General features: G+C 59.0%; 46 protein-coding genes and 1 pseudogene. 28 read left to right on the top strand and 19 right to left on the bottom strand.

Features of this window, described 5'->3' with window-relative positions; genetic code table 11:
* Positions 1 to 134: 134 nt before the first annotated feature.
* Both Tam10B_RS03265 and Tam10B_RS03260 read right to left on the bottom strand, forming a co-directional pair.
* Positions 135 to 1,400, bottom strand: a complete 1,266-nt coding sequence (locus tag Tam10B_RS03265; protein ID WP_093959839.1) for an MFS transporter — start codon at positions 1,398 to 1,400, stop codon at positions 135 to 137.
* Positions 1,401 to 1,520: 120 nt separating this feature from the next.
* The gene (locus tag Tam10B_RS03260; RefSeq protein ID WP_093959838.1) at positions 1,521 to 3,278 is read right to left on the bottom strand and encodes a glycoside hydrolase family 13 protein; all 1,758 of its coding nucleotides are present in this window, start codon (positions 3,276 to 3,278) and stop codon (positions 1,521 to 1,523) included.
* Between the two features lie 528 nt (positions 3,279 to 3,806).
* Between Tam10B_RS03260 and Tam10B_RS03255 the strand changes: the two genes are divergently transcribed.
* From Tam10B_RS03255 to Tam10B_RS12875, 14 genes are all read left to right on the top strand, one after another.
* Positions 3,807 to 4,847 carry a LacI family DNA-binding transcriptional regulator gene (locus tag Tam10B_RS03255; RefSeq protein ID WP_093959837.1) on the top strand — a complete coding sequence of 347 codons (1,041 nt, stop codon included), beginning with the start codon at positions 3,807 to 3,809 and terminating at the stop codon, positions 4,845 to 4,847.
* Between the two features lie 55 nt (positions 4,848 to 4,902).
* A complete protein-coding gene (orn, locus tag Tam10B_RS03250; protein WP_093959836.1) occupies positions 4,903 to 5,610 on the top strand; it encodes an oligoribonuclease in 708 nt (235 codons plus the stop codon).
* A 509-nt stretch (positions 5,611 to 6,119) separates the two neighbouring features.
* Positions 6,120 to 6,764: an amino acid ABC transporter permease gene (locus Tam10B_RS03245; protein ID WP_093959835.1), complete on the top strand. Its 645-nt coding sequence runs from the start codon at positions 6,120 to 6,122 to the stop codon at positions 6,762 to 6,764.
* A 1-nt stretch (position 6,765) separates the two neighbouring features.
* Positions 6,766 to 7,431 (top strand): amino acid ABC transporter permease, encoded by a 666-nt coding sequence (locus tag Tam10B_RS03240; protein ID WP_093959834.1) that lies wholly within the window; start codon positions 6,766 to 6,768, stop codon positions 7,429 to 7,431.
* Positions 7,432 to 7,567: 136 nt separating this feature from the next.
* Positions 7,568 to 8,464, top strand: coding sequence for a substrate-binding periplasmic protein (locus Tam10B_RS03235; protein ID WP_158214118.1), 897 nt, complete (start codon positions 7,568 to 7,570; stop codon positions 8,462 to 8,464).
* A 144-nt stretch (positions 8,465 to 8,608) separates the two neighbouring features.
* Complete coding sequence (locus Tam10B_RS03230; protein ID WP_269843563.1) at positions 8,609 to 9,415, top strand: amino acid ABC transporter ATP-binding protein; 807 nt, start codon at positions 8,609 to 8,611, stop codon at positions 9,413 to 9,415.
* A gap of 347 nt (positions 9,416 to 9,762) precedes the next feature.
* A complete protein-coding gene (locus tag Tam10B_RS03225; RefSeq protein ID WP_093959832.1) occupies positions 9,763 to 10,968 on the top strand; it encodes a proline reductase-associated electron transfer protein PrdC in 1,206 nt (401 codons plus the stop codon).
* A gap of 168 nt (positions 10,969 to 11,136) precedes the next feature.
* A complete protein-coding gene (gene prdA / locus Tam10B_RS03220; RefSeq protein ID WP_093959831.1) occupies positions 11,137 to 12,936 on the top strand; it encodes a D-proline reductase (dithiol) proprotein PrdA in 1,800 nt (599 codons plus the stop codon).
* Positions 12,937 to 12,991: 55 nt separating this feature from the next.
* The gene (locus tag Tam10B_RS03215) at positions 12,992 to 13,180 is read left to right on the top strand and encodes a CBO2463/CBO2479 domain-containing protein (protein WP_093959830.1); all 189 of its coding nucleotides are present in this window, start codon (positions 12,992 to 12,994) and stop codon (positions 13,178 to 13,180) included.
* A 123-nt stretch (positions 13,181 to 13,303) separates the two neighbouring features.
* The gene (gene prdB / locus Tam10B_RS03210; RefSeq protein WP_093959829.1) at positions 13,304 to 14,041 is read left to right on the top strand and encodes a D-proline reductase (dithiol) protein PrdB; all 738 of its coding nucleotides are present in this window, start codon (positions 13,304 to 13,306) and stop codon (positions 14,039 to 14,041) included.
* A gap of 271 nt (positions 14,042 to 14,312) precedes the next feature.
* Entirely contained in the window at positions 14,313 to 14,891 is a 579-nt protein-coding gene (locus Tam10B_RS03205) for a TetR/AcrR family transcriptional regulator (protein ID WP_093959828.1), read from the top strand.
* Between the two features lie 140 nt (positions 14,892 to 15,031).
* The gene (locus Tam10B_RS03200; protein WP_093959827.1) at positions 15,032 to 16,162 is read left to right on the top strand and encodes a proline racemase family protein; all 1,131 of its coding nucleotides are present in this window, start codon (positions 15,032 to 15,034) and stop codon (positions 16,160 to 16,162) included.
* Between the two features lie 147 nt (positions 16,163 to 16,309).
* On the top strand, positions 16,310 to 17,200 hold the full coding sequence (locus Tam10B_RS03195; RefSeq protein ID WP_093959826.1) for a DUF559 domain-containing protein: 891 nt from the start codon (positions 16,310 to 16,312) through the stop codon (positions 17,198 to 17,200).
* 86 nt (positions 17,201 to 17,286) lie between these two features.
* Positions 17,287 to 17,487 carry a hypothetical protein gene (locus Tam10B_RS12875; protein ID WP_143248520.1) on the top strand — a complete coding sequence of 67 codons (201 nt, stop codon included), beginning with the start codon at positions 17,287 to 17,289 and terminating at the stop codon, positions 17,485 to 17,487.
* A 438-nt stretch (positions 17,488 to 17,925) separates the two neighbouring features.
* Here the strand turns inward: Tam10B_RS12875 and hypD are convergent, their stop codons facing one another.
* The 3 genes from hypD to Tam10B_RS03185 form a co-directional block, all read right to left on the bottom strand.
* Positions 17,926 to 20,352: a trans-4-hydroxy-L-proline dehydratase gene (hypD, locus tag Tam10B_RS03190; RefSeq protein ID WP_093959825.1), complete on the bottom strand. Its 2,427-nt coding sequence runs from the start codon at positions 20,350 to 20,352 to the stop codon at positions 17,926 to 17,928.
* Positions 20,353 to 20,655: 303 nt separating this feature from the next.
* Positions 20,656 to 20,829: a hypothetical protein gene (locus tag Tam10B_RS13210; RefSeq protein WP_158214117.1), complete on the bottom strand. Its 174-nt coding sequence runs from the start codon at positions 20,827 to 20,829 to the stop codon at positions 20,656 to 20,658.
* Between the two features lie 265 nt (positions 20,830 to 21,094).
* Positions 21,095 to 21,877: a glycyl-radical enzyme activating protein gene (locus tag Tam10B_RS03185; RefSeq protein ID WP_093959824.1), complete on the bottom strand. Its 783-nt coding sequence runs from the start codon at positions 21,875 to 21,877 to the stop codon at positions 21,095 to 21,097.
* Between the two features lie 526 nt (positions 21,878 to 22,403).
* Between Tam10B_RS03185 and Tam10B_RS03180 the strand changes: the two genes are divergently transcribed.
* From Tam10B_RS03180 to Tam10B_RS03170, 3 genes are all read left to right on the top strand, one after another.
* On the top strand, positions 22,404 to 22,907 hold the full coding sequence (locus Tam10B_RS03180) for a zinc ribbon domain-containing protein (protein WP_093959823.1): 504 nt from the start codon (positions 22,404 to 22,406) through the stop codon (positions 22,905 to 22,907).
* 163 nt (positions 22,908 to 23,070) lie between these two features.
* Positions 23,071 to 24,054, top strand: a complete 984-nt coding sequence (locus tag Tam10B_RS03175) for a protein kinase family protein (protein WP_093959822.1) — start codon at positions 23,071 to 23,073, stop codon at positions 24,052 to 24,054.
* A gap of 491 nt (positions 24,055 to 24,545) precedes the next feature.
* Complete coding sequence (locus Tam10B_RS03170) at positions 24,546 to 25,382, top strand: nitrilase-related carbon-nitrogen hydrolase (RefSeq protein WP_233133557.1); 837 nt, start codon at positions 24,546 to 24,548, stop codon at positions 25,380 to 25,382.
* Positions 25,383 to 25,412: 30 nt separating this feature from the next.
* Here the strand turns inward: Tam10B_RS03170 and Tam10B_RS13790 are convergent, their stop codons facing one another.
* The gene (locus tag Tam10B_RS13790; RefSeq protein ID WP_158214116.1) at positions 25,413 to 26,492 is read right to left on the bottom strand and encodes an NADAR domain-containing protein; all 1,080 of its coding nucleotides are present in this window, start codon (positions 26,490 to 26,492) and stop codon (positions 25,413 to 25,415) included.
* 104 nt (positions 26,493 to 26,596) lie between these two features.
* On the bottom strand, positions 26,597 to 29,146 hold the full coding sequence (locus tag Tam10B_RS03160) for a hypothetical protein (RefSeq protein WP_093959821.1): 2,550 nt from the start codon (positions 29,144 to 29,146) through the stop codon (positions 26,597 to 26,599).
* A 108-nt stretch (positions 29,147 to 29,254) separates the two neighbouring features.
* Between Tam10B_RS03160 and Tam10B_RS03155 the strand changes: the two genes are divergently transcribed.
* Positions 29,255 to 30,754, top strand: a complete 1,500-nt coding sequence (locus Tam10B_RS03155) for an SWIM zinc finger family protein (RefSeq protein ID WP_233133556.1) — start codon at positions 29,255 to 29,257, stop codon at positions 30,752 to 30,754.
* Positions 30,751 to 31,776, top strand: a complete 1,026-nt coding sequence (locus Tam10B_RS03150; RefSeq protein ID WP_093959820.1) for a hypothetical protein — start codon at positions 30,751 to 30,753, stop codon at positions 31,774 to 31,776. The genes Tam10B_RS03155 and Tam10B_RS03150 overlap by 4 nt, the downstream gene beginning before the upstream one ends.
* A gap of 21 nt (positions 31,777 to 31,797) precedes the next feature.
* Here the strand turns inward: Tam10B_RS03150 and Tam10B_RS03145 are convergent, their stop codons facing one another.
* Positions 31,798 to 32,370, bottom strand: a complete 573-nt coding sequence (locus tag Tam10B_RS03145; RefSeq protein WP_093959819.1) for a hypothetical protein — start codon at positions 32,368 to 32,370, stop codon at positions 31,798 to 31,800.
* Between the two features lie 778 nt (positions 32,371 to 33,148).
* Positions 33,149 to 34,066, bottom strand: a complete 918-nt coding sequence (locus Tam10B_RS03140; protein ID WP_143248519.1) for a hypothetical protein — start codon at positions 34,064 to 34,066, stop codon at positions 33,149 to 33,151.
* Between the two features lie 322 nt (positions 34,067 to 34,388).
* On the opposite strand from Tam10B_RS03140, the gene Tam10B_RS13355 reads away from it, so the two are divergent.
* The 4 genes from Tam10B_RS13355 to Tam10B_RS03130 are packed head-to-tail and all read left to right on the top strand — an operon-like array spanning position 34,389 to position 39,649.
* Positions 34,389 to 35,270: a restriction endonuclease subunit M gene (locus tag Tam10B_RS13355; RefSeq protein ID WP_198947515.1), complete on the top strand. Its 882-nt coding sequence runs from the start codon at positions 34,389 to 34,391 to the stop codon at positions 35,268 to 35,270.
* Between the two features lie 2 nt (positions 35,271 to 35,272).
* Positions 35,273 to 35,575, top strand: a complete 303-nt coding sequence (locus tag Tam10B_RS13350) for an Eco57I restriction-modification methylase domain-containing protein (protein ID WP_198947514.1) — start codon at positions 35,273 to 35,275, stop codon at positions 35,573 to 35,575.
* The gene (locus Tam10B_RS13345; RefSeq protein ID WP_198947513.1) at positions 35,502 to 36,311 is read left to right on the top strand and encodes a hypothetical protein; all 810 of its coding nucleotides are present in this window, start codon (positions 35,502 to 35,504) and stop codon (positions 36,309 to 36,311) included. Before Tam10B_RS13350 ends, Tam10B_RS13345 begins: the two co-directional genes overlap by 74 nt.
* Positions 36,311 to 39,649, top strand: a complete 3,339-nt coding sequence (locus Tam10B_RS03130; RefSeq protein ID WP_093959817.1) for a DEAD/DEAH box helicase family protein — start codon at positions 36,311 to 36,313, stop codon at positions 39,647 to 39,649. The genes Tam10B_RS13345 and Tam10B_RS03130 overlap by 1 nt, the downstream gene beginning before the upstream one ends.
* 99 nt (positions 39,650 to 39,748) lie before the next feature.
* On the opposite strand, the gene Tam10B_RS03125 is transcribed toward Tam10B_RS03130, so the two are convergent.
* Positions 39,749 to 40,489, bottom strand: coding sequence for a hypothetical protein (locus Tam10B_RS03125; protein WP_093959816.1), 741 nt, complete (start codon positions 40,487 to 40,489; stop codon positions 39,749 to 39,751).
* 134 nt (positions 40,490 to 40,623) lie between these two features.
* Positions 40,624 to 40,845: pseudogene (locus Tam10B_RS13785) on the bottom strand (YfbU family protein); the annotation flags it as partial.
* A gap of 175 nt (positions 40,846 to 41,020) precedes the next feature.
* On the opposite strand from Tam10B_RS13785, the gene Tam10B_RS03120 reads away from it, so the two are divergent.
* The 3 genes from Tam10B_RS03120 to Tam10B_RS03110 all read left to right on the top strand — a co-directional run bounded on the left by Tam10B_RS03120 (position 41,021) and on the right by Tam10B_RS03110 (position 43,992).
* The gene (locus tag Tam10B_RS03120) at positions 41,021 to 41,476 is read left to right on the top strand and encodes a DUF262 domain-containing protein (protein WP_093959815.1); all 456 of its coding nucleotides are present in this window, start codon (positions 41,021 to 41,023) and stop codon (positions 41,474 to 41,476) included.
* A 5-nt stretch (positions 41,477 to 41,481) separates the two neighbouring features.
* A complete protein-coding gene (locus Tam10B_RS03115; protein ID WP_093959814.1) occupies positions 41,482 to 42,942 on the top strand; it encodes an HNH endonuclease family protein in 1,461 nt (486 codons plus the stop codon).
* A 285-nt stretch (positions 42,943 to 43,227) separates the two neighbouring features.
* Positions 43,228 to 43,992, top strand: coding sequence for an SDR family NAD(P)-dependent oxidoreductase (locus Tam10B_RS03110; RefSeq protein WP_093959813.1), 765 nt, complete (start codon positions 43,228 to 43,230; stop codon positions 43,990 to 43,992).
* 117 nt (positions 43,993 to 44,109) lie between these two features.
* Here the strand turns inward: Tam10B_RS03110 and Tam10B_RS13200 are convergent, their stop codons facing one another.
* Positions 44,110 to 44,280, bottom strand: a complete 171-nt coding sequence (locus Tam10B_RS13200; protein ID WP_158214114.1) for a hypothetical protein — start codon at positions 44,278 to 44,280, stop codon at positions 44,110 to 44,112.
* A 255-nt stretch (positions 44,281 to 44,535) separates the two neighbouring features.
* Here Tam10B_RS13200 and Tam10B_RS03105 point away from each other — a divergent pair, with 255 nt between their 5' ends.
* On the top strand, positions 44,536 to 45,687 hold the full coding sequence (locus tag Tam10B_RS03105) for a zinc-dependent alcohol dehydrogenase (RefSeq protein ID WP_093959900.1): 1,152 nt from the start codon (positions 44,536 to 44,538) through the stop codon (positions 45,685 to 45,687).
* Positions 45,688 to 45,881: 194 nt separating this feature from the next.
* On the opposite strand, the gene yicI is transcribed toward Tam10B_RS03105, so the two are convergent.
* Positions 45,882 to 48,368, bottom strand: a complete 2,487-nt coding sequence (yicI, locus tag Tam10B_RS03100) for an alpha-xylosidase (protein WP_093959812.1) — start codon at positions 48,366 to 48,368, stop codon at positions 45,882 to 45,884.
* Positions 48,369 to 48,504: 136 nt separating this feature from the next.
* Positions 48,505 to 49,563: a LacI family DNA-binding transcriptional regulator gene (locus Tam10B_RS03095; protein ID WP_093959811.1), complete on the bottom strand. Its 1,059-nt coding sequence runs from the start codon at positions 49,561 to 49,563 to the stop codon at positions 48,505 to 48,507.
* Positions 49,564 to 49,930: 367 nt separating this feature from the next.
* Here Tam10B_RS03095 and Tam10B_RS03090 point away from each other — a divergent pair, with 367 nt between their 5' ends.
* Positions 49,931 to 51,274 (top strand): MFS transporter, encoded by a 1,344-nt coding sequence (locus Tam10B_RS03090; protein ID WP_093959810.1) that lies wholly within the window; start codon positions 49,931 to 49,933, stop codon positions 51,272 to 51,274.
* A gap of 368 nt (positions 51,275 to 51,642) precedes the next feature.
* Here the strand turns inward: Tam10B_RS03090 and Tam10B_RS03085 are convergent, their stop codons facing one another.
* The 5 genes from Tam10B_RS03085 to Tam10B_RS03065 form a co-directional block, all read right to left on the bottom strand.
* Entirely contained in the window at positions 51,643 to 52,275 is a 633-nt protein-coding gene (locus tag Tam10B_RS03085; RefSeq protein WP_093959809.1) for a cupin domain-containing protein, read from the bottom strand.
* 77 nt (positions 52,276 to 52,352) lie between these two features.
* Entirely contained in the window at positions 52,353 to 54,359 is a 2,007-nt protein-coding gene (locus Tam10B_RS03080) for a hypothetical protein (RefSeq protein ID WP_093959808.1), read from the bottom strand.
* Positions 54,360 to 54,458: 99 nt separating this feature from the next.
* Positions 54,459 to 55,196 carry a TenA family protein gene (locus Tam10B_RS03075; protein ID WP_093959807.1) on the bottom strand — a complete coding sequence of 246 codons (738 nt, stop codon included), beginning with the start codon at positions 55,194 to 55,196 and terminating at the stop codon, positions 54,459 to 54,461.
* A 251-nt stretch (positions 55,197 to 55,447) separates the two neighbouring features.
* Entirely contained in the window at positions 55,448 to 56,428 is a 981-nt protein-coding gene (locus tag Tam10B_RS03070) for a uroporphyrinogen decarboxylase family protein (protein ID WP_093959806.1), read from the bottom strand.
* A 196-nt stretch (positions 56,429 to 56,624) separates the two neighbouring features.
* Entirely contained in the window at positions 56,625 to 57,566 is a 942-nt protein-coding gene (locus Tam10B_RS03065) for an AEC family transporter (protein ID WP_233133555.1), read from the bottom strand.
* Between the last annotated feature and the right edge of the window lie 105 nt (positions 57,567 to 57,671).

Genomic DNA, 57,671 nt, shown 5'->3' with positions numbered 1-57,671 from the left:
TGGGGACGTCTGGAATATGAAAAAGCCCCTCGCGGTCTTGTGGACCTTGAGGGGCTAGGGGGAAGGAGGGAGAAACGATACGTTCTTAGGGGTGGTGGTGTGGTTCCGATTGTGTCGGAACCACACCGGTCGTGTTACTTGACGCGCTTGATGCCGAGCACCGAGATGGCGGCGATGGCGGTCATCACGATGGCGGTCGGGAACACGAAGTTGTAGGAGCCGGTGGCGGCGACGATGCTGGAGGTGATCGCCACACCGATGGCCTGGCCGGCGCAGGTGGCGATGTTCATGAAGCCGAGGTCCTTACCAGCGGTCTCCTTGTTCGGGAGCACGTCGACGTTCAGAGCCTGATCGACGGAGAGGTACATGCCGTAACCGAAGGAGGCGATGCCACCGAAGAGGAACATACCCATCTGGGTCGGGAAGATCCACGGCATGGCCAGACCGATGGCGAACACGGCGCAGGCGACGGCAATCGGGGCCTTGCGGCGGTGGAGAGCATCGGCGATCGGGCCGGAGATCAGGGACGCGATCATGGAGGCGACCATGGTGAGCACGGAGATCACGGACATGGACACGGCGGCCTGCTTGGTGGATTCGCCGATGTGGTCGGTCAGGATGTACAGCTGGTAGCTGAAGATCATCTGGTAGGCGACGATGAGGCAGGTACGGCAGATGAACGCGCGGTAGAAGTCACCGCAGTCCTTCAGCGGCGGGGTCAGGGATTCGACGATGACCTTCCAAGTGGACTTGCTGGTGTCCTTGACCATGTCCTTGGAGGAGGGCTCACGCGGGGCGATGACGACGGCGAGCACACCGGCGGCCAGAGCGCACAGACCAGTGCAGATGAAGCCGACTTCGACGTTCTCGATGAAGCGGGAGCCGATCAGGGTACCAATACCCTGGCCGATCACACCGCCGCCACCGATGGCCGCGGACACGGTTGCACGGGACTCTTCCTCAACGCGGTCGGAGATCAGTGCGTAGATAGGCGCCTGCACCATGTTCAGACCGACAAGGGCGATGACGTAGAAGACGCCGATCAGCACGGCGGTGGACGGGCGGCTCAGCGACCAGAAGCAGATGCCGTAGATGAATGCACCGGTGAAGATCCACGGGGTGCGCTTGCCCCAACGGGAGGCGGTGCGGTCGGACAGGGCGCCGATGAACAGTGCGATGAAGATGGAGGCGATGGAGCCGGCCGAGTTGATGGCGCCGAGGGCGGCGGTCGATTCGGTGGCGCCCATGCCGAGGTCGGCGCGCAGACGCTGCGGGACCAGCACGGACATGGTGCCGAAGAACGCCACACCGGAAAGGATGGCGAAGGCCATGAAGCCGGCGGTATAGCGCCACTTGTTGGTCTTGTTGGGGCTCTTGGGAGCCACTGTTGCTGCTGTCATTGTTCTTTTCTCCTCTTTGAGATCGGTTATTGGAGAGGGAAGATTTGGTTGGGTGTCGTGCCGGGTGGGGATGGGAAAACACCCGGCACGACTTTTAGGGAAGGGGAAGGGTAAGTCTTGTCAGAGCTGGATCCAGGCGGAGGTGTCCTGCGGCAGCTTGCCGTCCTCGGTCAGCGGACCGGAGGTGAGCAGCAGCTCGCCGGCGGGCAGGTCGACAGGATCGGCACCGAAGTTGGTGATGGACGCCCAGCCGTTGGCTCGCTTGTAGGCGATCGTGCCGCCGGTGAATCCGTTCGCACCATCCGGCTTGCCGCTGGAGCGATCCTCGGGCAGCCATTCGATGGTCAGGTCGGTGGTCTGCAGCTTGTGGCGCAGCTCGAGGACCTTGCGGTACAGGTTCAGCATGGAGTCCGGATCGGCGTCCTCCACATCGGCGGCGAAGTCCTTGTACCATGCCGGCTGGGGCAGGTGCGGCTCTTCGGCGGCGTCGGCGGGGGAGAATCCGAAGGATCCGCCGACGCCGAACTCATCGTCCGGGTTGGCGAGCTTCGGGGCGTCGGCAGCGACCCACGGCAGCGGCACGCGGCAGCCGTCGCGGCCCTTGGTGCTGGCGGCCTGGGAGGTGCGGTGGCCGGACGGGTCCTCGACGCGATCCCACGGGATGTCGGCGACCTCGAACAGGCCGAGCTCCTCGCCCTGGTACACGTAGGCGGAACCGGGCAGGGCCATTTCCATGAGGATGGCGGCGCGGGCACGCTTGGTGCCGAGCTCCTTGTCCAGCGGGTAGGTGGTGCCGTCGCGCAGCACCCAGTCCTTGGCCAGCTGGTGGTATTCGCTGGTGGGGACCTGCGGCAGGCCGTAGCGGGTGGTGTGACGGACCACGTCGTGGTTGCTCATCACCCAGGTGGCGGAGGAGCCGGAGCGCTCGGCGCTGGCGATGCCTTCCTCGATGGCCTGGTGCATGGCGTCGCGGATCCAGTCCTTCTTGGCGAACTCGAAGTTGAAGATCTGTCCCAGATCGTCGGGGCTGGCGTACAGGTACTGGCGGTTGGGCTGCACCCAGGCCTCTGCCACGGCGAATGCCGGCGGGTTGTACTCGTTGAAGACCTTGCGCCACTCGTGGTAGATCTCGTGGACTTCGTCGCGGTCGATCACCGGGTGGGAGCCGTCGTCGGGCTGGTCGGAGGTGCACCACACCACGTAGTTGTCGAGGTCGTCGCGGTCAAGATCCTTGGCGAGGCCGTGGGCCACGTCCACGCGGAAGCCGTCTGCACCGTGGTCGAGCCAGAAGCGCAGGGTCTTGATGAAGTCGGCGCGCACCTCGGAGTTGTTCCAGTTCCAGTCGGGCTGTTCCTTGGTGAACATGTGCAGGTACCACTGGCCGTCGGGGACGCGGGTCCAAGCCGGACCGCCGAAGTGGTTGTCCCAGTTGGTGGGCGGCTGGTCGCCGTTGGGGCCCTTGCCGTCGCGGAAGATGTAGCGGTCGCGCTCCGGGGAGCCGGGGGCGGCCTTCAGGGCATCCTGGAACCAGGGGTGCAGGTTGGAGCTGTGGTTCGGGACGATGTCGACGACCACCTTGATGTTGTGGGCGTGAGCGGCCTTGGCAAGCTCGTCGAAGTCGTCCATGGTGCCGAGCTTCGGATCGACGTTGCGGTAGTCGTCAACGTCGTAGCCGCCGTCGGCGAGCTGAGAGGGGTAGAAGGGGCTGAGCCAGATGGCGTCGACGCCGAGCTTGGCGAGGTAGTCGATCTTCTCGGTCACGCCGGCGATCTGTCCGAGGCCGGAGCCCTTGGAATCCTTGAAGGAACGGGGGTAGACCTGGTAGACGACGGCCTGCTTCCACCACAGAGCCGGGTCACTGAGCGCATTCTGTTCCATGAAATACTCCTTTGTTCTCATTGGCGACTTGATGGCGCAGGCCGTCAAGCCATGACGAACTCCCGATCGTCTGTAAAAGCGCTTGCACTTTTGATGCGCGCAAACCAACCGGTCGGTTGAAAGTCGTATATTTGCCTGAGTTTTCTTGTCTCCCTATTGACTAGTCAACTTTGGCGTTTTCCCATCCCCACCGTTGTCGATGAGGTGTTGTGTTGGTACCAATAATAGCGTTTGCATTAACTATGTCAAAACGTTATCGGCGTGTCGAACCGGTTCGAGTTGAAAAACGTTGGAATTTCAAGCATTATTGATCATGCAAGCGTTTTTATAAAATTGTGAAAAAGCGTTTGTATATGAGCTATACTGACCATGTGAGCGTACTCATGGGTCGTGTATGACCGCAATGCGGCGGACGCGCACCTGTGGTATACATGCGGGTGGCCGGTCGTCATGCGATCGTTCCGAGTCGTCGCCCGCGAATGATCCCAAAGGCGGTACATACATACTTATATAAGGAGGCGAACGATTATGGCACGAACCACGATCTCCGAGGTGGCCAAGGCCGCCGGCGTATCCGTCTCCACCGTCTCTCGCGCCCTGCGCGGACTCGACAAGGTCAACCCGTCCACGCGCAAGCGGGTGGAGGACGCGGCAGAGAAACTGCACTTCTCCTTCTCGAAGAGCGCGTCGTCGCTTGCCAGCGGCAAGACCATGCGCGTGGGTGTGCTTCTGGCGGACCGCATCAGCGGCTGGTTCAACTCCCATGCGTTCGAAGGCGTATACGAGTCGCTGTCCGTGCATGGCTATGACGTGATCCCCTACGTGATCTGGGGCGAGGACTCCCTCGACAACTTCTTTCAGACCCTGCCCGGCAACCAGAACGTCGACGCCGTCATCGTGTTCTCGTTCGACCTCGACGACGCCAAGAAGCAGGTGCTCAAGGAACTCACCGTGCCCGTGGTCGGACTCAATACCCCCAGCGACGACGGCTACGACGCCACGGCCCGCATCGACGACGATGCCGCCATGTATGCGCCGGTGCGTCTGCTGCACTCGCTTGGCCACGAGAGTCTGGCCTATGTGGAACAGCCCGAGACCTCGCCGTTCCTCAGCTCGTCGCGCATACGTTCCCAGGGATTCGTCTCGGCTGCGCGCGAGCTCGGCTATGCCGACGACAAGATCATGACCATCCCCGCCATTGTCTATACCGGCATGCGCAGCCAGATGGACGCCTACTCCGGCATCGCCGCCCAGCTGGTCGGATCCCCCTCGCGGCCCACGGGCGTCTGCGTGGAGAACGACAAGGTCGCCGTTGCGCTGGTGCGAGAACTGGTACGCGTGGGCGTGCGCGTCCCTGAAGACATGTCCGTCATCGGATTCGACGACGACTCCCGCGCCCCGATTCTCGACCTGACCACCGTGCATCAGGATCCTACCGAACTTGGTCGGGCCGCCGGCAACAAGGCGCTTGCGCTTATGCGAGGCGAACAGCTGGCCGACCCGTACAGCGTAGTGCCCACCTCGCTCGTATTGCGCGACACCACCGGAACCGCGCCGGCGAACGAGTGAAAATCCCGCGGTCGCGGTACTCTTACCTGTTCCATTAATAGGGAAAGGCTGAATAATGGCATCGCATAACGACGTCGAAACGTTCGATCCGTCCGAATCGCGCATGATCTGGATCGACTGCGAAATGACCGGACTTGACATCTTCCACGACGAACTGTGCGAGGTGTCCGTCGTGCCCACCGACTTCAATCTCAACGTGCTCGACGAAGGCATCGACCTCGTCATCAAGCCGTCCGACGCCGCCGTGGCGCAGATGAACGACTTCGTGCGCCACATGCACACCAGCTCCGGCCTGATCGACGAGTGGAACGCCAACGGCCTGTCGCTCGACGAGGCGCAGCGCCAGGTGGTCGAATACGTCAAGCAGTGGCTGCCCGCCAAGGGCAAGGCCCATCTCGCCGGCAACTCCGTGGGCAGCGACAAGAAGTTCCTCGACCGCTACATGCCCGACCTCATGAGCCTGCTGCACTACCGCGTGATCGACGTAAGCACCCTCAAGGAGCTGTCGCGCCGCTGGTACCCGAACGTGTACCTCAACAAGCCGGCCAAGCACGGCGGTCACCGCGCGCTCGCCGACATCATCGAATCGCTCGACGAGCTGCGCTACTACCGCGAGGCGTTCTTCAAGCCGGCCCCCGGTCCGGACGCCGAGCAGGCGAAGGCCATTGCCAAGGACATCGAGGCGACCAGCCTGCTGCGCAAGTATGAGGAGAACGGCAATCCGGTGGAGGATGCCAGCACTCCGGAGAAGGCGGATTACTAAAGACTGGTCTGGTTGGTATATGATCCCTCCCTCAGTCACGCTGGGCGTGACAGCTCCCTCCCTTGGAGGGAGCGCGTGGGGATGGGTCGCGCGTTGCGGATAGCTCCCTCCCTTGGAGGGAGCGCGTGGGGGATGAGGCTCGCAGGGGAGTATATGAATGAGTCGTCTCAAGGGGGAGACGATGGGGGCCATAGGGGAAGGCCTGGGGCGTTTGTGACGGTCGGTGTCTCATGGTGTTACAAGTAGACTACGAACTAGAACGCGATCTAATCCCGTTTACAATACGGCAAATTCCGGGAATTGTTCCGATCCTTAAATACTGAATCAACGTAAGGGGTTGGGAACACATGCAGACGTCGTCATCGCGCGACGTCATCGTTATTACACCATACCGTCGTCTACCTCGATCGTCGTGCTCTCGTGGAGCGGTCGATCGTTTTCCGACGGTATACCGCATTCTTCAAGCCCGCTTACCGAAGTTCACTCGCTACTAGAGGAAGGGGGCTCTCATGGAACCGCTTCTCGTGGTGCTCTCCGGACTTCCGATGACGCTGCTGATCACCGTCGCATCATTCGCGATCGGTGCGATACTCGGAATCCCCATGGCGCTGGGGCTGAGAACAGGCATAGCACCGATCCGCTGGATCGTCCGCCTCGCCGTAGACCTGCTGCGCGGCATCCCCATGATCGTATGGCTGTTCCTGCTGAAATTCGGTCTGTCCACGCCGACATTTCGCATCACCGCACTGGAGGCCGCGATCGTCGGACTGGGACTCATCTCCGCAGGATATCTCGCCGACATCTACCGCGGCGGACTGCAGGCGGTGCCCAAAGGGCAATACGAGGCCGCCGCGGCGCTCGGCATCCCCGGAACGGTGTCGTTCTTCGGCGTGATCGTGCCACAGGCCGTGCGCATCATCAGCCCATCGATCGCCACCTACCTGATCGGCCTGCTCAAGAACTCATCCATCGCATCCACCATAGCCGTGGCCGAAATGGTATTCATGGCACAGGGATACGCCAAGCAGAACATCAACTCGGTGGCCGGCGTGCTGCCCTACGCCATCGCCGGCATACTGTACATCGTGCTGAGCATTCCGGTGGCCATGCTGTCGCGCAGACTCGACGCCAATCTTCGCAAGGCGGTGATCTGACATGACTCCACAGGAACCGCTGCTGCAATTCTGGGCCGAAGGACTGCCGAACATGCTCCACGGACTGCAGGTCAGCGTGGCGCTCGCCGGAGTCTCCATGATCATCGGCCTGCCGCTCGGACTGATCTTCTGCATGATGGTGATGAGCCGCAACCGGTTCGTCAGCGTACTCGGACTTGTCATCGTGGAAATCGGACGCGGCATGCCCGCGCTGATCATCCTGTACCTCGTGTACTTCGGACTGCCCAGCTTCGGCGTACTGCTCGACAGCTTCCCCTCGGCCATCATCGCCCTCGCATGGAACTACTCCTGCTACTGCTCCGAAATATTCCGCGCCGGCATCCAGGCCGTGCCCCACGGACAAAACGAGGCCGGCGACGCGCTCGGGCTCGACGGCAACGTCACCTTCCTCTACGTGATCCTGCCGCAGGCGTTCCGCTCCATCATCCCCGCACTGCTCGGCCAGACCATCCTCCTGTTCCAGGACACGTCACTGGCCTACACCGTGGCCGTGCCGGAACTCATGAAGGAGGCCTACACTTACGGCTCCACCACATTCCAATACCTGCGCGTCTTCGTGCTCGCCGGACTGTGCTACGCCGTGATCACGCTGCCCGCATCCTGGATCACCCGCTGGCTCGAACGCCGACTGGCGCTGAGCTACTGATCCGCATCATCATTCTCGCAATCTAGCAATTCCCACAACGCATGCCCGAGGCCGACCTTCCCCTCGCACGTCGTCCCCACACAAGGTCACACCGGTCGAAACACCGTTCCGACCACACACAGAGAGGAACATGATCATGAGGATCTCACGAGGAATCAAGCTGATGGCCGCCGCCTGCGCCGCGCTGATGAGCGTCAGCGCGCTCGCCGCCTGCGGAGGAGGGTCGTCGGCATCCAGTTCGGCCAAGAGCGACTGTACGCCGCTGGTGTCGAACATCTCCACCATCAAGTCCGGCACACTGACGGTGGGCGTGATCGACCAGCCGCCGTACTCCAGCTACAACGGCGGCAACCCCGAGGGCATGGACATCGACTTCATCAAGCAGATCGCCGACGCCAACTGCCTGAACGTCGAATGGCAGCAGGCGTCGTTCGCCAACGCCATGCAGGCCATCGCCTCCGGTCAGATCGATACCGCCACCGGCGACATCAACGTGACCGAGAAGCGCGCACAGGTGGTCGACTTCCCGCATTCCATCTATCTGGAGGGCGTGGGCTATGCGTCCAAGAAGGGCGTTGACGTCAAGACCGTCGACGACATCGACGCCAAGGGCATCAAGTCCATCGGCATCGGCGACGGATACGCGTGGCTCTCCGACATGCAGAAGGTCTTCGGAGACAAGGTGAAGACCTACCCGAGCTCCGTGGAGATGAAGCAGGATCTCGAGGCCGGTCGCGTCGACATGATCATGGAGGCGTACGGCACCGCGGTCGACGAGTTCAAGGGCAACGACAACATCGTGGTCGAATACGCCAACAAGAACCCGGACAAGCGCATCAACTCGCTAGTCGAGCCCCCGGAGGTGAGCTACCCGTACACCAAGGGCGACAGCTCGCTCGGCCAGGCGTTCGACAAGGGCATCGAGAAGATCATCAAGGACGACAAGGTCAAGCCCACGCTCAAGAAGTACGGTCTGGACGAGGGTCTGGCCGCGATCCGCGACAAGCAGTACGTGGTTCCGATCACGAAGTAACGGACGCTCGACGGTTTTGATATGAGCGGACGGTCGCCGTCGACCGTGGTGCCTCCCCGTCGGAGGGGGTGCGATCGACGGTCTCCGTAGGTGCGTATCGCCGACAAGGCCACACAGGCGGCAACGAACAGCAAGGAGACGACAATGACACTGGCATCACTGGTTTCACAGACGGTGTCCTCCACCGAGGACGATGTCGACCACAGCAAATACATGATCGAACTGGGCGGTGTGATCAAGTCCTACAACGGCAACACGATCCTGCATGGGGTGTCGCTGCGCGTGGAACGCGGCGAGGTGTGCTCGATCATCGGCCCGTCCGGCGCCGGAAAGTCCACGTTGCTGCGATGCATCAACCTGCTGGAGCAGCCCGACGATGGCAACATGATGATCGACGGGCAGTTCGTGGACTTCACCGAGAACCTCTCCAAAAGCGATCTCATGGCTCTGCGGCGCAAGTGCGGCATGGTGTTCCAGCAGTTCAACCTGTTCCCGCACATGAGCGCGTTGAAGAACGTGGTGTTCCCGCAGCAGCATGTGCTGGGTCGCAGCAAGGAGGAGGCCGAGGAGCGGGCCATGGAACTGCTCAAGCGCGTGGGACTGGAGGATCGCGCCGACCACAAGCCGTCGCAGCTGTCCGGCGGTCAGCAGCAGCGCGTGGCCATCGCCCGCGCTCTGGCGCTTGACCCCGCCGTCATGCTGTTTGACGAGCCGACGTCCGCGCTTGATCCGGAGGTGAGCGGCGACGTGCTCAACGTGATGAGGGAGCTGGCCGAAGGCGGCATGACCATGTGCGTGGTTACGCATGAGATGAGCTTCGCGCGCGACGTCGGCGACCATCTGGTGGTGATGGCCGACGGTGCGATCATCGATGAGGGCGACCCCAAGGAGATCATGGCTCATCCGGTGAACGAACGAACCAAGCAGTTCCTCAGCGCCGTAGGACAATAACGATCTTGGCCCTCGAGGGAGGGCTGCTTACGAGGTCGTCTGAGTCTCGAATGCTCTCTGGCTCCCCTCTCTGAGAGGAGCCGTCGGCAACGCCGACTGAGGGGAGCGAGCGCCAAGATTTCCCGATAACACATGACTTACTTTCGATGGTCTCCTTCGTAAGAGGGAGACCATATTTTTTGTACTGTGTTCTATATATTTCAACGGTAACTTTGCAGTAACACGAGGAAAAAGGTAACCGTAACAAGGATCCATATACTTTAAAAATAGAACACGTTCTAGAACAAAGAATAAACAAAGATTCATGATTCCATGAGCGTGGTCTTCACAAGAAAGGGGTGGATCTCATGACCGCACGTCACCATCACGTCATTCGATCCACGGAACTGTTCGCCGATGTGCCGACCAGAACACTGACCGACACCGACGCGGCTCCGCTGGCGAAGATCGAGGAATCCGGACTGGTCGGCATGGGCGGTGCCGGCTTCCCGACATACAAGAAGCTGAAGTTCGGCAAGGGCTGCACCACGGTGATCGCCAACGCCGCCGAATGCGAGCCGCTGCTCGAACACAACACCGCCAGGGCGGAGACCGACCCCGAGAAGATCCTCTCCGGACTCACCATCGCCATGCGAGAGGTCGGCGCCACGCGAGGCATCGTGGCCATCAAGCCCAAGAACGCGAACGCCGTGCGCAGCCTGCAGGCGGCGCTCGACGCCGCAGCCACCGGAGCCTACGACTTCGACATCGATCCGAGCATCGAGATCGTGTTCCTCAAGGACCGCTACCCGGCCGGCGACGAACGCGCCATCGTGCGCGACGTGCTCGGCACGCTGCTGCCTCCGGACGCCATCCCCAGCGCGGCTGGTGCGGTGGTCATGAACGTCGAATCGCTGATGCGCGTGCACAACGCCGTGGTCGAAAACCTCGCCGTGACCACCAAGGACATCACCGTCGCCGGACACATTGACGGCAGCGGATACGGCGACGACGTCAGCCTGGTCATCTACGACGTGCCGATCGGCGTCAGCGTGCGCGACGTGCTCGACGCGCTGCACGTGCACGAGCCCACCGCCGACGAGCAGATCATGATCGGCGGGCCGTACATGGGCCATCTCGGAACCCTTGACGACACGGTCTCCAAAACCTGCGGCGGCATCATCATCGCCGGGCCGGAACTCGCCGACCCCGGTCCCATGGGCATCATCGTATGCGCGTGCGGAGCCAGCGAGGAGCGACTTAGGGCGATCGTGGCGGCCAAGGGCGCGCAGCTGGTCGACGTCCGCCTGTGCAAGAACGCCTGCCGTCTGGCCAACGGGCGGCTCAAATGCCGCAACCCCGGCATCTGCCCGGGCCAGGCGCAGAACATCATCGCGCTGAAGAAGGAAGGCGCGCAAAGCGTGCTGATCTCCCACTGCACCGACTGCTCGAACACCGTGATGCAGGTGGCGCCGAAACTCGGCATGCGCGTGCACCACGCCACCGACGCGTTCATGCGGGCCGGCGACGAGCCGATCATCCGAGCCTTCCGCAAGACCGTCAAGGCCGCGTAGGGATTCGGATCGATTGCCGGACGGCGGGAAGCCGGACAGGTGTTCGGTCGGCATCCGATCGACGTTCACTCATCACGTCAATCAGTTTTCAATCACTTTTCCACAGACATTTCCATCCGCAACGGAAAAACCGCACCACAGAGAAAACCATAGAGAAAGGAACCCACCATGTCTCTCTCCCAGGAAACACTCGAAGCGCACCTCAACGATCCGGCGGTGCTGTGCTGCCGCCGCCCCGCAGGCACCGTGCTCAGCGCCGCGGACTTCGAGGACCCCACGATCTTCCCCGACCTCGTCGACTCCAACCTCATGACCCTCAAGGAGGGCGGCCTGACCATCCAGCAGGCGCTCGGCGCCACGCTGATCAACGACGGCGAGGCACTGACCCAACTCACCCCAGATCTGCTCGACGGCGTCAAGGAGACACCCGCCGCCCCGGCCGATGAGCCAGACGAATCCGATGGAGCGGATGACGGAGGACCCGACGCCTGCGCATGCTGCGCGGCAGAGGCTCCGGCGGCTCCCGTGGCCCCGGCCCCCGCCGCCGGAGGATACGTCCATCTGCATCTCGACAAGGCCGAAGGACTCGATCTGGTCTTCCCGGCGGGCGCGGCGGTTCCCACGGCCCCGGCTGGAAGCGCAGCCCCCGTTGCCGCCTCGCCGGAACCGGAACCTGAGGAGACGCCGGCCGACCGCGTGCTGCGCACCCTCGTCAAGAAGGACTATCCCGTCACCAAGGTGGTGATCGGCAGCGAGACCTCCTACGCCGACGGCGTGCTCACCGTGGACGGCGCCCTGGTCGAGGAGGCCAAGAAGGCCAACCCGCTGGTCAAGGACGTGGAGATGACCGTGATCAACCCCGCTGACCGCCACGTCTACTCCAACACCATCATGGACGTGATCCCCGTGGCTGCCAAGGCTGAAGGCAAGCTCGGCGAAGGCGTGACCAACGTGCTCTCCGGCGCGGTGTTCGTGCTCACCGGCATGGACGAGGCCGGCGTGCAGGTGCACGAATTCGGCTCCTGCGAAGGCTACATGGACGAGAAGATCCGCTACGGCCGCCCCGGCTGCCCCGACCAGAACGACATCATGATCCGCGTGGACGTGAAGATCGAAAAGGGCACCGGCATGGAACGTCGCGGACCGTTCGCCGCGCACAGCGCCTGCGACGTGATCGTGCACGCCTGCCGCGAGGCCATCAAGAACCTCGACGGCGTCACGCCGATCAAGGAGGAGACCTTCAAGGACGTCAGGCGCGCGGGCCGACCGCGCGTGGTGCTCGTCAAGGAGATCATGGGCCAGGGCGCCATGCACGACAACCTGCTCGTACCCACCGAGCCCTGCGGCGTCAAGGGCGGTCAGAAGAACGTCGATCTCGGCAACGTACCCGTGGTGCTCAGCCCCAACGAAGTGCTCGACGGCGGCATCCACGCGCTCGCCTGCATCGGACCCGCCACCAAGGAGATCACCCGTCACTTCTTCCGCGAGCCGCTCGTCGAGGCATTGCAGACCGACGAGGAGCTTGACCTGACCGGCGTGGTGTTCATCGGATCCCCGCAGGTCAACGACGAGAAGACCTTCGTCTCCGAACGACTCGGCGCGCTCGTCGAGGCCATGGAGGTGGACGGCGCGATCGTCACCACCGAGGGATTCGGCAACAACCACATCGACTTCTCCGAGAACATCGCCGCCATCGGCTCGCGCGGAGTGCCGGTCGTGGGCGTCACGTTCGCCGCCTACCAGGGCCAGCTGGTCGTCGGTAACAAGTACATGGACGCGATGATCGAGCTCAACAAGGATCCGGAAGGATTCGAGAACGAGATCCTCGCCGACAACACCACCACCCCCGACGACGCTGCCCGCGCGATCCTCATGCTCAAGACCAAGATGGCCGGCATCCCGATCGAACCGCCGGAACACAAGTGGGACGAGGCCGTGATCGAAGCCAACAAGAAGCTCGTCAAGTAGCCGGGCCGGCGGTCGAACGACGGATCACTCGGAAGGAACACGGAAAGGACGCATCATGCAGGTGGAACTCAAACCGCTCCTGCTCAAGGGAGTCATCAAGGAAGTCACCGAAGTCGGCGTGCGCATCGGCGTCAACGGGCGCATGGGCGTGCTCTCGCTGCCGCTGCGGCTCATCTACGCGGACAAGCCGCTCGCGGTCGGGCAGGAATGCGAGTTCTACCTCAGCTACGTCAACGTCATCTGAACCCGTCATCCGTCTCCATCGATCGGATCTCGGTCGGACTTCATTCGGACCTCGTGCGAATCATCACATGACCTCATCGAACAACGCAACACCAAGCCAATTCACGAAACCAAGGAGCACATCATGCCTACAGCATTCAAACTGACCACGGCCAAGGGACTCAAGTCGGAGATCTACGTGCCGTGGACCCCCAAGCCGGTCTGGACCCCGCTCACCAAGCCGCTGAGCCGGTGCAAGGTCGCCTTCATCACTTCCGGCGGCATCCACAAGAAGGACCAGACGCCGTTCAACACCGCCGGCGACTGGAGCTACCGCGAAATCCCGTCCGACACCCCGTCCGACCAGCTCATGGTGACCCACGGCGGCTTCGACAACTCCGACATCAACAAGGACGTCAACGCCATGCTGCCGATCGACCGCCTGCGCGAACTCGTCAAGGAAGGATTCATCGGATCCCTGGTGCCCACGTTCTACGGATTTATGGGCGGCGGCGGCAACGTCGACAAGTTCGAACACGTCACCGGACCGGAGATCGCCAAGAAGCTCAAGGCCGAAGGCGCCGACATCGTGCTCGCCACCGGCGGCTGCGGCACCTGCCACCGCTCCTGCACGCTGGTGCTGCGCTGCTGCGAGGCGGCCGGCATGAGCACCTGCATCATCGCCGCGCTGCCGCCGATCGCACGCCAGCAGGGTGCGCCGCGCATCACCGCGCCGCTCGTGCCGATCGGATCCAACGCCGGCGAGCCGAACAACCCCCAGATGCAGATGGGCATCCTCAAGGACACGCTCAACGCCATGGAGGAGTTCGACCACTTCGGCCAGATGAAGGCTCTGCCGTACGAGTACCGTCACAACGTCTGACGGCAATCGCACGGATCCAGACTCGTCCGGTCGCCGAGCGCCACAGTCGACGATCGGACGATGGGCGGGGCGACGCCGGAACCAGCCGGTGCCGCCCCGGCCGTATCCTCGATCCGAATCATCACGAACGAACATCGCCGAACATCGCAGCACATCACCGAATCATCGCCCCGCCGATCGTGCAGACGGCACGGAACACGTCCAAACTATACGGTTCTATGATGGAGTCACTTCTCCATACGGGACCTGATACGAAAGGCGGAACCTGTCCATGGTACGAGACGCACGAAGCAGCATCATCGATGCCTCTTGGGAACTGTTCAAGGAGAAGGGCTACGAGAAGACCACGATCGATGACATCATCGACAAGGCCGGCATAGCCAAGGGCACGTTCTACCACCACTTCCAGGGGAAATCGGCGCTGCTGGGGACGCTGAGCGACGTGTTCGACGAAAAGTACCGCGAACTCGACGCCACGCTCGACCCCGAGGGGCCGGTGGCCGACCAGGTGCGGTACCTCAACGTGCAGATGTTCGGATGGATCGAACAGCATGTGCCGGTCGAACTGCTCAGCGCCCAGCTGGCGTCGCAGCTCAACGAGCGTGGAGACCGGTCACTGGTGAATCAGGACCGCTTCTATTTCGCCATCCACCGCAGGCTCTTCGCCCGCGGGCAGGAGCGCGGCGAGATCACGCGGGACTATTCCACGCACGACATCGTCCGCTTCTATGCGATGGCGGAACGATCGATGCTTTACGACTGGTGCCTGCATCAGGGATCGCAGCCGCTCGTGGGGGAGCCCACGCGGATCGTGGCGGAAGTGCTGTCGCGGTTCGTGCGGCGCATCTGAGGCAACGGCGTCCGGCCGCCGGGTCGTGGCCTTACGGTCTTTACGGTTTTACGGTCTTACGGTTTTACAGCCCGGTGACGGCCATGGTCGTGCGCATCGATCCTTCCCTCGCAATGGAGCGGGGTTCTAAGGAGAGCGCCATGAACCTGGCCGGCACCATACAATCCCCATCTAACTTCCATACGCGTACCCTGGCCGCGGCGCAGTCGGTGCTCAACGACGCCATGTTCCGCGACAGTCCGCGGCTCGTCACCGTCGAATCGCACACGCAGGGCGAGCCCACACGCATCCTGGTCAGCGGGCTCTCGACCGTGGACGCCGAGCCCAGCGCGATCGCGGTGCGAGACAAGCTCATCAACAGGTACGACGACGTACGCAGGATCCTCATGCTGGAACCGCGCGGGCATCGCGACATGTTCGGCGCCATCCTGTTCAAGCCCACCCGGCCGGACGCCGACCTCGGAGCGGTGTTCACCGACTCGGGCGGCTACCTCAACATGTGCGGGCACGGGTCGATCGGCGTCTCCACCTTCGCTGTGGAATCCGGGCTCGTGACCGGGCGCTACGGGTCGTTCGCCGAGATCGCCGACGACGACATCGACGTGCACCTCGACACCCCCGCGGGACTGATCACCGTGACCGTGCACGTGCGCGACCATCAGGTGCAGAACGCCACGCTCACCAACGTGCCGGCGTTCGTGGCCAAGGACTCCGTGACGATCCACGTGGACGAGCCCGGCATCCTTGAGCGGGACGTGAAGGCCACGATCTCGTTCGGCGGCAGCTTCTTCGCACTCGTCGACTTCGATTCGCTCGGACTTGGATACGACATCGAGGCAGCGCATTCGCAGGAAATCGCCGACATCGGCATGGCGATCCTGCGGGCCGCGCGCGAGCAGATCGACGTGCGGCATCCATTGGTGGACATCAGCGGCGTGGACCTGGTGGAGTTTGGGCAGTTCGATGTGGAGACCGGGCATTACCGCAACGGCGTGGTGTTCGGCGGTCGTCAGGTGGACCGCTCCCCATGCGGCACCGGCACCAGCGCCAAGCTCGCCACGCTGGTGGCCTTGGGGGAGATGGGCATCGGGGAGACCCGCGTGTTCGAGTCGATCACCGGTTCGAAGTTCCTCGGATGCGCGGCCTCCCGCACCACGGTGGCCGGGCATGAGGCCGTGGTGCCGCAGATCACCGGCAAGGCCTTCATCACCGGCGTGAGCACCTTCGAACTCGACTCCACCGACATCTACCCGCGAGGCTTCCTGGTGTGAGGCGGTGCGGGGTGTGGGTTCGGCGGACATGCTGCGATAACGGCGGGGTAGCTGGATACATGTGCGGAGGGGGCGGGCGATTCCCACGTTTGTCCACATTCTCCGTGGCGCTTGCCTAGGCGGCGAAAACACCAATAGCGTGGAGCCATGAATGACGGATCCCTGACATTGAAGAATCTGACACTGGCAAAATACGAGAGGGCACAGGTGTGCGCCGAGGCGCAACAGCGGACCGGACTTGAATTGGTCTTCGACCTGTGCACCTCGCTGGAACTGCAATCGGTCGAATTGCCGAAGGAGGTTCGGCTGAACAAGTCCATCTGTCATGTGGCGGTATGTGACGATCGGAATCGGAGCGACATACGCGGCGTTCGGTTCCACTGTTATGCGCAACCCTTTGACACCGTTCTGGTGGATAGGCGCTTTCGCTGCGTGTCGCTTGCCGACGTGTGGATGCATTACGCATCCATCCTTTCCTTGGAGGAGCTGATCGTACTGGCGGACAGTCTCACGCGTCGCGATGGGCGGCTGGTCAGACTGACCTTGGAAGAGTTGGAGCGGGCCGTTGCCTCGGCCAAGGGATTCCGCGGCATTCGAAAATGCAGGCAGGCGCTTCGACTGGCGAGGGAGGGAACGGATTCCTCATATGAGACAAGAACGAGGCTTGTACCGATGCGCTATGGACTGCCGTGTCCGGAGGTGAACTATCCGGTTGCCAGAGATGATGTGAAGGGGAGATTCTGCTATTTGGATATGGCTTACCCGCAATGGGGAATCGCCATTGAATATGATGGGGAGCATCACGGAGGCCAATGGAAGGCGGATAGCCGCCGTCGCGAGATGCTTGAGCATTTGGGATGGACGATCATCAACGTGTTCTATGAGGACATTCGGGACGAGGCGGCGCAGGAGCGTCTGGCTTGCAGGATTGCGGCAAGAATAGAGCAGGTGACCGGATCCAAGGTTGTGCTTGTGCCGCGCAGAAGCACCGAGCGGTTGGCTGATGGCCGCTTATGGAGATATGGGACACTGGGCTGAGTGCGGTTTTGTCGTTTTCTGACGCTGATTGCGGAGTTTGCCGAAGGTGGCGCGTGAACGACATTTGTGCTGGATGACTATTTGGCATGGAATCATGCGATTCTGGCATCCTGATGGCTTTCCGGGCGCTGACCGACGAGCAAACTGCGACTTCTGAAGTGATTCCTTTCCTTTGCAGACACCAAACTCAAACTTCTGAAGTAACAGAACGCGATACGGCAGGTAGCTTTGCTGCAATTGCAATGTCGCTACTTGCTGTATCGTTCTGGGAAACTTCAGAAGTTTGAGTTTGGTGTCTGCAGAGAGCGAAAATCACTTCAGAAGTCGCAGATTGCCATGAAGCTATGTGCAATGTCTCTTGATGTTGGTTCACAAAGAAATATCTCGAGGTCATGATCGGGTCCATCTGACCGTGTATGACCCATAACAGAGGAAGTCGGGGTGGTCCTTGATTCAAGAAGAGAAGAAAAAGCACAATCACCTGGTCCTTTATGTTGCCGAATAATGCATAGGAAGCAATCCTCCATTGCCTAGAACCGATCAGGACAACGGCGGAGATAGCTGCACCTTCGTGTTTCGAAGTTCAAATCCCAAAAAGAAGGGGCGCGGCCTCCGATCGTGTCTCGGATGCCGCGCCACTTCCTTTCCCGACCTCTTAATCCGCGAAGTATACGACCTAGAAGCAGGTTATGGAGCGCTGTGTTCCCAATGCCAACGACTCAGGATCACAGTGACTGTTCGGTGCGGGCGATGATCTCGTCCTGCAGGGCCTTGTCCAGGTTGTTGAAGTAGTCGGAGTATCCAGCCACGCGGACGATCAGGTCCTTGTACTGCTCCGGGTGCTTCTGCGCGTCGATCAGCGTGGCGCGGTCGATCACGTTGAACTGGATGTGGTGGCCGTCCATGGCGAAGTAGCTGCGGATCAGGGCGCTCATGCCGAGGATGCCTTTCTTACCAGCCACCACCTGCGGCGTGAACTTCTGGTTGAGCAGCGCACCGCCGGTCTTGAGCTGGTCCATCTTCGCGGCGGAGCGGATCACCGCGGTCGGGCCGTTGACGTCCGCGCCCTTCTCCGGGGCGATGCCGTCGGGCAGCGCGATGTGCTCATGGCGGCCGTTCGGGGAGGCGATCATGGTCTGGCCGAAGTACACGTGGCATGTGGTTGGCAGGAACTCCACGATGGTCTTGGAGCCCTTGGGCGTCGGGCGGCCTGCCACGATCTTCTGCAGGGATCCGGACACCTCGCGCAGTACGTCGTCGGCGTAGTCGTCGTCGTTGCCGTACTTCGGAGTGTGGTTGAACACCTGGTCGAACATGTCGTCGTAGCCCTTGAAGTCGGCCTCGCATGCGGCGAGCACCTCGTCCATGGTGAAGCGCTTGTCCTCGAATACCTGCTTCTTGAACACGGTGAGCGAGTCGGTGACCGTGCCCATGCCCACGCACTGGATGTAGCTGGTGTTGTAGCGGGCGCCGCCGCAGTTGTAGTCCTTGGCTTTGGCGATGCAGTCGTCGGTGATCACGGACAGCAGCGGCACGGGCATGGTGTCCATGAACAGACGCTCGATGAAGTTGTTGCCCGCCACCTTGATGTCGGCGACGTACCTGAGCTCTTTCTCGAACGCGGCATAGAGCTCGTCGAAGCTTGTGAAATCACGTGGATCGTCGCAGTCGATGCCGATCTGCTTGCCGGTGTAGTGGTCGTAGCCACGGTACATCACCAGTTCGAGCACCTTCGGCACGTTCAGGTAGCCGGTGAGCACATACGCCTCCTTGCCCGCGGTGCCGGTCTCCACGCAGCCGGACGCAATGCCGGATTCACGGGCGTCGTCGAGCGACTTGCCCATGTTCAGCAGCTCCTGGATGATGGCGTCGGAGTTGTAGAACGCCGGCTGGCCCCAGCCCTTGCGGCTGATCTTCACGGCCTCGTGCAGGAAGTGCTCCGGGGTCTTGCGGCTGATCTGCACATTCGAACTCGGCTGCAGCAGCTTCATCTCGTCCATGACCTCGAGGATCAGGTAGCTCACGTCGCTCACGCCGCAGGTGCCGTCGGGCCGCAGCGCACCGGTGTTGAAGTTGCAGAAGTCGGTGTAGGTGGCCGACTCCTTGAGCGTGATGCCCACCTTCGGCGGCGCCGGCTGGTTGTTGAACTTCACCCACAGACACTCCAGGTATTCGCGCGCCTGCTCGCGGGTGAGCGTGCCGGCCGCGATCTCCCTGTTGTAGAAGGGCTCGAGATGCTGGTCGAACTTGCCGGGGGAGTAGGAGTCCCAGTTGTTCATCTCGCTGGTGACGCCGATGTGCGTAAACCAGTACATCTGGATCGCCTCGCGGAAGGTGCGCGGCGCGTGAGCGGGCACGCGGTCGCACACCTCGGCGATCTGCTCGAGTTCCTCGCGACGCACTGGATCGTCGCATTCGGCGGCCTTCTCGCGCGCGAGCGCGGCGTAACGCTGGCCGAGGATGATCATGCCCTCGCACACCAATCGCATGCCCTTGAGCTCGTTCTCCTTGTGCTCGGCCTCCATGTCGTTGTTGTAGTCGATCTTCGCCAGCTCGTCGTCGATACGCTTCATGAAGTCCGCGTATCCGGTGTGGTAGATCTTGCCGTCGGCGACCGTGTGCCCGGGGCCGCGCTGCGCCATGAACTCGGTGAACATGCCGCCCTCGAACAGCAGGTGCCACTCCTCGGGCAGGGCGTTCATCATCTTGGTCATCGTGGCGCGATCCTTCCAGAACGGGATGATCACGTCGCGCTGGATCTCCTTCTGCTCCTCGGTGACGGAGAACGACACGTGCTCGCGGTTGTTCATGTTGTCGAAGTCCTGCAGGCTGTGGCAGCACAGTTCGGGGAACGTGGGGGAGGACTGCGGGCCCACGCCCTTCTCGCCCACGATCAGCTCGTCGTCGCCCAGGTACAGGGTGCGGCGCTCCATGAGCGTCTTGAAGAAGAGGCCGCGCAGCACGGGTGTGGGCACCTTGCCCTCGTACTGCTTGTAGACGTCGGTTTCGATGAGGGCTCGTTCGAGCGAGATGCTCGGATGCGTGGTCTCGCTTTGCTCGCGCAGACGCTTGGTGCGCATGGTTGAGCCGCGCTTTTCGCTCCAGTCGATGCCGGTGGTGGTGTCGGTCGGCGTGATGGTTGCAGTGGTCATGATGATCCTTACGTGTGATTATGACGTGTGTTGCGCAATGCCGGTCCCTGCCGTGCTGCCGTGTGGCCGTGCTGTTGTACGGGCGGGAGCGGCATTGCGTTTGCCGTGAATGAACGATGCAATGTCCGGGATTCCTGACCGCAGACGATGACGGATGATATGCCTGCAGACAGCGAAGGGAACGGACGAGAATCTTGGCTGGCATGGCGCCGCGATGATGTGATGATGCGGTTCGGTGCAGCCGATGAAAGGATAGAGAAAGACTGGGGAATCGTCGCGCTTCCGCGCGCGAACGATGCGAGATTATTTGAGAATGGTTTCGGCGCCGCTGCGCGCACCGGGATGGGCCTTGCTGCGCTTGCGCGAATACAGCACGCTGCTGTTGGCGTGAATACGAATGATCGCGTGGCATGGACCGGATTCGGGGCGCACGTAGGAGCGCGCGCTCATGGATTCGTGGATCGTCGAATCGTTCATGATGTGCCTCCTTTCGTGGGTTCGTCGCCGCCGTTGTTGGTCGTCGGTGATTGTTGATTGATTGAATTTGCTTGGTTTCCCGCGCTGTTGCCGCCATCATAGCGCGGTGCGATGTCGCCGTGTGTGTCCAGCGACGCTTTCATGTTACAGTCCTGCAACATGTTCGCCGTCGTGACGGCGGGTGCCTATGGCTTGCCGTTTCTGCCACGGGTGACGCCTATGGGGCGAGCCTTGCGGATGGGTCGAGCGTGACATGCCGGACGATTCATCCTCCGATGGTCACGTTGTCGTAGAATTTCTCGATCTCGGACTTGACCTCCTGCATCTGCTCGTCCTTCGGCACCTCGAAGTAGATCGCCTTGCGTCCGAGCTTGGCGTACTTGTTCATGCCGAACTTGTGATAGGGCAGGATGTCGACCTGCTCGACCGGGATGTTGTTCGTGCGCAGCCACAGCATAGTGCGTTCGATCATGTCCTTGCCGGTGTTGATGCCGGGCAGCATGATGAGCCGCAGGAAGATGCGCGCGTTGTTCGCCGCCAGGATCTTGAGGTTCTTGAGCACCAGATGGTTCGATCCGCCCGTGTACCGCTTGTGCAGGTCGTCGTCGATGAACTTGAGATCGTAGAGGAAGAAGTCGGCGTAGTCGCACATCTCCTCCACGGTCTTGCTCGCCGCGACGCCGCACGTGTCGATGCCGATGCTGATCTCCTGTTCGTCAAGTCGGCGAACGAACTCCATGATGTAGTCGTGGTCCATGGCCAGCACCTCGCCGCCGGAAAGCGTTACGCCGCCGCCGGACTGGTCGTAGATCATGTGATCCTTGAGCACGTCCTTCATCAGCTCGTCGATGGTGTACTGCCTGCCCACGTGTTCGATCTTCCCGTTCTTGTCGGTCATGATCTCCGGGGTGAACAGCTGGCTTTCGGGGTTGTGACACCATTCGCAGCGCAGCGGGCAGCCCTTGAAGAACACGGTGGTGCGTACGCCGGGGCCGTCGTGCGTGGAGAAGTGCTGGATGTTGAACACGTAGGGTGTTCTGCCGCTCATCGATGGAACCTCCTTTCGATGTCGTCGTGTGTGACGTCGCGTTGAGGCAGTGCCGTCGCGACGCCGTCCGACTTCGGGATCGTGCGAGCGCTCGGAAACGTGTGGGATCGCGTGCCGTTCGCCGAGGATCCGGTCGGAATTGCCATCAAGAATAGGTGCGAATGCGCTCGCCGACGTGTCGTCGACACGACGGGCGAAATCGCATGTAAGCAAGTTCACTAAAGCACGAAGGAAGGGATTATGTGAGCCATAGCGTTGGCCTTGACGGACTGCGCGGCATAAGCGTTTGTCTGTGTGCAGGGACGCGAATGGGATGTTTCGCTACGGCTTCGGACCCGTTGGGGATCGGCGGCCCGAGTGTTCGGGAACAAGGACGTTTCACCTTGCCCTGCGGTTCATGGGCTTACAATACGGGTGATCGGGGCGTGCGCGATGGCTTGCGCATGCCGGTAGGTGCGCGGTGCAAGGCGTGATGAAAGGTGTCATGCGTTGTCGCGCCCAGCCATACAGCCGTTAGGAGGGCGTCATGAGTGGTTTCTTCGGGTCGAGCAGTCGCAGAAGGTATCCGAATCGGTATCAGGGGCGCAAGTACTACAGGAAGAAGGGACTGTTCGGCATGTTCGGCAGCATGTCGAGCTCCGATGCGGGGTATGTGACCTATCCGCAGCAGTATCCGGCGCAGGGGTATCCCCAGTATCCTCAGGGGTATCAGCCGTATCCGCAGGGTCAGCAGCCTCAGTATCCGGTGCAGGGGCGTTCGCAGCAGGTGCCTCAGGTCTCGCAGCCTTCGCGGCAGGCGAGTCTGCCGGCCGCCGGTTCGGGGACTGGTGCCGGTGCTGGGGCCGTGGCTGGTTCCGCGGCCGGTCTTACCTGTTCGCAGTGTGGCACGGTGGTTCCCGCCGGCTCCAAGTTCTGCCTCGGATGCGGCGCGAAGATGACGGCGAACGCCACGTTCTGTGGCAACTGCGGCAAGCCGCTGAGCCCGGGGGCCAAGTTCTGCATGGAATGCGGGGCTCCGGCGCAGCGGTGAGATTGGCGCCGCGTCTTTCATGGATCTGTGGATGTTTGCGGTGACGCCGCCGCGGGCTGCGCGGCTGCGCGGGCGGCAGGTGTTGTGATTGGATGTCGAACGCGATACCGGTTGTGGAGAAGATAGATGCGGCTGTGTGCGAAGGAATCGGGGGATTGCCGTTATGAAGAAGTCCTTGTCATTCTTCCGATTCCCTCAAGCCTCCAAGGTTGTGCGCCTCCTGTCCGGGATGTTCTGCACGATGGCCGATACGTTCGACGCCGTGCTGTTCCGCATGTTGGTGCCTGTTTCGGCTGGAAGACGTGGAAGCGCCGTAATCGGCGGATACCGGGTGACCAGATGTTTGGGCGGCGGGCGGTATGGCATGTGTCTGCAGGCCGAGGATCCCAATGGGCGACGTGTGGTGCTCAAGCGGTTTCGACGTGGAATGCGGAAGCGCAATGCGGGAGGCAACCACTATGAGGCGGTGATTCTCTCCGGGCTGTCGCATCCCGCCGTCCCAGAGTTGCTGGGCGTGATCAACGAACGCAGCGGCTACTATTTCGTGCTGTCCCAGCAGCCGGGGATCACATTGAAAAGCTGGCTGTTTGACCGACACAAGGAGTTCTCCCGTGCTGAGATCTACCGCATCGGTGTTCAGTTGCTCGACGTGCTGGTCTACCTGCATTCGCGCAGCGTGATTCACGGCGACATCAGCCTGTCGAACGTGATGGACGATGGGAAGCATGCATCGCTGATCGACTTTGGACTGGCCCGGTACATGCCGACGCGGCCGGGGCCTGATGTTCGGGCTTCCGGACCTGGGATGCGCTCAATGCCGGATATGCCGGATGCCGCACATAATGCGGAGAGCGCTGTGATTCCCGATTCCGGCAGGATCGACCTTGACCATGCTCGGCTGGCCGACGTGCTGCTCTACCTCATGTATTCGTGTGACGCGTTGACGCAACGCCCGGGGAAAGCACGCGACGGGAACCGGGAACATGGAGCGCGCGCCGCAAAAGGCGCGGCGTGGTATGACGAATTGGTGCTGACCGCTGATCAGCTTCGTTGCATGAAGCGGCTCATCGGCATAGGGCGGCCCTATGCAAGCACCGTTGAAGCCGCGGAGACATTCCGCAGGGCGTTCGCCGATTGGAAACAGTGACCGAAAGTCTCAACGAGGATGCGTGATGAGACGGACTGAGCGCTTGGATGAGATGCGGTGAATCCGGGATCTCCCCGATCTGGGCCGCTTACGGACTTCGAGAGGTCGCAATGCCGTTCCATCTCCCGATTTGGAGGTCTTTTATTGAGTCTGCAGAAAGCTAACCACCGATTTGGAGGTTCTTGCGATTCAAGAAGATACGTCAAGAGTGGCAATATTCCGTAGCTTTTATGGAGAACATTGGTTTTCTTGACTGGAGAAGGCGTATTACGGCAAAGACGGCGGGAGTGGCTACTTTATGAAGAACCTCCCAAACGGGAGATAGATCCTTGCAGGCCGGCGGAAGGACCTCCAAAACGGGGGATAGGGCAGAATTCTGCGTATTCTTGGCACATATGCGGTACGAGAAGCTTCGAGACGGGGGAAGAGCGTTCCAGTGGGGCGTGTGAGTCGTCCCCGCGAAAAGCACGGCATGTGACGAGAACGGAGCAATGATGGGTGAAAATGTAACTGATCGGTTGAAGGTGACGGTGGCCCAATTCACCGTGGCTCGTGAACCGGAGAGGAATCTCGAGATCATCGATGGTCTCGCAGCAGATGCAAATGCGCAGGGCGCACGGCTGCTGGTATTGCCGGAGGGGCTAATCGCCCGCGATGGCGATGACGACGCCTTCGCCGCCGCACATGCCCAACCGTTGGATGGGCCGTTCGTACAGGGGTTGCGCCGGGTCAGCGCCGACCGAGGCATCACGCTGATGGGAACAGTGCATATCGCCGGGGATTCGGATGATGACGGTCCGGATTCCCGGGTCTCCAACATGTTCCTGGTGATCCGCGATGGCAGAATCGTCGCTTCCTACCGCAAGCTGCACCTCTATGATGCGTTCTCGGCACGGGAGTCCGATGTGGTGCGTCCCGGAAACGAACTGCCGCCGATCGTAGACATTGACGGATGGAAGATCGGCGTGATGACCTGCTATGACGTGCGCTTCCCCGAAACCGCGCGCTCGCTGGCCGTGCGGGGCGCGGATGCGATCGTGGTAAGCGCCGCATGGGTGCGGGGTCCGGCAAAGGAATACCACTGGTCTCTGATGACCGCGGCTAGGGCCATGGAGAACACCTGCTATGTGCTGGCCTGCAGCGAAGTGAGCAAACGCAATATCGGCTGCAGCCGCATCATCGGTCCCTTGGGCGAGGTAATCGCTCAGGCGGGGGATTCGAGCGCAGAGACGATCACCGCCACGTTGGACCGAACCGCGCTTGTCCAAGCCCGCCGCGACCTCCCCGTCCTGAAGAATCGCCGCTTCGCGGATCCACAGCTGCGGTAGCTGGAGTGAGGGACTATCGCGACATCTGCCCTACGCGCGCAGCGCCTCCCTTAGATCCATGAGGAGAAATCCCAGACGGTTCCTCCCCTTCCAGTTTCGGGGATCCAGCCAACGATCGTCGATTCGGCCCTCGCGATCCCGTTTGCCGAGACGAATTCCCCAAATGGCATCGAACGGGGAACATTCGACAAGAACCTGATCGCCGGTGCCCAATAGCGCTGCGGCCAGTTCCGGATTCTGCGTGAACTTGAAGATGAGCGCCTCGAGCATGTACCGATCGGATTCCCGACTCCAAATCACTTCGTCGAAATTCCTCACGCTGCGTCCGATTCGTTTGTAGTCATGTGGGGCCAGTCCGGGCTGCAGCACCGCATGCATGGCATCGGCGTCGTTGAACCGCCATGCCTTGCGGAACATGAACCACTGCTCGCTGCATGCAAAGTGCAATATCGTGCGTTCGGGCAGTGCATCACCGGAGACGTCCCAGTCAACGTCGAACGGCGCCGGATGAAAGTTCGACGCCCAGTCCTCACCGTTCCAGAAACCGAAATAGTCGTGGTTGACGCCGCTAGCTTCCTCGTCAAGCAGCCAGCGAAGATCATGACGGATCCGCATGGAATCAGCCAGCTCGGTAGCTTGACCGACCGTACGAATCGCGATGTCGTTGCGTGCGGAGACCATCTGCTTCAGCTGATTCCTCGAGAGTTCCGACCGTTCCGAGGCTTCGTTTTCCGCGGATTCGTCCCCGTCCGCGCTTACGCTTTCGCCGCGCGCGGCCCAATGTCGCCTGATGGCCTCGTCGGGATGATCCCGCACCGCGCTCGCCGGATACTTGGCACGGGTCTTCGTCAGCTTGGTCGCGACGATGTCGTCCATGTCCACACCGAGCCGGTCGGCGAGCATGATGCAGTAGATGAGCACGTCGGCAAGCTCCTCGTGAACATGCTCCTCACCGAGCGGCGGCATCTGCGGACTCCACTGATAGCATTCCAGCAGTTCCGCCGCCTCGATGCTGATGGACTTCGCCAGATTCTCCGGCGTATGGAACCGACTCCAGTCACGCTCCCGCACGAAGTCCCGAATCTCCTGAATGGTATCTTCACTGATCATGGTTGCATTGTAGACGGGAATGCGGTTCCTGACGCCGAAGGCGGCTTGTCTCCCAGAGTCATCGCTCATGAGAGTTGGTGTTCAATGACGAATGTTTTCCGGCATCACGCATTGCGCATACGCTCATGAACGTCGCACAGCATGTCCATCGCAAGGCTGATGGTGTCGGACAGGGGCAGCGCATGAAAGAACATGTATTCGTAATCCGGTTCTTTATCCTCCTTCTCCCGCATTTTCTGAAGCTCGAGAAAAGTCGCTTTGGCCTTGTCAACAATGAGTCTGGCGAGTTCGGCATGCTCTGGCCGTCCAATGATCATCGAGGAAACCTGGTCCGGCATGCTGGCCATGAGCAGCATCATGGAAAGGACGATATGACTTTTCTCCCTGTCGTTGCAGAATCCAAGCTGATCAAAGGACGTGTAGTCCCTAGCCATGGCAAGATCATGGATGTCGGGCGCGTGAAAGTTCCTGTTGATTTGTTCCAGGGTATCGGCGAGGAACCGCAAAGCCTCGTCGCGATCAGGGCGCATCTGACATTGATGGTGTTCGGAACGGGAATCGTCACGAAGCGCATGGAGTGCTTCTCTCTCCTCGGCAGTCTTCGGTGCTCCCGAGAATCCGAGCATGCCGGCCGCTTCCATCATGTACGCAAGAGTGTTCGTGATGGACCGCTTCAAGCCCTTTTCCGTCAGACGGCGGAACAAAAGCGACGGGTCCTGCTGCGTCTGTCGACACCGCTGATATCGCAGCGCATATTCCGCGGCACAGAGTCCGAGCTGGCCCGGCGTCAGACAATACCATTTCGCCTTTTGACCAAGAGTGACGGCCGGAATAAACAGATCGTCGACGCCAAAGTCCTGATCGTCCAGCGTGTCCAGAGTGTATCGGCATCCGTACAGTACCGCGAGCTGATTGTTGAGACATTCGCGCAGGTCGGTCGGATTCGTTTTCTGATCGTTGTTGAGAACGACGTTGTCGTTGCTCTCCGTGGTCATGTCTTCCAATCGGGCGGCGGCCTTTCGCTGTGCGAGTTGCTCCTGCAAAGAGGCCTGAATAATGGCGAGGTCTTTCTCATAATCGCCAGTGAATGGTTTGCTGTCCACTGCATCGACGTATTGCAGCGCTTCTTTGAAATCCTTCGGCTTCTTCTGCTGCAGAATCGAGTCGTCGACCGGGACGGTAAAGACCTGAATGTCGTCTTCGACAAGGAAGGTCTTGGACAGAGGATCGGCGTATGCTGCAATGCCGTCATAGGCACGATCGAGAATATGCTTGAGGCATGCGTTGATGGAGTATTCGGGATCCTCGTTGCCGCGGACCATGTCGATGAGATCCCGACATATCGTGGCACGCCGGGTGTCGCTGAAGTAGCGCGATATGGTGAGTCTGAAGGTCGATTTCGACCCGCGGGCCGCCGCCTGGAACAGCTCAGAACAGTCATCGATGATGGGATCCGTGTATCCGTTGACGGACAGCATGGGGGCGAGCTCCTGCAGAAGGATTCGGAATTCGCGCAAGTCGTAATCCAGATTGTCGTCGTACCGCTGGCTCCATGCACCGGAATTTTTGAGCGATGCGAGGGCCCCGCCAAATTCTGGATAATCGACGGCGATGGTCTCCTTTAGTCGCTTTGAACACCATCTGTCACGCTTATGCATGACATTGCAGTATTCCACTGCCGCGTCGGACATCATAAAGACGCGCAACAGCTGCTCGTAGGCGCGGTTCGATCGATCATGATGCCATTCATCTTTCGGCGGTTTGTAGTAACGGATGATGTCGTCGATGAGCGTATTGAGCTTCGACTCCAATGCGCGTGATCCCGACAACATCCAACGCAGACGGTCAACGTACCGCGCGTCCTGCGGATTCTTTCCTTGCACGATGTAGATGGCGTATATCCGAGCGAGTTGGTCCACATCTTCTGCGCGCTCATACGCGCTTTCGAGCAGTGTGAACCAACCGTGCGGCAGAGTGGCGTCAAGATCCGAAGTATCCCGTTTGGGCCATGTCCGGGTTGCGTTATCGATGGACTCTTCAATGGAGGGCAGACAGTTTCCCAGCAGTACACATCCGTAACGATTGCCAAGCCACTCCCTCCAGTGGAAGTTATCGCGGTCACTGTCCTTATTTGGAAAACTCAGCAACACCTCCAATCCAGCAGCAACCGTCCTTCCGGCTTCGGCATTGTTGGCTGCGGCGAAGCGGCTTCGCAGTCGATCGGAAAGATAACGGTCAGCAATGGTCGAAGCCTCATAGGGGATATGGGGCTTGCCGTCGCGGGATTGATAGCGATGACGGTAGAACAGCATGAAACACAAGGCGCAGGCATGAACGCATCGCGGCGATTGCGATTGTGACTTCGGTGTGCTGAAGAGTGGTTTAGACGTGGTGCAGGTGCATGCCATGCCGGTGATCGTCTCTCCATCCGACCGAATGGCGACGGAGGCCTTGATTTTTGTGCCGTTTGTTGCGTCGACGACGTCGGCATACCATATCCCGTCAGTGTTGGTGACGTGCCTGAGTCTGGCGCATTCGTACAGATCGCGGCCATCGCGCAGCAGCTGATCCTGCTCGCGATAATCCTTGTTCTCGACGGGGAACAATGTGCGGAATTCCATGACCGGGGTCGGTTCGACATTGAACATCTTCATAGCGCCATGGTATCGCGGGATTGCGCTGATGTTACAGTCGCGCCCATGTGTGGTTGAATGAGGAGAGTGGTTGCGAAGAGGCAAGTGGATCAAGTGAAAAGGTGAACGATGATGACGATGATGTCTGAAGAAACGCCCGGTGCCGATAGTGTCAGTGCCGATATCGGGATGTCCGACGCCGACATCGACGAGTTCCTGAAGGGGCGCTATTACGGCTTGTTCAAGTCCTATATCTACGAACGCGGTCGGGCGTATTTTGATGCCGGGAAGGTGGACGTGCCCGAGCCGATCGCGAAGGATTTGTGGCACGCTGTGGTCCGTGGCAATGATGATTATCAGGTGGATGTGCGTCTGCATCGGGGTCGGGTGGTGTCGGCCGCGTGCAGCTGCCCGTATGCGCGGCGTTCCGCGTATTGCAAGCATGTGGCGGCCACGTTGATCGCCATGGCGGAGTGGCTGCGTCGGCGGCGTGATCGGGAGCAGGGGGTTGAACCCGAGTTTCCGCGGGATGCGTCAGATATGGTGCATGGGTATGTGCGCCGTGAGTTTTCGTTCTCGTCGCGACTGTCGGATGATGATTGGCGTGCGGTCAAACGTGTTCTGGAGACGTTGTATGAGTTCCCGGATCTGGAGAAGGTCTTCCGGGTCATGGAGCATGATCTGTTCCGCAATGGTGACCTGGAGGAGAACGAGGAGCTGCAGCGGCGTCCCGGTCAGGCGGCGACTGAAACTCTGGCGCAGCATCGCGAGTCGTTGTACAGGAAACGGCGTCCGACGAACGCTAATGAACGGAATCTTGCGAACATGCGTATTCTCGTGCCGAGTTCCACCGTGTCGCATTTGGATGACCTGCCGCATACGTGGATGACCATTCTGGAGGCCGCGTACGAGCATCTTCACGACGTTGAGGGACTGCGTCGGTTGTACGTGTATTACATTCTCATCGCGCAGACCGATCCGGAGGCCGTGTACGTTGCACGGTTGCGTGCGATCAGCGGAGAACATTGGGAGGGGGATCGGGATGAGATAGTCCGTCTGCAGACGAAGTGCCGCAGGTTCGGTTCGATGCCAAAGGTCAATCCGGCGTATGAGAGGCTGGTACGGGAGGAACGGCTGGCCAGGGAGGCGTCTGATTATTGTCTGACGAGCTGCACGGGCGATGTTACGATTCGCCTGCTTGATGTGATCGCACGGGATCCCAAGTCGTTGGAGGAAACGCTGCGCTATTTCCGCAACGTGCTGAAGGATCCTGATTCGGACGTCTACAAGCAGGACGATGAGGCTTCCGCGGAGCGCGTGGGGCGGTGGATTCGAAAGATCGACACCGTGATCGGCTATGACGAGGCGTGCGCACTGGCCGAGCATATCGTCGGCATGTTCCCGCAGCGTGAGAAGCTGCGCGAGTGCCTTGAGGATTATGTTTCGGATGCGGGCACGGATGAGCTTCCCGATTTCGATGATGACGATGATTTCGATGATGACGATGATCAGAATGTGCCTGAAGAAGACGGCACGACGGAAGTCGAGATCGAGGAGGATGGGATCGATAGTCCTTCGGCGCAGACTTCGGAGGAGTCGGGGATCGCTTCGGGGGAAGGACTCCGATGATGACGAATGACATTGAGGGGGAACACACTATGGACGTGGACCCGGAAGTGGCGGATACACATCCGCGCGCTGACCATATCGGTGACGGAGCGGCGGGGCGCGCCGTATCGGCCTATGTATTCGACAGTTTTGGTAGATATCGTTTGGACGATACGAGCGAGTCGGACTACTTGCTGGTCATGGATGACCGGCAGTGGGCGATGACGCGCGATTTGCTGCAATGGTATCTGGCGATGGATGATCTCGACCATGCCGTGAAAACGATCCATGATCAGAAGACGCGGGAATTGGCCGACATCGGATTGCCGGATGCGAATCCTTCGCCCGCGCCGCCCGGATTGCCGCAGGGCTGGTGGACGCTGCTCGAGGCGGCGTATGAGCGTTTGGGTGACGAGGATGGTCTGCGGCGCATTTATGCCTGCTATATCGTTATCGACAGGTTGCCTTGGAGGTGGAAGATATCCGGTGTGCCAGGCTTCGACGTTCCGAGGCGTGGACGCGAGATCGACTATGGGCTTTACGTTCGCAAGCTGAAGGCGCTGGCCGGTGAGCAGTGGCCGGAGGACGTGCGCCGGATGGTGCGTGTGCATCAGCGGTACTATCGGGATCCGATATTCGCCGGCCGGCAGCTCGCCTATGAGGAGCTGCTACGGTCGGAACGGCTGAGCGACGCGGCCTGGCGGTACTGCAAGGTTCGTTGCCGGTCCCGATACGTGGTAGCGAGTACGGCCGCCGAGCTCATGGACACGATGTTCGACATCGTGGTGGAGCATCACGCCGAAGACGTGTGCAACATCCTGCTCTCCCCGCTGCGAGACGCCGACTCCCCGATCCTGAAGAGCGATTCACCGGAACTCGTTGCGCAGGTGATCGAGGTTCTGAGGAAATGCCAGCCGTATGTAGAGAACCGCGTCCATGAGGAATGCGAGCGACTATACGCCATGTACCGGCATCGTCAGCGGCTGCGGGGCGAACTGAAGAGACTGTTGAGGGAGCTGGGGAGCAGTGAGGTTGTGGGGTGACTTGCGAACCCGATCACTTCTTCATAGGTTCTTGAAGCCTTCATATAGTTCTATGAATTCGTCTTCAAGATATCTCTCGTCTTCCGCGTATTGATGTGCGAATCTACCGAACAGATCCAAAGATTTCGTATCTAGCCTGATGCGTCGGCTCAATAACGCGTCGAACCCGATACTGATGCCAATATCCCATTCGGCGTGATTGATGAAGCCCATAGTCTCATCAATGTCTTCGTTCATTCCCTCTTTTCGTAGAATGGATATCAGAAGCTGTTCGATTTTGTCATCTAGAGCTTCAACGTATTTTTCAGGCGGCTTATACCCTCGGTCAGGAGTCTTTTCATAGCCGGGTTCGTAACATTCCGTCCATAAGACATTTGTGTTCTCAGGTAGGTAGTGCTTGGACTCTGATGTTCTAGGAATCAGCAGATGTACTGATCCGTCGTCCTTATCGACGGCAATATTGGATATCGCACTTTCATCTGGCCCGAAGTACACGCCTAAAAACACGTACGCCGTATCATTTTCGGCAGCGCTGAATATTTCCCATTTCGGATAGGATTTTTTTACAAGTCTCTCAGCTTCGGATATGTTCATGATGAATTCCTTATTGACGATTTGATAATCGTCAAATTCGATAATTTTGAGGTCTTGTTAAAGTAACTGTGAACTAAAGTACTGAACTTAGGAAAGATATGTAGCATTGTTTGTTTCTATTCATTCTCATCGTGACCGGGTAGTCTCTTGTTAGTTCGAGGATTGCTTTGGTGATTTCGTCGGTCTCCGTTTGTTGCGTCTCCGCTGTAACGACGTCATTTTCGTGGTATTTGCAAGATTCGTTGGTTGCTGTTGATTTCGCTGTTCTGCGGTCATTGTGTATTGGTTGCGTTCACGACGGCGCCGGCGCTCCTCCGGTCAAATGAGCTGAGATGACTGAAGAGCACTAATCATCCTTCGGATCATTGTTGAGTAGTGCCATATGGGTTAGAGCACCATTTCGAGTGAGGCAAACCTCGATAGCTTGACGGATCGCTTCATTAGTAAACTCCATGGCGGACAAGAGATTGACCGTTAAAGAAGGTTTCGCTCGGCATGCCGAAGCGCTGCAAGGAACTTTCCATGCATATGGACACTCTCTGGACAATTGACGGTATTGCGGCCTGTCGTCGTTATTCACGAGGACAAGATAGCCGTATGAAGCTTCGTAGAGTGTCCATTTTCCGCGTACGTTCAGTGCGGATCAATCGAAGCCTCGTAATGTTTGTTAGTATTTATGAGAGACTGAACTGTCCATTGGGCGTCAATGTTGAAAAGACGAATGGTCGCAAATTGTTTATTCATGACTTCATGTTTTTGTCAAATTCATGTATGAATTCTACTCAGAGGCATAACGAGTCTCCTGACGTTCATTGACAAAACGTAGATATCTCTCTTCTGATTGGTGGAATTTTGTGAAAAAATCTTCGAAATTAGGTAATTGTAGAGGCTGTGGTTTGTTTATTTCTTGTTCCAATTCTTTTTGTGATATCAGATGGTTAGATGATCTATAAATCTCTGATTGTGTTTTTGGATCATAGAGATTTGAATATGAGCACAGTTGATTCGTGGCGGCCTTTGCGATTTTAAAAAGAATCAGAGTGCCTGCCCTTTGAACATGTTCCGCTAGGAAGAGCGCTTGCTGGCATTGCTCGTTGGATTCGAGATTGTTGCCACGCTCATCAAAGTAATTAATGTCATACAAACTGCGCGGTTGGTTGTCTTGCATTTGAGCCTTGGTCAGAATATCCAGTTGCTCCTGGGTAAGAGGAGGTTGCTTATGCCACTTAAGAACGAGTCTGTGCCATCGGGAGACGGGATCTGCTGCTCCCTTTTTCCCCAACGAAACAAAGTTGAAGTACCGATCTTTCTTGGCAAAGTCTGTTAGGAAAGTCAGTACCTTTGTAAGTTCTTCGTCTGGCATAGTGGGGCTATCGTTCAACTTTTTGGTTACTGGATTAATTGATTTTTGAGTCCTTTCATAGAGTTTTAGGAGATCGTGACCTTCATTTTTTAACTGATTATCGGTAAGGAAACTACCGTTAGTGCTGTATTCATGTGACTCCAGAATGAGTTTGTAAATGCGTTCAAGCGCTATTGTGATATTAAAAAAACCTGTGTAATACAATTCTTGATTCATGTAGTCTGCATCGAGAAGCGCATGCAATCCAAGAGAGAGCATGCGCCCGGACATGCTAGCCTCTCTCTGTAGAGCTATCCATTTGGGGTCATAGGGTAGATGTGAGATGAGGGTCATGAGTTGTTTCTCCATTCCCGTGTCTAATCGTATTCCATGATACTGGCTCACTGATCGTTTCCGCTTGATCTTGCGGTTTCTGGGTATACTGAGAGGACTTGCGCCTTTAGCTGCGCGAGCTCGAAGGGGTGAGCCGTCTCCCGGCGAGCCATGGTCAATCTGAAAGGCAGGATCGTCCAGCATGCCAACGACTCTGACGGACAAACCGGCTATACGGCGGCGAGGGGGGAATGGTGTGGACGCTCTCGAGGATGCCGGAAGTACTGGGTTGGCCACCAAGGACTTTATTGATACGTTTCTTCAGCGTTATCCGGAAAAGGTGTTGAAAAGCCTGCTGTGGGACAAGACGACGAAGCGCAACATCATCTGGGCCGACAATGAGTATGAGCAGCTGGGCGCCGGCTATGGCATGTACGACGAGATCACGCTCGACCGCATCACCGGCGAACACTCGGACCTCATCATGCCCCGCACCGAGAAGGATGCCGAGAGCCAAGCGGCCCGCACGCGCACGCACGCCGAGGTGTTCACCCCGTCGTGGCTGTGCTGCCGGATGAACGACGACATCGACGAGCAGTGGTTCGGCAGGCCTCAAGCGTTCACCATCATGGACGGCGACACGTGGGCGGCGACGCCCATGCCCGTGGAGTTCGGCGAACTCGACTGGCACGACTACGTGGACTGCCTGCGTCTGGAGATCACCTGCGGCGAGGCCCCGTTCATCTGCTCGCGCTACGACACCGTAACGGGGCAGCCATTGCCTGTGGAATCGCGCATCGGGTTCCTTGACCGCAAGCTGCGCGTGGTGTCCGAGAACGCGAATGATTACATCATGTGGCGCAAATACGCCTACCGGGCGCTCGAAAGCACATACGGGTACGAGTACCAGGGCGACAACCTGCTGGTCGCGCGCATCAACGTGCTGGAGACCTTCGTCGAACACATGCAGGCGCGATGGAATAAGGAGCCCGATCTAAGCGAGATCCAGCACGTCGCCAACATCATCGCGTGGAACCTGTGGCAGATGGACGGGTTTACCGATACTCCGCCCAGCAGTGTGCCGGTTAGGGAGATCGAGCCGATGGATCTATTCGACACCATCGACGATCCGATCGAGGAGAAAGCCAAGCCCTGTCTGATTTATGACTGGCGTAAGCGCCGTCCGCAGACATTTGCTTCATTGAAGAAGAGCAAAGGAGTATGAGTATGAAGAAGTTCTATGCCGTCATCGGCAACCCTCCATACCAAGATGAATCCGTGGGCGGTCAGAAGACGTTCCAGAAGCCGATTTACCCGAATTTTATGGATGCGGCATATGAGGTTGGTGAGAAGGTCGAACTCATCACCCCTGCGAGGTTCCTGTTCAATGCCGGTTCGACACCCAAGGCGTGGAACCGCAAGATGCTTGACGACCAGCATCTGAAGGTGGCTGAGTATGTCTCCGACAGCGGATCGGTTTTCCCGACCGTGGAAATCAGGGGGGGTAGTTGTCACTTATCGCGACGATAGTCAGCAAATTGGTCCGATTGGCACTTTTACGCCCTATCCTGAACTTAACTCCATTATTCGTAAAGTCGTCAATAAGAAGTTTTTACCGTTCGACGACATCGTGGTTAGTCGTACGGCCTATAGATTTACGGATCTTCTTCATAAAGAGCATCCTGAAGCTGCTTCACAACTTAGCAATGGGCATCTTTATGATGTTTCGACGAACATTTTTGATTTACTGCCACAAATTTTCTATAGCGTAAAACCAGATGATGGCGATGAGTATATGCGTATCTTCGGCAGAACCAACAATGATCGCGTGGAAAAATGGGTCAAGAAGAGATATATCCGAACTTCTGCGGTCGTGAATTATGGAAAGTACAAGCTTGCCATGTCTAAAGCTAATGGTTCAGGTACATTCGGCGAAGCGCTGACTCCGCCCATAATTTTGGGACCAATGGTAGGCAATACGGAAACATTTATCAGCATCGGCGCGTTTGACGATCAAGAAGAGGCGGCTGCTTGCAAGAAATATATTTCTGCAAAATTTACACGTGCCTTGCTTGGTGCGCTTAAAGTGACACAAGATGTCAAGCCAGATACATGGCAATTGGTCCCGCTTCAGGATTTTTCTGATCATTCCGACGTTGACTGGTCAACGTCCATTGTCAATATCGATCAGCAGCTTTACAGGAAGTACGGCTTGGATGACAAGGAAATTGAATTCATCGAATCGCATGTGAAGGAGATGGACTGATGGGCATCAGAGACATTACTTCCAGCGTCAAAAGCTCTGCGCCGGCCGTTCCGCAGATCTATGCCTATACGACGCCTGACGTGCGCACCCATGACGGTTGGATCAAGATCGGCTACACCGAGCAGAACGTCGATGACCGTATTCGCCAGCAGACCCTTACGGCCAATATCCGGGCCCACAAGGAATGGAACGGCAATGCCGTCTATGAGGGCACCGACGAGACGTTTCATGACACGGACTTCCACGCGTATCTGAGCAATCTTGGCGTCGAGCGCATGAAGCCGATCGAGCCGGGCGGCAAGCCTCCAGAATGGTTCCACACGGATGGCCCCACCAGTCGCGGTTACTTCTATGATTTCCGTGAGAATCATGGTGTGCTGGACACGCCCGCTGCGGTCCCATACACATTGCGCGACGAGCAGCAGGAGGCCGTCAACACGGCCGCGGACTACGCGCGTATCCATCCGGGTGGTGAGTTTCTGTGGAACGCGAAGCCGCGTTTCGGCAAGACGTTGTCCACGTATGCGTTGTGCAAGGCGCTGCAGGCGGATAAGGTGCTGATTGTCACGAACCGTCCGGCCATTGCTAATTCGTGGTATTCGGATTATGTGAAGTTCCTTGGCAAGGAGTCCGGGTACACGTTCGTATCGGAGACTTCCGAGCTGGCCGGCAAGCCGTATGTCATGTCGCGTTCCATGTTCAACAAGGCTCTGGTCAGGGGCGACGCGCTCAAGTGCATCGAGTTCGTCAGTCTTCAGGACATCAAGGGCTCCATCTACTTCGGCGGTCCGTACAAGAAGCTGGAGGAGGTCCGCAATCTGGAGTGGGACGTGCTCGTGATCGACGAGGCCCACGAGGGCGTGGACACGTATAAGACCGATGTGGCGTTCGACCACATCAACCGACGGTTCACGTTGCACCTGTCCGGCACGCCGTTCAAGGCTCTCGCCAACGAGAAGTTCCCCGAGGATGCGATCTACAATTGGACGTATGCGGACGAGCAGCGGGCCAAGCGTGACTGGCCCGACCCGGAGCTTGCCAACCCGTATGCGACGCTGCCGAAGCTGAACCTGTTCACCTACCAGATGTCGGACATCATCGCGGACAAGGCGTCGCACGGCATCGACTTGGACGGCGAGACCGCCGAGTACGCGTTCGACCTCAACGAGTTCTTCGCCACCGACGACCGTGGCTTCTTCAGGCACAACGATGACGTGGACAAGTTCCTCGACGCGTTGACCACGCAGACGAAGTATCCGTTCTCCACGCCCGAGCTGCGCGACGAGCTCAAGCACACGCTGTGGATGCTCAACCGCGTGGACAGCGCCAAGGCCCTCGCCAAGAAGCTCAGGAAGCATTCGGTCTTCAAGGACTACGAGATCGTCCTTGCGGCCGGCGACGGCAGCATCGACGACCAGAAGGAGACGGAGAAGTCGTTCGTGCGCGTCACCAAGGCCCTCGCCACGCATGACAAGACCATCACCATCTCCGTGGGTCAGCTGACCACCGGCGTGACGATCCCGGAGTGGACGGCGGTGCTCATGCTGTCGAACATGAAGAGCCCTGCCCTGTACATGCAGGCCGCGTTCCGCGCGCAGAACCCCTGCCTCTTCCATGAGTCGAACACCGGCAGGTATCTGCGCAAGGAGAACGCGTACGTGTTCGATTTCGACCCGGCGCGTACCCTGACCATCTTCGAGGAGTTCGCCAACAACCTCAATCCCGGCACCGCAGGCGGCAAGGGCACGCTCGACGAGCACAAGAAGAACGTGAGGGAGCTGCTGAACTTCCTGCCGGTGCTCGGCGAGGACGAGGGCGGCGAGATGATCGAGCTCGACGCCGAGAAGGTGCTCTCCCTGCCGCGCAAGATCCGCTCGCGCGAGGTCGTCAAGCGCGGCTTCATGTCCGACTACCTGTTCCAGAACATCAGCAACGTGTTCCGCGCGCCCGAGGCCATCGTGGACATCCTCCAGACGCTCACGCCCGTGGAGAAGCCCACGCAGGACCTTGGCGGCATGCAGGAGACCGCCGACGAGGCCCGTCTCGACGAGAACGGCGAGGTGGACATCCCCGACGAGCAGGTCATCGGCACCGCGGCCGATATCTTCGGCAACAAGCTGTACAGTCAGATCGACAGCACGATGTCGGACCTCATCGAGAACGCCGCAAGTAATCAGAAGACGCCCTCCAAGGAGGACGCGGAGCTTGATGCACTGGCCGATCAATTGAGTGCGCATATCACCGCGCCCATCATCGAGGTGGCCCAGCAGCATTACGATGACACGTTGAAGCCGTCTCAGAAGACCAAGATCGAGCGTCGCGTCAAGGCCGACGCGGACATCGAGATCAACCGGCACATCGGCGACTTCAGGATCCAGCGCAACATCATCGAGAACGAACGCAACGAGCAGCTCGAACAGGCCGAGACCCCGCAGGAAGCCGACCGGATCAACGCCGAATACGACCAGAAGCACGTGGAAGCACGTCAGGCCCTTGACGACAAGCTCAAGGACGTCGCCGGCGACGTCGCCAAACAGACCGGTCAGACCATCGTCCGCGAGGTCGAGACCGCGAAGAGCGAGGCCAAGCGCACCAATCTCATGGACAGCATCAAGGACCATCTGCGTGGCTTTTCCCGTACGATCCCCTCGTTCCTCATGGCCTACGGTGATGAGGACACGACGCTTGACACGTTCGACACCATCATCCCGCCGAGCGTGTTCCTTGAGGTCACGTCCATCACCGTGGACCAGTTCCGACTGCTGCGCGACGGCGGCGACATCAACGGCACGCACTTCGACGGGAACCTGTTCGACCCGGTGGTGTTCGACGATTCCGTCGCCGAGTTCATCACGCTCAAGTCCAAGCTGGCGAACTACTTCGACGAATCGCAGACCGAGGACATCTTCGACTACATCCCACCCCAGAGGACCAACCAGATCTTCACGCCGAAGAAGGTCGTCAGGCAGATGGTGGACCTGTTCGAGCAGGAGAACCCCGGCTGCTTCGACGACCCGGAGCACACGTTCGCGGACCTGTACATGAAATCGGGCCTGTTCATCACGGAGATCGTCAAACGCCTCTACAACAGCGAGCGGATGCGCGAGCTCTACCCCGACGGAGACGAGCGGCTAAGGCACATCTTCGAGCATCAGGTGTACGGCATTGCACCCACTGAGATCATCTACCAGATCGCCACGCACTACATCCTCGGCCCCAACGACGAGTTCGGTCGGAATTGCAAGACGCGCTTCGTGATGGCCGACTCCGCGCGCCTCGCCAAGGAAGGCAAACTCACCGACTACGTGAGCAAGACCTTCGGTGTCGACGCCGCATAGACAAGCCATAAATATGAGAGATCAGCCCTGACCCTGCGAATAGCGGGAACAGGGCTGAATCCATATTCGGCTATTGCCTTTGCTGAAATTGCCGCTGAATTAAAGGAACTGTGCCAACTGCTCAATCCACTGCCGGGCGAGAATTCCAGCTCCTGCTGCAGTACCTGCAACCATCGATGAGCCGATCGGGGTAAGAATCCTCTTGATCAGACGCAGGGGAGTGCGGAGCTTACCGGCATCGGGAGTATCCGACTCCAGCTCCGAGATCGATTCCGTGACAGTTTCCCTGAGATCCTGTCGGTCTTCGTCCGTCAGTTCCAGCGCGTCTAGTCGGTCAAGGATGTCCTTCAGCACATCTCTCAATGCGCTGAGATCATTCGAGGAACTGGTCGTGACCTGTGACTGCTGTATGTTCTGTCCCACTGCGACGTTGCCGAAGTTATCGCCATCGACCAAGGGTGCGTTCACGTTGATTTCCAATGGGTTGATGGCTCCTATCTTGCGGTCGGTTTCCTTTGCGATCTTCTTGGATTCCGCAGTGCGCGCGTCATTGAGTTTCCTCATCAATCTAGCTATATCGGACTCAAGACGGTATAGCTTTTTCTGCCATGTCGATTGACTGTTCATGGCATCATTGGCGCGCTTTTGATGCTGTTGTGCTTCTTGTTTCTTTCTCCGAATGGTGCTTTCGTTCTTGGTCCGCTCGGCCGCGCGTGACGCTTTAGAGGATTTCTCCGACTCGTTTGCAGCGATTTTCCCGTAGTAGCTGATTTTTCCCCGTGCCTCCGCACACTTCCTCTGCTTGGTTTCAAGCTGTCGAGATAACTGTTCGATGGACAAGATATTGTATTTCCTCCTATTTTCCCAGCCCTACTCAAGTCTATACGTATGGCATCCGCCGTCGATGACGAAGCAGATCTCGTCGCCGGTGAGAGATGTCTAGTCGAGGCTCTAAGAGTGCGGCACTGTCTTCTGGTCTCACAGTATGCCTCGAGCATGCCTTGATATACAGGGAGCATCCGATGATGCGAGCTGCCGTTGTCGCTGCACTTTTTAGAGTTATCCTTTGTCCCGGTGTCCGGTGTGGGGTACTCGACGTATGAGGCCATGGGACCCTCGAGCGCGTCATTGAAGTCGAATCCCTGATCGTAACGTTGCTTTCGAGGCTTATCCACTTTGCACCGGGCAATATTCATAAAAGATCATGTCTTGAATAATCTGACTACGGGGGGATGGTTATCAGCTCGAAGTCTACGCGAGTCATTCCTTCCATACCCGCCAACCTCCGGGTACGATTTCTCCTAGCGGCTTCCTGTCAACGCGACCGACAGGAAGGCCCACGCCAAATGAAAGCTCGACCAAGGAGGAGCTTTGCAGATCGATTCCCACCCCCGAAAAGTCTCGGAACTATTCCCCATCGAAAAGCTTGCCGACACGTTCAACATCCCGGAGTATCAGCGTCGCTATTCATGGAAGAACGAGCAGATCGAGCAGCTGTTCTCCGATATCCAGGCCGAGGATGAAGGCTATTACATCGGAAACCTGCTAGTGACGAATCCGGACCCGAACGACGACAGCGTGTTCGATGTCATCGATGGCCAGCAGCGATTGACCACGCTCTCCCTGTTCCTTTTGGCGGCATGGGACAAGTTCGGTGATTTCGCGCATCGGTATACTCACGCGCAAAGCGAAGAAGGTTCTCCGAACGATTCGCAGCCTCCGCTCCCGCCGATCTCCGACTGCTCGGAGATGGCAAGCCGAAAGACGCCTCCACGTCCCGCATCGTTCCGCTGGATGAGGATCGGTTTTACTACCGTGGCTTGCTGAGTCGAATGACTCACAATCCTGAAGACATTTCAGGCAACCGCATATTCGTCAACCGGTATCGTCATATCCGTGAACTTTTCGATGACGCGGATGCCTTCCCCGACGTCGATTCAGTGGACCGGTTCTACCGCAAGCTGCTGTCCACCGTCGTGCTGCAGATTTCCGTCTCCAAGCTGAGCGACGCATTCTCGGTGTTCTCGTCGCTGAACTCCAAGGGACTGCCTCTGACTCTGGTGGATCTGCTCAAGGGCCAGTTCATTGGCGAAGCCAGCCGCAAGGGCATCGATAAGAGCGAGACCCTTGAGGACTGGGACGAATTCGCAGGTACGTTCACTGCCAAGGACGAGGATGTGAATGTCGCGATCGTCACCCAGTTCCTGCTCAACAACTACGACGTCTTCGAATCCACCGGTACCAAATCGATCACCAAGGGCAAGGCGCTGCGCCTCTACGAAACCGTCATTCAGGACAAATACCGTCGCGGAAGCAACTATCTGGACACTCTGCTGTCGCGAGCGGAACTGTTCGCCATGATCACGAGGGTCGATGGGCATCGCAATGCCGACGCCAGGATCGACCGTCAGCTGGATGCACTGAAGCGACTGGACTCCACGCAGGCGATCCCGCTGCTGCTGTCGTTGTTCTCCGATCAGAAGACATTCGGACTGACCAATGATCATGTTTCGCAGATCCTCGACGTGCTGATTGATTTCTACGTGCGCCGTAACATCACGCTGGTGCCGAAGTCGTCGAATACGCGCAGTCGCATGCTGGGACTGGTGCGCGAGCTGACCGCGCCGACCGGTCCACGCGGCGATGCCGCGGTCCAGCTGATTGCGTCTACGTTGAAGGAGATCAGCTCCTCGGATACGGTCTTCCTTGAGACGCTGAAGTCGGAGGGCCTGTACGACAAGAACGCGAAGACCGCTCGATACGTGCTGATCGCGCTCGAGCGTGGCCTGACCGGTCCCAGCTCCTTCGACAAGGGGCACCCGGACAATCTGGATGAACTCGGCAACAAGGGCAAGCCGATCTGGACCATCGAACACATCCTGCCGGAAGGGGAGAACCTGCCGAAATGGTGGCGGGAGATGATCTCGCCTGATAATCCGGATCCGGAAGTAGCCGCAGGCGTTCAGGGACAGTACGTGCATCTGTTGGGCAACCTCACGCTCACGCCGTACAACTCCGAGTTCAAGCAGAAGCCGTTCGTGAACGCCAAGAACCCGTACGAGGATGGCATGGAATCGTACGACAAGTCCAAGCGTGACTATCGCGTCAACGGGCACTTCGTGGGCATGCGTCACCCCTTCCGTCTCAATGCGAGCATTCCGGACACCGCGAACGGGGAGACGATCGAAACCAAGACGGACTGGACGCCGCAGGACATCCAGCGTCGAACGGATCTGCTTGCCAACGAGGTAGTGAAGCTCTTCGCATTCCCTGAGGACGCCTCGGAGAAGTAGCAGCTCCTGACCTGACCGATTCAATGGCCGCAGCCGCTTTGTCGACTCAGGCCATTCTGTCTGAAGCGGCCGTCCATCCTAGTGATGGCGGCCGCATTTTTGTGGCTAATTCGTTGACGTCACCGACTTGTTCCTTAACCGGGTGTGAGGGGCGAGATGCGGCGAGATAACGGGCGTTTCAGATGGCTGACGATATTGAGCAGGCGCCGTTCGAGCGGACTAGGCTCTGTGGATGGGATCAACAATCTCGTCTATCGCAGGCTTAGGTAGTCTCGGGAAGGGGACATGGCAATGACGGTGAGGCGTTGGGAGGATCAGACGGCTTTGGTGACGGGTGCGGGTCGTGGCATCGGTCGGGCCACGGCGCTCATGCTCGCGTCGAAGGGCGTGCGCGTGGCGGTCAACGACATCAACCCCGACACCGCGCGCGACACGGTGGAGGAGATCCGGCGCCGTGGCGGCGAGGCGGTGCCCGCGGTGGGTGACGTGTCGGACGAGGCCGACGTGACGCGGATCCACGATGGATTGGCCGCGGACTACGGTGGCGCGGACATCGTGGTGAACAATGCGGGCGTCATCCTCAGCCAGCCGCTGCAGGACGTGTCGGTCGAGCAGTGGGATCGGATCCTTGCGGTGAATCTGAAGGGCGAGTTCCTGAACATCGTGCATGCCGCTCCCCGGATGGTGGAGAAGGGCTACGGGCGTATCGTGAACGTGTCGTCGATCGCGGCGAAGCATGGCGGCGGGTTCCTGGGCAATGTGGCGTATGGGTCGTCGAAGGCGGGTGTGGCGTCGTTGACGCGTGGTGCGGCGCGTGAGTATGCGCCTCATGGGATCACGGTGAATGCGGTGATGCCTGGTCTGACGCATACGCCGATGACGGATGCGATGAGTGATGAGACGCGTGCGCGGATCATTTCGGGCATGCTGGTCAAGCGTGCGGCCGAGCCGGAGGAGATCGCGAGGGTGATCGTGTTCCTCGCCTCGCCCGAGTCCGGGTTCATCACCGGCGAGACCATCGACGTCGACGGAGGAGCAACACTCGATTGAGCATATTGGGTATATCCGGACGGATATGACGTGGATTTGGGCATATCCGCATCATAAAGAGTGGCAAATGCCCCTGTTCGTAATGCGGTTATACCCAGAATCCGGTTATGTATTCGATCAGTCCTCGATCTCTTCGCTCTCGCGTTCCTGTTCCTGCTTTATGTAGATGCCGGTGATGGCGGTCCAGATGACCGTGGACAGTCCATAAAGCGTGGCCTGGAGCTTGTTGCCGTGAATGATGTAGAGGATGGCCGTGATGGCGTTGGCGATCGCTGCGACGGTGCACATAGTGGAAACCTTGGGCATTCTTCTCATAGTTGTCAGTATAGGGGGTGAGCCGTGTCTCACGATGCGGGAACATCCGCTTTTCACAGCGCCAAATACCCATTTTCGGCAGGATCGTAAGGGCTTTTGACGCTGCGAAAAGCGGGATACGGGTGTTTGGCGCTGTGAATTAGGCGCCCGATCAATCCCGCAAATACGCAGTAAACGGGGGTAACGTGAGCAGTGACGACATTCGTTCATCACGAAGGAGTAATGATCATGTCCGAAGAATCCACTATCCCCACCGCCGAGCCCGTCATTCCCGCCGAAGGTCGCGTCGCGGTGCTCACCGAGCCGAAGCACATCGATGTGCGTACGCTGCCGTTGCCGAAAATCGGCGACGACGAGGTGCTCGTCCGCGTCGAAGGCTGCGGCATCTGCGGCACCGACCAGTCCGAATACCGTGCCGACCCGTTCGGATTCGCGCCGATCGTGCTTGGCCACGAGGCCACCGGCGAGGTCGTCAAACTCGGCAAGAACGTGACCGCCGACTATTCCGGCAAGCCGCTGAAGGTGGGCGACAAGATCGTCACCGGTCTGCGTCCGTGCGGGCACTGTGCGATCTGCCGTCGTCGTGCGGACATGATCCACCTGTGCGAGAACGGCGAGATCCACGGTCTGATGCCCGGCGAGGATCACTTCTTCAACGGCTGGTATTCCGACTACATGAAGTGCAATCCCGGCGCGGTGATCTTCAACGTCAACGACATGCCCGACCGTGACCTGCGCATTCTGATCGAGCCGGCCGCCGTGATCGTGCACGCCGTCGAGGAGGCCAAGAAGATCTACGACTTCAAGCACGGGTCGCACGTGCTGGTTCAGGGCTGCGGTCCGATCGGCCTGCTGCTCGTCGCGCTACTGAAGACGTACGGCATTCGCAATATCGTGGCCGTCGATGCCAAGGCGGCACGACTCGAGATGGCCCGGAAGCTTGGCGCCACCGCCGTGGTGAACGTTGCCGACTACGACTCGGTGGACGCCGCGGCCGACGCCGTACGTGAGGCGACTGAAGGGCTCGGCGCGGAGATGGGCTTCCAGTGCACTGGCTCGCCCGCTGCGGCCGCAGCCCTGTTCAAGTACATTCGTCGCGGCGGATCGTACTGCGAGGTCGGCTTCTTCACCAACACCGGCGACGCCACGTACAACCCGCATCTGGACGTGTGCCAGAAGGAGATCAAGCTCACCGGCTCGTGGACCTATCAGGCCGGCGACTGGCTCGAGGCGCAGGAATTCCTCAAGGAGGCCAAGGACCGCGGCCTGCCCGTCATGGATTTGGTCACCAACGTATTCCCGCTCGACCAGATCAACGAGGCCATGGAATACGCGCTGAGCATGCAGGGCCTCAAGATCGAGGTCGTTCCGGAACTGTAACCGCAGCGTAGTCCGGAGCCGCGGTGTATCCGCATTGCGAGATTACTCGCCGGAGTTGTTTCGCAATGCGGGAACATCTACTCTTTGGGGCGCCAACTTCCCATTTTTGCGTCGATTTTCGGGAAGTTGACGCCCCAAAGAGCAGAATTCGGGTATTTGACGCCCCAAAAACAGCGCCTCCCGACCGGCTTGGACTACAACAGAACCGTTCCGTTCTCGGAGGCCACGATCCGCGCATCGTCGCCGCAGCCGAGACGCGCGCGGAATTCACGGCCGTCGGAGCTACGAACCTCCACGCCGTCATCGGCGCGACGGGCGGTGAACGTCACCGACGAACCATCCATCTCCGTGACCACGGTCTCGATCACGCCGCCAGATGCGCCATTGCCGTCAGCCATGCCAACGCCGCCAGCCTCACCGACACCGGCGCCAACACCCAGCTCCTCCAAACACACCGTCACCAGCGCATCCACACCATATTCACGATCTGGCTTGCCGGCACCGGGATTGGTGACCACCAGACTGTCGCCGCGCACCCACAGCGGAATGGAATCGTAGTCATGACGTTCGCTACGCCACAGACCATGCTCGCTGACCACCTTCTCGCCGGTGAACCAGTTGGTCCACGTGCCGGCCGGCAGATAGTACTGCACGTCACCGGAGTAGGAGAACACCGGCGCCACGAGCAGTGACGGGCCGAACATGTACTGACGGTCGAGCGTACGGCAGGTCGGGTCGTCGGGGAACTCCATGAACATCGAACGCATCACCGGCGTGCCGTTCAGATGCGGCTGCAGACCCACCTGATACAGGTACGGCATGAGCGCAAGCTTGAGCTTGACGAACTTGCGCGCCACGTCCACCGCACTCTGACCGGGTCGGATCTCCACGCCGTTCTTTTCGTCGGCCTCATCGAACAGCCACGGCACGCGGTACACGGTGGAGCCGTGCATACGCGAATGCGATCCCAGCAGACCGAACGCCACCCAACGCTTGTACACCGCCGAATCCGGGAACGCGCCTTCGAAGCCGCCGATGTCGTGACTCCAGAAGCCGAAACCGGAGCTCGTAATCGACAGGCCCGCACGCAGCGTCTGCGCCATGCCGCTGAACGTGGACTCGCAGTCGCCGCCCCAGTGCACCGGCTCCATCTGACCGCCCACCGTGGCGGAACGCGCGAACAGACACGCCTTGCCCTTGCCGTACACCTCCTCGATGGCCTCGAACACCGTCCGGTTGTACAGCTGCGTGTACCAGTTGTGCATCGACAGCGGCGCCGAACCGTCATGCCACGCCACGTCACGCGGAATGCGCTCGCCGAAATCGGTCTTGATGGCATCCACGCCCTGACGCAGCAGCGTCTTCACCTTGCTCTTGAACCAGTCGCGCGCCTCGGGATTCGTGAAGTCCACCAGGCCCATGCCGGCCTGCCACATGTCCGTCTGCCAGATCTCGCCGTTCGGCTTGCGAACCAGATAGCCCTTCTCCTTGCCCTCGGCGAACAGTCGACCGCGCTGGCCGATGTACGGGTTGATCCACGCGCAGATATGCAGACCCTTGTCCTCGTGCAGGCGCTCCAGCGTGGACTCGATGTCGCCGAAGAAGCGCTTGTCCCATTCGAAATCGGTCCACTGAAACTCACGCATCCAGAAGCAGTCGTAGTGGAACGCGCTGAGCGGGATGTCACGCTCAGCCATGCCGTCGATGAACGAATTGATTGTTTGCTCATCGTACTTTGTGGTGAACGACGTGGTCAGCCACAGGCCGTAGCTCCACGCGGGCACGTTCGCCGGACGGCCGACCAAAGCCGTGTACCGGTTCAGAATCTCCTTCGGCGTCGGACCATAGATCACCAGGAAGTCAAGCGATTCGCCCGGCACGGAGAACTGCACAGCGTCAGTGTTTTCGCTGCCCACCTCGAACGAAACATGCCCGCGGTTGTTCACCAGCACACCGTAGCCATTCGACGTCATATAGAACGGAATGTCCTTGTAACCCTGCTCGGACGCGGTGCCGCCGTCCTGATTCCAGATGTCGATCGTCTGACCGTTCTTCACATACGTGCCGAAGCGCTCGCCGAAGCCGTAGACGGTCTCTCCCACGCCCAGCGAGAGCTGGATGGCGCTGAACACGTCGGATTCGTCGAACGCCGAACCATCCTTGGAGACGCCGAACTCGCCCACCGGCTGGGTGCTCACGGCGGACAGTTCGTTGAGCAGGAACCGGCCGAGCGACTTGCCCTGACTGGCGGTGAGCGTGCGTCCGTTCGCACTGAACGTGAGATTCCACGGGCTGCCCTTGACCACGGTGGCCTCGAGATCGCCGGACCTGAGCGTGATGCTCGCACCATCCTCGCCGAGTTCGCCGTCGCCGTTGCCGATCGCGTTCACGGACACGTAGTCGCGCTCGCCGGGCTCGTCAATGTTCAGCGGGAAGCCGGGGGTGACGTCCGCGCCCAGCCAGTGCGCCGCCTGCACGCGGATCACGCCTTCCGCCGGCGTGCTTACGCGCACGTCGAACGTGCCCAGATTCAGCGTATCGTTGCGGCCGCGCACCTCCTTGGTGGGGGCGAGCACGTCGAAGCTTTCGCCGTCGTCGCCCGTGCTCAGCGTGTAGGCCTGACGGGCGTACAGCGCCTCGACGTGAGGTCGGTTCATCCAGTAGCCGTTGGTGAATTTCATATCAGCCGCTCCTTTGCTGCGTGATGGCATGTGTCGTCTTGCGTAACCGCCTGGCGTCGTTGCCGTAACGATCGTCGTTCGGTGTTTGTGCGTGTATGACAGTCACGGTAATCGATGCGCATGCGTTCCCCAAACGTCATTTCGATGGATTTCGACGGGCTTGCGTGACCGATCCGCGATCAAGATAGGGGATCTCCATGCGTTCCACTGTGCCCATCGGCACGCCGTGGCCGGCGAGAATATCCATCATCATGTCGATCGCGCGGGAGCAGGTGCGTTCGGGCTGCAACGGCAGTTCGTCGATCGGCGTCGACAGGCGGTCCGCGTCGCCCAACGTGGTGAGCGACAGCACCGACACGTCATGCGGAACATGTTTGCCCATCAGTGAGAGACGGCCGATCAGCGCCTCCACGAACGTTAGATCGGACTGCACGATGATTGCCGTCGCGTCGGGCTGGGCGGCGAACGCCTTCTCCAGCAGGGAGTCGATCGACCCGATCGCCCAGGAGCCCGCATCGGACGAATCAGCGGGCGGCGCATATCCCTTCAACGTCATGCCGCATTTGCGCGCATAATGCTGCAGCGAGCCGAGCGAACGCATGATGAAGTTCGACCGGCGGCGGTATTCGTCGGGCGCCGAGCCGAAGAAGATGCAATCACGATGTCCCAACTGCGACAGCCGATCCACCGCCGCATCGCATGCCCGATCGAAATCCAGATCGACGCACGCCAGATGCGTGGTGTCGTGCGGCACGCCCACCGCCACATACGGCACGGAGGAGATCTCCGCGCGGCTGACGCGGGAATCGTTCATGTCCACATCGAGCAGGATCACGCCATCGACCAGCCCGGCATCCGTCACCTGCTCCAGACGCGTCTGCGCCTGCTCGCCGGACTCGGACAGCACGATCGTGTCGTATCCGCGCTCCCTGGCGCTTTTGACCACGCTCATCAGAAAACCGGCGTAGGTGCGCTCAGTGGTGGTGGGGCGGATCGGATCGCTGACCGCCAGAAAGCCGGTACGTTTGCCGGACGATACGAGCGGGCCGCCATGGGGAAAGTAGCCGAGTTCGCGGGCAGTCCGCAGAATATACTGGCGAACCTCGGGGGAGATGCGCCTCTTGCCGCTCAGGGCGTACGACACCGTGCTGATCGAGACCCCGGCCTGTGCGGCAACGTCCTTGATGCCTACCATCGTTTCCTCCTGTGGATTCGGTGTGCGGTTGTGGTGCGTCTGAGTGTACCGTGCGGTTGCTTTGCTGCGGCGAGCGCGGTTGTGGTGGTTGCGGTTGTGGAGAGCGCGGTTGAATCGAAAAATATCGAAACCCTTGCAATTGCAACGATATCAAGTTAGTAAATTGCTCTGACAATTTGACCATGCCATCGGTCCGCTTCTAAGTTGTGCTTATCGATGCCGCCGATGACGTTCGATGAGCCATTGAGGCGTCACGATCGTGACACCTGCATTACGTCGTCGGCACTTGCATTGCCGACTGTGTTATCGACACCGCGGCAACGCATCGCATCATCACACGTTCACGTCAGCGAAGACAGGAGCACACATGACCGCCACATCCCCGACCCCGACTTCGGTGGATTCCAAGCAGGCGCGACTCGCGGCATACAATGCCGCCGTGGCCGCCGCGGAACAGAATCCCGACCTCAGCCCCGAAACCGGCAAGCCATTCTCCCGCGGCACGCTGCTGCGATTCGGCGTCGGCTTCCTCGTATTCGGCATCCTCTGGATGAGCGGACTCAACATCGCCTTCGCCGTGCTCATGCCCCAGCACTTCAAATCCGTCGAAGGTATTTCGCCCGAAGCGTTGAACGGCATCGTCAACTCGTTCAGCGCCATCGCCGGTCTGGTCTCCAACCTCGTGTTCGGCAACTTCTCCGACCGATCCCGATCCCGCTTCGGCCGTCGCACGCCTTGGATCCTCGGCGGCGCGCTGTTCGCCGGCGTGCTGCTGTTCCTCACCGGCATGACCACCAACCCCGTGCTGCTCACCATCTTCTACTGCGCGAGCCTGTGCGGTCTCAACGCCATGATCGCCCCGCTCGTCGCCGTGCTCTCCGACCGTGTGCCCGCCGGCATGCGCGGCTCGCTCTCCGCGTTCTACGGCGCCGGATCCGTGGTGGGCGCACCCATCGGCACGCTGCTCGGCGCGTTCTTCATCACCAACATGGTGCCCGGCTTCGCGCTCGCCGGCGTGCTCATGTTCCTGGCCGGCCCGGTCTCCGTGGCCATCATTCCCCGCGAGGCGTCCGCCGACTTCCTGCCCAAGGACGAAGGCAGTCTCAAGGACGTGGCCATGAGCTTCATCCCGCCGAAGTTCTCCACCGCGCACGATTTCTACAAGGCGTTCGCCGGACGCTTCTGCATGCTGCTGAGCTACCAGATGATCAACGCCTACCAGCTGTACATCATCCAGAACTACGTCGGCCAGAGCGACATCGAATCCGCCAAGACCATTTCCGTCATGTCGGTCATCACCATGGCTGTCTCCCTGTTCGGATCCTTGGTCTCCGGTCCGATCTCCGACAGGATCGGCCGCCGCAAGGTGCCCGTCGTCGTCGCATCCGTCGCGTTCGCGTTCGGCATCGCCATGCCGTGGATCTTCCCCTCGGCCATGGGCATGTACCTGTTCGCCGCCATCGGTGGCCTCGGATACGGCATTTACTCGTCCATCGATCAGGCGCTCAACGTGGACGTGCTGCCGAACAAGGAGGACGCCGGTCGAGATCTGGGCATTCTCAACGTGGCCACCACGCTCGGGCAGATGTGCGGTCCGATCGTGATGTCGACCGTCGCGCTGTCGCTCGGCTACGTCTACGCCTTCCCGGTCGCGATTGCGATCGCCCTGTTCGGCTGCGTCTTCATCCTCAGCATCAAGTCCGTCAAGTGACGGGGTGCCGGTACGAAACATCGTGCCGGCGCTTTTGCGTGTTTTGCGTGTTCTGCGCGTCCGCATTGCGAGACCGCTCGCTGGAATCGTTTTGCAATGCGGGAACATCTGCTCTTTGGGGCGCCAACTTCCCGTTTTCGCGTCGATTTTCGGGAATTTGACGCCCCAAAGAGCAGAATTCGGGTATTTGACGCTGTGAATGGGGAGACGAAAGTGTCGAGTGTGGACGACACTTTCACCTGTTCGGATGGGAAGTTTCGTCCATACTGGACACTTTTTGAGTTGTTGGAGTGCTATCCCTCCCTCAGACCGACGTTGTCGGCCAGCTCCCTCCCTTGGAGGGAGCACGCAGGTGTGATGGATGGCGTTCAGTTGGCGTTGTCCGCGAGGTTGAAGCCGTCGAAGGTGAATCCGGGGGAGACCACGCAGGAGACCAGTGCGTCGGCGTCGCCGGGAATGGTGCGCTGCCAGACGCCGGCAGGGACGATCGCGTAGCCGATCACGGGTTCGGCGGCGCTGCCATTGGCATTGGCGACATCGGTTTCAGCGCCGGTGCCATTGCGGAGTCCATCGGCGGTTCCGACTCCATCCGGATCTTCATACGCCCCAGTAAGGCCGGAACCCAATACGATGCGCTCGGATTTCGCGGGATCCGGAGCATCGCCGCTACCTGCCAGTTCGAGCGTCACGTGACCCGGACCGTGCCACAGCCACAGTTCGTCGGCATCCACCTGATGCCAGTCGCTGAAATCGCCGGTCGGCAGCAGGAAATAGATCAGTGATGCCAGCGGGCGATTGCCGGTAACCATGCTGAATCCAGCATGCTGCGTCGGCGATGTGAAATCGGCGGGAGCGAGCGACGACGACTGCCAGTCGCGCACATACCATCCGCCCTCCGGATGTGGCTCCAGGCCCAGCCGTGCGATCACCGACTTTGCATACTCGCTCAGCGGCGGAATATCATGCACCGGTTCCGGAATATTCTCATACTGCAAAGTCATGCCTTCTGCTCCTTTGATTGGGTGGATTTCATTTGTCTGTAATCTTTGTGCTTTTGAAATTCAATTGATTCTTTAGGTTATTCTCTACTCCACTGTCTTTTGACATATGAATCAAGATGTTCTAGTATGAATTCCCCTTTTTTATTTTCTGCGAGAATGCTATATGGTGCCTTTTCCAAGGTATCCATTGCTGGCGGGTTTTGGGGATCGTAATATACGCGATGATGAAGTTTGTGCTCTTCGCTATTTATGAAATATTCTTTTCCCATGTATATCTTGCAGCTATAGCGGCACAGCCAGATCATCGTCTTGATAAAAATCAAGATAGGGACTAGTGAGACTAAGACCTCCGCCCGATCAAGTGGTGTGTGAGGGACGATGCTGCTAAGAGAATGCAGGGAGCAGTCATTAGTCGTAGTGCGGTTATTGGTGTTAAAAAACGTTATGGCATAAGAGAATGAGTAGAAGATCAGTGATTTCGATATGGTGTCGTCGAGTTTCTTCCTGATGTGATCCGATATCGAATTATTGATTCCGGAAAGAGTCTTTGCGAGCCATAGGGTGAAAATCATCGATAGGCCGGCAATGAGATTGTCTCCGCTAAATAGACTGGCTAGTGATTCGCATTCCGTAGTGGCTGTATAGAGGTTAAGTAGTGATAATGCGCATAACAGCATTGCCCATAATGAGGAATATCGAAGACTCCTATAATCCGGAAAGATTGTTAGCCTAATACGGCTGATGGATCGATGATGGTTCATATACCGGGCACAATGAATGCGTCCTGCCGATGATTGGATTCGGATATCGGATTCGTCGGGTTTGTTTTTCGTTTCTTTGCTTTCGAGCTGACCATGTGGAACAAGTTCATGAACATTGGTGATAACCGTGTTCTCGATCGGTGTAACTTCAATATGTGAAGATCTCGATGCGTATGACTGGAAACTGAGATTAACGTGATCGGCAAGATGTAAAGGGCCAAGAAAGAGTTGGGGTATGAACTCGAGTATTTTGCGACCGTGCTTTATGGTATTGAGAGAAGTGGCAGACGTTTTTTGCGGGTGTTTGATTGTGCCGTTAAGCCAGTCGTCTATGCTGGCCGTTGAACGGTAACTGTCGTCGAACTTGATATTGAATAGCATTTTCTGCTGCAATTCATTCCGGTGAACATAAACAATGACCGGGTATTGTTCGCAAAGATTGGATAAAAGTAGCAGGAAGGCCATGAGGGCATCGGTATTATTCTGATTCTCTTCTTGCTCTGTCTCTGAAGACGAAGCTTTAGAAACATTTGTGCTGATGAATTCATGAATTCCTAGGAGAAGAGCGATTGTTGATTGGTTATTGGGTTTATCGTTTTTCTCTCCAGAGAATTGTTCGTCGTCGGATCTGTGGGAAGGGAGAGATGCCAGATATCTTGCATATGTGTCTTTGATTGCGTTAGGTATCGAAGCGCTGTCGCCTGATTGTTTATCAGAGCCTGTAGTGGTTGATTCTTCTAGCTGATATATGAGACCAGCAATTTCCTGACTATACCAATGATGCTTCTTTCTGAGGATGTCGGCTGGTATTTTGTCCTTATCGTTATCGGAAATTATATTTGTGTATGCTTTATTGCGGGCATCCTCGAAGTCGAATGAATCCTTGTTATCAGATACTGTCCGAAGGTATCGTTCAACTATTGATTTCAGTTCTTCATGGTCGGGAATCTGATCCCAGCAGTACTGGAGCGCTGCCATAGTGATCTGTGAAGTTTCCGTATATGTGGAAGTCATCAGTTCGCGGCCATCGTTGTCAGAGAAGCTGAGATGAATATGATTACCGTTGTCCATGTAATATAGAGGAATCGCAACGTAGGGATTCTCCCGGTTTTCATCATTGCCCCACATAATATGTTTGGTGGGATCCAACGTTAATTTGATGCTGATTTTATATGTCAGATTGCCGGCGGGTGTGAAGGTGACGTTGGTGCTTTGCTGATTGATCCATCGATGCATGCCGAGCAGCAGCATGGCACATTTATGGCCGAAATCGTCATCGATTTGCAGCTGGTAGTCGATATTGCGCATGGCGATGGCGCACATGATTCTCTCGATTCTTTCTGGCTGGTATGTGTGTGGCCAGCTCCCCTCGGGGAGGGGAGCCGAAACGTGTGGGGGCGCCGCCGACCATCCCGGTCTTGGTTACCTATTGGCGTAGGCGTCGTCGAAGAAGCCGCGCTCGTACTTCACGGCGGTGCGGAAGCGTTCCTGCAGTTCGGGGTCGTCGGCGCTGGCAACGCGGTTGAGTTCAGCGATCAGGAAGTCCACCCATTCGCTGAAGAACTCGCCGCGATGCACGTCCACCCAGCCGCGATGCTCGGGCTTCACGGGTAGCTTGCGACCATGGTCGGTGGCACGCTCGGCCCAATCCAGATACAGACTTTCGGCCACCACGAGCACGGCCAGACCATCCTTGTACGAACGGGTCTCGATGGTGTCGGTGTACAGCTTCTTGAAACCGAGACTCGCCGGAGCCAGCTCAGGGTGCAGGATCTGATCCTCGCTCACACCGTACTGGGCGAAGCGATCCTGAAAATACGTGTCTTCGTCGGCGGCAATGAACCCGAGCTGCGCGGCATAACGCACCTTGGCCTTCATCGTGTCGGCCGACGCCAGCACCTGACCGAGCAGCGACAGGAAGTCCTCGGAGAACTGGTAGTCCTGGATCAGATAGTCACGCAGCACGTCCGGGTCGATGGTCTCGTCCACCAGCTCCCTGACGAAACGATGGGTGACTGCCGCCTCCCAATCGTCGTGCACGAGCGCGCGCAGACGCTCATACGTGGTCGTGGCGGTCTCGGCCGTGACCGTGTCGGCCTCAAGGGCGGCATTGTTAGCTGCGTTGTCGGCGGCATTCGTAACGGCGTTGTTTTCGGTCATATATGACATCCCTTCGTCAGCATTGCCCGTACAGGTTCGGCGGGTGTCTCTCAGCCATCCGGTCATCGGCGTATTCCTTGGGAAACTCCGCCGGAACGCAGAACGGCACCCCGTGTCATCCCTCAGTATACGAGTGATAACGGGGGTGCCGGGGGATATGTGGTCGGTGATGGACGGGAGATGTCAGAGACGTCTCAACCTTTCCTCAACCCCCTCAGTCCAGCACAAAACTGCAGCGAGATTACGTGAAACTACAGCGAGCGCGCAGCCTCCACGATCCAGCGGATACGCTCCCAATCAAGTTTCGCGTCGATCGTGCAGTCGCCGCCAAGCAGCAGTCCATGCTTGCCATGGTCAAGAATCAGATCGCGCGTGTACTGCTGCAGCTCCTCCTTGGTGCCGCTATAAATAATGCCGCGATGTCCGTTCGCGTCCCAATGGGTCTCGAAACCGGCCAGCGACGCACGGCCGCCGAAGAACAGACGACCGTCGTTCAGCGACAGATCGTCCACATGCACCGCCCAGTTGACCGCCTTGCCCGGGTAGTCCTGCCACAGTTCCAGCTGGTTCTCCTTGCCGGCGAACCCGCAGAAATGCACGATGTTGTTGTCCGAATACCGGTTGGCATGCTCAAGCGCATACAGATCCGACGGCCTGACCCAACGACGATGCTCCTCCGGCGTGAACAGGCCTTTCTCGCCGTTCTGCACGCAGTAGTACACGCCGTCCGCTCCGGCCTCCTCGATCACACGTCGCGCCAGAATCGACGCGGTCTGGCCGATCGTGTCCAACGCGTGCAGCACGGCATTGGGATCCTCACGCAGATCGGCGACCACGCGATCGAAATGACGGCCCACCTGCTCGGCGCCGAACCGCAGATACGACAACGGTGCGAACACGTTGTAGAACACGCAGCGCTCATCGCCGATTGCCGCAACTAGATCACGAACGCGCTCCACCTGCTGCTCGATCCACGGATCATGCGGCTGCAACGGCTCCAGCCCATACCAGTCGTGCGCCTCGGTGATCTCCACGTTGAACGGATAGTTGAAGAACCCGTCGGACATGACCTTGAGAAAATCGAGATCCGTCTGCCGATAGTAGTTGAGGTGCGCCTGCACGTTGCGCTCGCCGGTCGCCTCCTCGCCGGAGAAATGGAACCAGAAGCCCACCGGCACATGATCGACGGGACGGTTGTTGAGGGCGTTGAGCACGCGTTCGCGTTTGTTCACTGATCGACCTTTCTCGTCGGACTGCCATGAAAGACGTATTTCCGCAGCGGCCATCCCCATGATTCGCCGCGGATTCCGTATGGATATCAGCGAGTCTAGGGGAGTACGGCTGCAGACACGACGAGGCCGTCATACGCGTTGGCTATGGGACGTTATCGGAGCCAACTCGCATATGAAACCCTCATGAGGTCGGCACTCACGACCCCAGCAGTCCTGCGATCACGAAGATGAAGATCGGTGACGACAGCGTGCTCAGCAGAATGCCGTCACGCGCGAACGTGGTGCCCGCCTCATACCGGGACGCATAGTTGTATACGTTCTGCGCGGTGGGCAGCGCGGCCAGCACCACGCACGAGTATAGTTCCGCGCCACGGAAACCCATGAAGTAGGCGATCAGGAACGCGACGAGCGGCATGATCGCGTTCTTCAACAGGGCGGCAGTGATCGTGGCCGCTCGGTTCGAATCCCTGCCCAGCGGCTTCGACCCGTGCAGCGACATGCCGAACGCCATGAGGATCAGCGGCACCGCGGAATTGCCCACGATGTTGATCGGATCGTAGATATAGCTCGGTACGACGAACCAGCCGGCCGCATCGCTGACCGCGGACGCGACGATGCCGATCATCACGCCGATCAGAATCGGTTGGTGCAGCGGCTGCGTCACGATCGCCTTCACGCTCACTTTGCCACGCGACGACAGGTCCAGCGACGTGAGCGCGATCGGCGTGAACAGCACCTGCTGGATCAGCACGATCGGCGTGACCGCGGCCGGATTGCCGAGAATGTACGTGGCGATCGGCAGACCGATGTTGTTCGCGTTCATGTACATCGAGACCAGAACGCCGATCGTCGTGTCCGCCGAACCCATGTGAAACATCGTCGCGTTCAAACAGAGGAATATCGCTCCCGTGACCACCGCACATGCGATCGCCACCGCGATCGACGGCTTGAACACGTCCGACAGATGCTCCTTCGACAGGATCGCGAACATCAGGCACGGCGTGGACACGAAATAGCTGAACCTGTTGAGCACCATCTGCGCGGTGGGCCCGCCGATGCGGAAGCGAGCCGCGATGTAGCCGATGAGAATGATGATGCCGATGACGCAGAACCCCTGCATCGCCGATATGAGCCCCATGTTGTGCGCCCTCCGATCGTTGCGCGTGATGTACGACCGCGTGGTCGCGCATCACGCCGTGTATCTCGTATGCCGTATGAATGGGTCCTCACCCATACGACGATG

This window comes from Bifidobacterium vansinderenii, assembly GCF_002234915.1.
Lineage (GTDB): Bacteria > Actinomycetota > Actinomycetes > Actinomycetales > Bifidobacteriaceae > Galliscardovia > Galliscardovia vansinderenii.
This window is presented reverse-complemented; position numbering and strand designations above follow the sequence as displayed.

Coding starts and splice junctions, on each gene's coding strand:
- Tam10B_RS03265 (WP_093959839.1), bottom strand. CDS start 1,400: ATGACAGCAGCAACAGTGGCTCCCAAGAGCCCCAACAAGACCAACAAG.
- yicI (WP_093959812.1), bottom strand. CDS start 48,368: ATGAAATTCACCAACGGCTACTGGATGAACCGACCTCACGTCGAGGCG.
- prdA (WP_093959831.1), top strand. CDS start 11,137: ATGTCTCTCTCCCAGGAAACACTCGAAGCGCACCTCAACGATCCGGCG.
- Tam10B_RS03180 (WP_093959823.1), top strand. CDS start 22,404: ATGAGTGGTTTCTTCGGGTCGAGCAGTCGCAGAAGGTATCCGAATCGG.
- Tam10B_RS03225 (WP_093959832.1), top strand. CDS start 9,763: ATGACCGCACGTCACCATCACGTCATTCGATCCACGGAACTGTTCGCC.
- Tam10B_RS03170 (WP_233133557.1), top strand. CDS start 24,546: ATGATGGGTGAAAATGTAACTGATCGGTTGAAGGTGACGGTGGCCCAA.
- Tam10B_RS03105 (WP_093959900.1), top strand. CDS start 44,536: ATGTCCGAAGAATCCACTATCCCCACCGCCGAGCCCGTCATTCCCGCC.
- Tam10B_RS13345 (WP_198947513.1), top strand. CDS start 35,502: ATGTCTCCGACAGCGGATCGGTTTTCCCGACCGTGGAAATCAGGGGGG.
- Tam10B_RS03115 (WP_093959814.1), top strand. CDS start 41,482: ATGACTCACAATCCTGAAGACATTTCAGGCAACCGCATATTCGTCAAC.
- Tam10B_RS03235 (WP_158214118.1), top strand. CDS start 7,568: ATGAGGATCTCACGAGGAATCAAGCTGATGGCCGCCGCCTGCGCCGCG.
- Tam10B_RS03205 (WP_093959828.1), top strand. CDS start 14,313: ATGGTACGAGACGCACGAAGCAGCATCATCGATGCCTCTTGGGAACTG.
- Tam10B_RS03230 (WP_269843563.1), top strand. CDS start 8,609: ATGACACTGGCATCACTGGTTTCACAGACGGTGTCCTCCACCGAGGAC.
- Tam10B_RS03245 (WP_093959835.1), top strand. CDS start 6,120: ATGGAACCGCTTCTCGTGGTGCTCTCCGGACTTCCGATGACGCTGCTG.
- hypD (WP_093959825.1), bottom strand. CDS start 20,352: ATGACCACTGCAACCATCACGCCGACCGACACCACCACCGGCATCGAC.
- Tam10B_RS03080 (WP_093959808.1), bottom strand. CDS start 54,359: ATGTGCGCCATCGCCATGCGCAATATCGACTACCAGCTGCAAATCGAT.
- Tam10B_RS03255 (WP_093959837.1), top strand. CDS start 3,807: ATGGCACGAACCACGATCTCCGAGGTGGCCAAGGCCGCCGGCGTATCC.
- Tam10B_RS03085 (WP_093959809.1), bottom strand. CDS start 52,275: ATGACTTTGCAGTATGAGAATATTCCGGAACCGGTGCATGATATTCCG.
- Tam10B_RS13200 (WP_158214114.1), bottom strand. CDS start 44,280: ATGTGCACCGTCGCAGCGATCGCCAACGCCATCACGGCCATCCTCTAC.
- Tam10B_RS03195 (WP_093959826.1), top strand. CDS start 16,310: ATGAATGACGGATCCCTGACATTGAAGAATCTGACACTGGCAAAATAC.
- orn (WP_093959836.1), top strand. CDS start 4,903: ATGGCATCGCATAACGACGTCGAAACGTTCGATCCGTCCGAATCGCGC.
- Tam10B_RS03240 (WP_093959834.1), top strand. CDS start 6,766: ATGACTCCACAGGAACCGCTGCTGCAATTCTGGGCCGAAGGACTGCCG.
- Tam10B_RS03130 (WP_093959817.1), top strand. CDS start 36,311: ATGGGCATCAGAGACATTACTTCCAGCGTCAAAAGCTCTGCGCCGGCC.
- Tam10B_RS03260 (WP_093959838.1), bottom strand. CDS start 3,278: ATGGAACAGAATGCGCTCAGTGACCCGGCTCTGTGGTGGAAGCAGGCC.
- Tam10B_RS03140 (WP_143248519.1), bottom strand. CDS start 34,066: ATGACCCTCATCTCACATCTACCCTATGACCCCAAATGGATAGCTCTA.
- Tam10B_RS03200 (WP_093959827.1), top strand. CDS start 15,032: ATGAACCTGGCCGGCACCATACAATCCCCATCTAACTTCCATACGCGT.
- Tam10B_RS13350 (WP_198947514.1), top strand. CDS start 35,273: ATGAAGAAGTTCTATGCCGTCATCGGCAACCCTCCATACCAAGATGAA.
- Tam10B_RS13790 (WP_158214116.1), bottom strand. CDS start 26,492: ATGATCAGTGAAGATACCATTCAGGAGATTCGGGACTTCGTGCGGGAG.
- Tam10B_RS03145 (WP_093959819.1), bottom strand. CDS start 32,370: ATGAACATATCCGAAGCTGAGAGACTTGTAAAAAAATCCTATCCGAAA.
- Tam10B_RS03175 (WP_093959822.1), top strand. CDS start 23,071: ATGAAGAAGTCCTTGTCATTCTTCCGATTCCCTCAAGCCTCCAAGGTT.
- Tam10B_RS03075 (WP_093959807.1), bottom strand. CDS start 55,196: ATGACCGAAAACAACGCCGTTACGAATGCCGCCGACAACGCAGCTAAC.
- Tam10B_RS03110 (WP_093959813.1), top strand. CDS start 43,228: ATGGCAATGACGGTGAGGCGTTGGGAGGATCAGACGGCTTTGGTGACG.
- Tam10B_RS03095 (WP_093959811.1), bottom strand. CDS start 49,563: ATGGTAGGCATCAAGGACGTTGCCGCACAGGCCGGGGTCTCGATCAGC.
- Tam10B_RS03160 (WP_093959821.1), bottom strand. CDS start 29,146: ATGAAGATGTTCAATGTCGAACCGACCCCGGTCATGGAATTCCGCACA.
- Tam10B_RS13210 (WP_158214117.1), bottom strand. CDS start 20,829: ATGAACGATTCGACGATCCACGAATCCATGAGCGCGCGCTCCTACGTG.
- prdB (WP_093959829.1), top strand. CDS start 13,304: ATGCCTACAGCATTCAAACTGACCACGGCCAAGGGACTCAAGTCGGAG.
- Tam10B_RS03090 (WP_093959810.1), top strand. CDS start 49,931: ATGACCGCCACATCCCCGACCCCGACTTCGGTGGATTCCAAGCAGGCG.
- Tam10B_RS03185 (WP_093959824.1), bottom strand. CDS start 21,877: ATGAGCGGCAGAACACCCTACGTGTTCAACATCCAGCACTTCTCCACG.
- Tam10B_RS03150 (WP_093959820.1), top strand. CDS start 30,751: ATGATGACGAATGACATTGAGGGGGAACACACTATGGACGTGGACCCG.
- Tam10B_RS03065 (WP_233133555.1), bottom strand. CDS start 57,566: ATGGGGCTCATATCGGCGATGCAGGGGTTCTGCGTCATCGGCATCATC.
- Tam10B_RS03155 (WP_233133556.1), top strand. CDS start 29,255: ATGATGACGATGATGTCTGAAGAAACGCCCGGTGCCGATAGTGTCAGT.
- Tam10B_RS12875 (WP_143248520.1), top strand. CDS start 17,287: ATGGAATCATGCGATTCTGGCATCCTGATGGCTTTCCGGGCGCTGACC.
- Tam10B_RS03215 (WP_093959830.1), top strand. CDS start 12,992: ATGCAGGTGGAACTCAAACCGCTCCTGCTCAAGGGAGTCATCAAGGAA.